58 protein-coding genes (2 of these 58 cut by a window edge) are annotated in these 57,671 nt (G+C 43.4%); 18 read left to right on the top strand and 40 right to left on the bottom strand.

Annotated elements, in window-relative coordinates; genetic code table 11:
* Nucleotides 1-712, bottom strand: partial view of a sulfite exporter TauE/SafE family protein gene (locus EIZ39_RS12860; RefSeq protein WP_164985079.1) — the 5' portion only. Its footprint begins 35 nt before the window's first position; only the first 712 of its 747 coding nucleotides appear in the window; its start codon is at nt 710-712; its stop codon lies beyond the left edge, outside the window.
* 278 nt (nt 713-990) lie between these two features.
* Between EIZ39_RS12860 and EIZ39_RS12855 the strand changes: the two genes are divergently transcribed.
* The 3 genes from EIZ39_RS12855 to EIZ39_RS12840 all read left to right on the top strand — a co-directional run bounded on the left by EIZ39_RS12855 (nt 991) and on the right by EIZ39_RS12840 (nt 4,034).
* Nucleotides 991-1,704 (top strand): alanyl-tRNA editing protein, encoded by a 714-nt coding sequence (locus tag EIZ39_RS12855; protein ID WP_129200391.1) that lies wholly within the window; start codon nt 991-993, stop codon nt 1,702-1,704.
* Between the two features lie 969 nt (nt 1,705-2,673).
* Nucleotides 2,674-3,096, top strand: coding sequence for a hypothetical protein (locus EIZ39_RS12845; RefSeq protein WP_129200389.1), 423 nt, complete (start codon nt 2,674-2,676; stop codon nt 3,094-3,096).
* Between the two features lie 248 nt (nt 3,097-3,344).
* A complete protein-coding gene (locus tag EIZ39_RS12840; RefSeq protein WP_129200388.1) occupies nt 3,345-4,034 on the top strand; it encodes a BsuPI-related putative proteinase inhibitor in 690 nt (229 codons plus the stop codon).
* A gap of 53 nt (nt 4,035-4,087) precedes the next feature.
* On the opposite strand, the gene EIZ39_RS12835 is transcribed toward EIZ39_RS12840, so the two are convergent.
* The 3 genes from EIZ39_RS12835 to EIZ39_RS12825 are packed head-to-tail and all read right to left on the bottom strand — an operon-like array spanning nt 4,088 to nt 6,800.
* Nucleotides 4,088-5,461, bottom strand: coding sequence for a HAMP domain-containing sensor histidine kinase (locus tag EIZ39_RS12835; RefSeq protein ID WP_129200387.1), 1,374 nt, complete (start codon nt 5,459-5,461; stop codon nt 4,088-4,090).
* The gene (locus EIZ39_RS12830) at nt 5,458-6,132 is read right to left on the bottom strand and encodes a response regulator transcription factor (protein ID WP_129200386.1); all 675 of its coding nucleotides are present in this window, start codon (nt 6,130-6,132) and stop codon (nt 5,458-5,460) included. Before EIZ39_RS12830 ends, EIZ39_RS12835 begins: the two co-directional genes overlap by 4 nt.
* Before the next feature lie 38 nt (nt 6,133-6,170).
* On the bottom strand, nt 6,171-6,800 hold the full coding sequence (locus EIZ39_RS12825) for a class I SAM-dependent methyltransferase (RefSeq protein ID WP_164985078.1): 630 nt from the start codon (nt 6,798-6,800) through the stop codon (nt 6,171-6,173).
* Between the two features lie 169 nt (nt 6,801-6,969).
* Here EIZ39_RS12825 and EIZ39_RS12820 point away from each other — a divergent pair, with 169 nt between their 5' ends.
* Together EIZ39_RS12820 and EIZ39_RS12815 are read left to right on the top strand one after the other, a co-directional pair.
* Nucleotides 6,970-8,415 carry an alpha/beta hydrolase family protein gene (locus tag EIZ39_RS12820; protein ID WP_129200384.1) on the top strand — a complete coding sequence of 482 codons (1,446 nt, stop codon included), beginning with the start codon at nt 6,970-6,972 and terminating at the stop codon, nt 8,413-8,415.
* Between the two features lie 19 nt (nt 8,416-8,434).
* Entirely contained in the window at nt 8,435-8,881 is a 447-nt protein-coding gene (locus tag EIZ39_RS12815) for a GNAT family N-acetyltransferase (RefSeq protein ID WP_129200383.1), read from the top strand.
* Between the two features lie 82 nt (nt 8,882-8,963).
* Here EIZ39_RS12815 and EIZ39_RS12810 read toward each other — a convergent pair whose 3' ends face one another.
* The 6 genes from EIZ39_RS12810 to EIZ39_RS12785 form a co-directional block, all read right to left on the bottom strand.
* Entirely contained in the window at nt 8,964-10,025 is a 1,062-nt protein-coding gene (locus EIZ39_RS12810) for a TRAP transporter substrate-binding protein (protein WP_129200382.1), read from the bottom strand.
* A 40-nt stretch (nt 10,026-10,065) separates the two neighbouring features.
* A complete protein-coding gene (locus EIZ39_RS12805) occupies nt 10,066-11,352 on the bottom strand; it encodes a TRAP transporter large permease (protein ID WP_129200381.1) in 1,287 nt (428 codons plus the stop codon).
* 165 nt (nt 11,353-11,517) lie between these two features.
* On the bottom strand, nt 11,518-11,826 hold the full coding sequence (locus tag EIZ39_RS12800) for a TRAP transporter small permease (RefSeq protein WP_129200380.1): 309 nt from the start codon (nt 11,824-11,826) through the stop codon (nt 11,518-11,520).
* Between the two features lie 14 nt (nt 11,827-11,840).
* Nucleotides 11,841-12,698: a class II fructose-bisphosphate aldolase gene (locus EIZ39_RS12795; RefSeq protein ID WP_129200379.1), complete on the bottom strand. Its 858-nt coding sequence runs from the start codon at nt 12,696-12,698 to the stop codon at nt 11,841-11,843.
* Nucleotides 12,699-12,719: 21 nt separating this feature from the next.
* Nucleotides 12,720-13,454 (bottom strand): GntR family transcriptional regulator, encoded by a 735-nt coding sequence (locus EIZ39_RS12790; RefSeq protein WP_129200378.1) that lies wholly within the window; start codon nt 13,452-13,454, stop codon nt 12,720-12,722.
* Complete coding sequence (locus EIZ39_RS12785; RefSeq protein WP_129200377.1) at nt 13,455-14,660, bottom strand: diphosphate--fructose-6-phosphate 1-phosphotransferase; 1,206 nt, start codon at nt 14,658-14,660, stop codon at nt 13,455-13,457. It lies immediately after the preceding gene.
* Between the two features lie 507 nt (nt 14,661-15,167).
* Here EIZ39_RS12785 and EIZ39_RS12780 point away from each other — a divergent pair.
* Nucleotides 15,168-15,659 (top strand): RNA polymerase sigma factor, encoded by a 492-nt coding sequence (locus tag EIZ39_RS12780; RefSeq protein WP_129200376.1) that lies wholly within the window; start codon nt 15,168-15,170, stop codon nt 15,657-15,659.
* Nucleotides 15,659-16,570, top strand: a complete 912-nt coding sequence (locus EIZ39_RS12775) for a sigma factor regulator N-terminal domain-containing protein (protein WP_129200375.1) — start codon at nt 15,659-15,661, stop codon at nt 16,568-16,570. The genes EIZ39_RS12780 and EIZ39_RS12775 overlap by 1 nt, the downstream gene beginning before the upstream one ends.
* Nucleotides 16,571-16,628: 58 nt before the next feature.
* On the opposite strand, the gene EIZ39_RS12770 is transcribed toward EIZ39_RS12775, so the two are convergent.
* Nucleotides 16,629-17,465, bottom strand: coding sequence for a hypothetical protein (locus tag EIZ39_RS12770; protein ID WP_129200374.1), 837 nt, complete (start codon nt 17,463-17,465; stop codon nt 16,629-16,631).
* Nucleotides 17,466-17,535: 70 nt separating this feature from the next.
* Nucleotides 17,536-18,054: a sigma-70 family RNA polymerase sigma factor gene (locus EIZ39_RS12765; RefSeq protein WP_240675796.1), complete on the bottom strand. Its 519-nt coding sequence runs from the start codon at nt 18,052-18,054 to the stop codon at nt 17,536-17,538.
* Nucleotides 18,055-18,225: 171 nt separating this feature from the next.
* On the opposite strand from EIZ39_RS12765, the gene EIZ39_RS12760 reads away from it, so the two are divergent.
* Entirely contained in the window at nt 18,226-19,893 is a 1,668-nt protein-coding gene (locus EIZ39_RS12760) for an outer membrane protein assembly factor BamB family protein (protein WP_164985077.1), read from the top strand.
* Between the two features lie 51 nt (nt 19,894-19,944).
* Here EIZ39_RS12760 and EIZ39_RS12755 read toward each other — a convergent pair whose 3' ends face one another.
* Nucleotides 19,945-20,556: an exopolysaccharide biosynthesis protein gene (locus EIZ39_RS12755; protein WP_164985076.1), complete on the bottom strand. Its 612-nt coding sequence runs from the start codon at nt 20,554-20,556 to the stop codon at nt 19,945-19,947.
* 94 nt (nt 20,557-20,650) lie between these two features.
* Here EIZ39_RS12755 and EIZ39_RS12750 point away from each other — a divergent pair, with 94 nt between their 5' ends.
* On the top strand, nt 20,651-21,478 hold the full coding sequence (locus EIZ39_RS12750; RefSeq protein WP_129200371.1) for a TerC family protein: 828 nt from the start codon (nt 20,651-20,653) through the stop codon (nt 21,476-21,478).
* A gap of 273 nt (nt 21,479-21,751) precedes the next feature.
* Here EIZ39_RS12750 and EIZ39_RS12745 read toward each other — a convergent pair whose 3' ends face one another.
* Entirely contained in the window at nt 21,752-24,031 is a 2,280-nt protein-coding gene (locus EIZ39_RS12745; protein ID WP_129200370.1) for a M20/M25/M40 family metallo-hydrolase, read from the bottom strand.
* Between the two features lie 10 nt (nt 24,032-24,041).
* Nucleotides 24,042-24,935, bottom strand: coding sequence for a hypothetical protein (locus EIZ39_RS12740; protein WP_129200369.1), 894 nt, complete (start codon nt 24,933-24,935; stop codon nt 24,042-24,044).
* A 458-nt stretch (nt 24,936-25,393) separates the two neighbouring features.
* On the opposite strand from EIZ39_RS12740, the gene EIZ39_RS12735 reads away from it, so the two are divergent.
* Both EIZ39_RS12735 and EIZ39_RS12730 read left to right on the top strand, forming a co-directional pair.
* Entirely contained in the window at nt 25,394-26,050 is a 657-nt protein-coding gene (locus tag EIZ39_RS12735; protein WP_129200641.1) for a 2OG-Fe(II) oxygenase, read from the top strand.
* Nucleotides 26,051-26,206: 156 nt separating this feature from the next.
* A complete protein-coding gene (locus EIZ39_RS12730) occupies nt 26,207-29,143 on the top strand; it encodes an immune inhibitor A domain-containing protein (RefSeq protein WP_129200368.1) in 2,937 nt (978 codons plus the stop codon).
* A 72-nt stretch (nt 29,144-29,215) separates the two neighbouring features.
* Here the strand turns inward: EIZ39_RS12730 and EIZ39_RS12725 are convergent, their stop codons facing one another.
* The 21 genes from EIZ39_RS12725 to EIZ39_RS12625 form a co-directional block, all read right to left on the bottom strand.
* Nucleotides 29,216-29,533 carry a spore coat protein gene (locus tag EIZ39_RS12725; RefSeq protein ID WP_129200367.1) on the bottom strand — a complete coding sequence of 106 codons (318 nt, stop codon included), beginning with the start codon at nt 29,531-29,533 and terminating at the stop codon, nt 29,216-29,218.
* A 532-nt stretch (nt 29,534-30,065) separates the two neighbouring features.
* Nucleotides 30,066-30,863, bottom strand: coding sequence for a fumarylacetoacetate hydrolase family protein (locus EIZ39_RS12720; RefSeq protein ID WP_129200366.1), 798 nt, complete (start codon nt 30,861-30,863; stop codon nt 30,066-30,068).
* Nucleotides 30,864-31,172: 309 nt separating this feature from the next.
* The gene (locus EIZ39_RS12715; RefSeq protein ID WP_129200365.1) at nt 31,173-31,412 is read right to left on the bottom strand and encodes a YiaA/YiaB family inner membrane protein; all 240 of its coding nucleotides are present in this window, start codon (nt 31,410-31,412) and stop codon (nt 31,173-31,175) included.
* A 331-nt stretch (nt 31,413-31,743) separates the two neighbouring features.
* Nucleotides 31,744-32,358, bottom strand: a complete 615-nt coding sequence (locus tag EIZ39_RS12710; RefSeq protein WP_129200364.1) for a hypothetical protein — start codon at nt 32,356-32,358, stop codon at nt 31,744-31,746.
* A 248-nt stretch (nt 32,359-32,606) separates the two neighbouring features.
* Nucleotides 32,607-33,266, bottom strand: coding sequence for a GntR family transcriptional regulator (locus EIZ39_RS12705; RefSeq protein ID WP_129200363.1), 660 nt, complete (start codon nt 33,264-33,266; stop codon nt 32,607-32,609).
* 120 nt (nt 33,267-33,386) lie between these two features.
* The gene (gene fdhA, locus EIZ39_RS12700) at nt 33,387-34,607 is read right to left on the bottom strand and encodes a formaldehyde dehydrogenase, glutathione-independent (protein WP_129200362.1); all 1,221 of its coding nucleotides are present in this window, start codon (nt 34,605-34,607) and stop codon (nt 33,387-33,389) included.
* A 40-nt stretch (nt 34,608-34,647) separates the two neighbouring features.
* On the bottom strand, nt 34,648-35,424 hold the full coding sequence (locus EIZ39_RS12695) for an SDR family NAD(P)-dependent oxidoreductase (RefSeq protein ID WP_129200361.1): 777 nt from the start codon (nt 35,422-35,424) through the stop codon (nt 34,648-34,650).
* On the bottom strand, nt 35,414-36,091 hold the full coding sequence (locus EIZ39_RS12690) for a 4-carboxy-4-hydroxy-2-oxoadipate aldolase/oxaloacetate decarboxylase (protein ID WP_129200360.1): 678 nt from the start codon (nt 36,089-36,091) through the stop codon (nt 35,414-35,416). The genes EIZ39_RS12695 and EIZ39_RS12690 overlap by 11 nt, the downstream gene beginning before the upstream one ends.
* Nucleotides 36,088-36,831: a PIG-L deacetylase family protein gene (locus EIZ39_RS12685; RefSeq protein ID WP_129200359.1), complete on the bottom strand. Its 744-nt coding sequence runs from the start codon at nt 36,829-36,831 to the stop codon at nt 36,088-36,090. The genes EIZ39_RS12690 and EIZ39_RS12685 overlap by 4 nt, the downstream gene beginning before the upstream one ends.
* A gap of 17 nt (nt 36,832-36,848) precedes the next feature.
* Nucleotides 36,849-37,652 carry an alpha/beta fold hydrolase gene (locus EIZ39_RS12680; RefSeq protein WP_164985075.1) on the bottom strand — a complete coding sequence of 268 codons (804 nt, stop codon included), beginning with the start codon at nt 37,650-37,652 and terminating at the stop codon, nt 36,849-36,851.
* 11 nt (nt 37,653-37,663) lie between these two features.
* Entirely contained in the window at nt 37,664-38,626 is a 963-nt protein-coding gene (locus tag EIZ39_RS12675; RefSeq protein WP_129200357.1) for a DODA-type extradiol aromatic ring-opening family dioxygenase, read from the bottom strand.
* 81 nt (nt 38,627-38,707) lie between these two features.
* Nucleotides 38,708-39,352 (bottom strand): GntR family transcriptional regulator, encoded by a 645-nt coding sequence (locus EIZ39_RS12670; RefSeq protein WP_129200356.1) that lies wholly within the window; start codon nt 39,350-39,352, stop codon nt 38,708-38,710.
* A 78-nt stretch (nt 39,353-39,430) separates the two neighbouring features.
* The gene (locus tag EIZ39_RS12665; protein WP_129200355.1) at nt 39,431-40,702 is read right to left on the bottom strand and encodes a TRAP transporter large permease; all 1,272 of its coding nucleotides are present in this window, start codon (nt 40,700-40,702) and stop codon (nt 39,431-39,433) included.
* Nucleotides 40,703-41,254: a TRAP transporter small permease gene (locus EIZ39_RS12660; protein WP_129200354.1), complete on the bottom strand. Its 552-nt coding sequence runs from the start codon at nt 41,252-41,254 to the stop codon at nt 40,703-40,705.
* Nucleotides 41,255-41,289: 35 nt separating this feature from the next.
* Complete coding sequence (locus tag EIZ39_RS12655; protein ID WP_164985074.1) at nt 41,290-42,324, bottom strand: TRAP transporter substrate-binding protein; 1,035 nt, start codon at nt 42,322-42,324, stop codon at nt 41,290-41,292.
* Nucleotides 42,325-42,352: 28 nt separating this feature from the next.
* Nucleotides 42,353-42,853: an aromatic-ring-hydroxylating dioxygenase subunit beta gene (locus tag EIZ39_RS12650; protein WP_129200352.1), complete on the bottom strand. Its 501-nt coding sequence runs from the start codon at nt 42,851-42,853 to the stop codon at nt 42,353-42,355.
* Nucleotides 42,854-42,896: 43 nt separating this feature from the next.
* On the bottom strand, nt 42,897-44,255 hold the full coding sequence (locus EIZ39_RS12645; RefSeq protein ID WP_129200351.1) for an aromatic ring-hydroxylating oxygenase subunit alpha: 1,359 nt from the start codon (nt 44,253-44,255) through the stop codon (nt 42,897-42,899).
* Nucleotides 44,256-44,286: 31 nt separating this feature from the next.
* Nucleotides 44,287-44,688, bottom strand: a complete 402-nt coding sequence (locus tag EIZ39_RS12640; RefSeq protein ID WP_129200350.1) for a RidA family protein — start codon at nt 44,686-44,688, stop codon at nt 44,287-44,289.
* 248 nt (nt 44,689-44,936) lie between these two features.
* The gene (locus EIZ39_RS12635; RefSeq protein ID WP_129200349.1) at nt 44,937-45,377 is read right to left on the bottom strand and encodes a GlcG/HbpS family heme-binding protein; all 441 of its coding nucleotides are present in this window, start codon (nt 45,375-45,377) and stop codon (nt 44,937-44,939) included.
* A gap of 96 nt (nt 45,378-45,473) precedes the next feature.
* Nucleotides 45,474-46,688: an MFS transporter gene (locus tag EIZ39_RS12630; protein ID WP_164985073.1), complete on the bottom strand. Its 1,215-nt coding sequence runs from the start codon at nt 46,686-46,688 to the stop codon at nt 45,474-45,476.
* 202 nt (nt 46,689-46,890) lie between these two features.
* Nucleotides 46,891-48,369 carry an aldehyde dehydrogenase family protein gene (locus tag EIZ39_RS12625; RefSeq protein ID WP_129200347.1) on the bottom strand — a complete coding sequence of 493 codons (1,479 nt, stop codon included), beginning with the start codon at nt 48,367-48,369 and terminating at the stop codon, nt 46,891-46,893.
* 691 nt (nt 48,370-49,060) lie between these two features.
* Between EIZ39_RS12625 and EIZ39_RS12620 the strand changes: the two genes are divergently transcribed.
* The 5 genes from EIZ39_RS12620 to bioD are packed head-to-tail and all read left to right on the top strand — an operon-like array spanning nt 49,061 to nt 53,521.
* On the top strand, nt 49,061-49,567 hold the full coding sequence (locus EIZ39_RS12620; protein ID WP_129200346.1) for a hypothetical protein: 507 nt from the start codon (nt 49,061-49,063) through the stop codon (nt 49,565-49,567).
* Entirely contained in the window at nt 49,545-50,318 is a 774-nt protein-coding gene (gene bioW, locus EIZ39_RS12615) for a 6-carboxyhexanoate--CoA ligase (RefSeq protein WP_129200345.1), read from the top strand. Before EIZ39_RS12620 ends, bioW begins: the two co-directional genes overlap by 23 nt.
* Nucleotides 50,315-51,661 (top strand): adenosylmethionine--8-amino-7-oxononanoate transaminase, encoded by a 1,347-nt coding sequence (bioA, locus tag EIZ39_RS12610; protein ID WP_129200344.1) that lies wholly within the window; start codon nt 50,315-50,317, stop codon nt 51,659-51,661. The genes bioW and bioA overlap by 4 nt, the downstream gene beginning before the upstream one ends.
* A 4-nt stretch (nt 51,662-51,665) precedes the next feature.
* Nucleotides 51,666-52,817 (top strand): 8-amino-7-oxononanoate synthase, encoded by a 1,152-nt coding sequence (gene bioF, locus EIZ39_RS12605; protein WP_129200343.1) that lies wholly within the window; start codon nt 51,666-51,668, stop codon nt 52,815-52,817.
* Nucleotides 52,814-53,521, top strand: coding sequence for a dethiobiotin synthase (gene bioD, locus EIZ39_RS12600; RefSeq protein ID WP_129200342.1), 708 nt, complete (start codon nt 52,814-52,816; stop codon nt 53,519-53,521). The genes bioF and bioD overlap by 4 nt, the downstream gene beginning before the upstream one ends.
* 258 nt (nt 53,522-53,779) lie before the next feature.
* Here the strand turns inward: bioD and EIZ39_RS12595 are convergent, their stop codons facing one another.
* Nucleotides 53,780-54,178: a hypothetical protein gene (locus EIZ39_RS12595; protein ID WP_129200341.1), complete on the bottom strand. Its 399-nt coding sequence runs from the start codon at nt 54,176-54,178 to the stop codon at nt 53,780-53,782.
* Nucleotides 54,179-54,262: 84 nt separating this feature from the next.
* Entirely contained in the window at nt 54,263-54,472 is a 210-nt protein-coding gene (locus EIZ39_RS12590; RefSeq protein ID WP_129200340.1) for a hypothetical protein, read from the bottom strand.
* A gap of 381 nt (nt 54,473-54,853) precedes the next feature.
* Between EIZ39_RS12590 and EIZ39_RS27530 the strand changes: the two genes are divergently transcribed.
* Nucleotides 54,854-54,976 carry a hypothetical protein gene (locus EIZ39_RS27530; RefSeq protein ID WP_255433942.1) on the top strand — a complete coding sequence of 41 codons (123 nt, stop codon included), beginning with the start codon at nt 54,854-54,856 and terminating at the stop codon, nt 54,974-54,976.
* Nucleotides 54,977-55,541: 565 nt separating this feature from the next.
* Here EIZ39_RS27530 and EIZ39_RS12580 read toward each other — a convergent pair.
* Nucleotides 55,542-55,892 carry a hypothetical protein gene (locus EIZ39_RS12580; protein ID WP_164985072.1) on the bottom strand — a complete coding sequence of 117 codons (351 nt, stop codon included), beginning with the start codon at nt 55,890-55,892 and terminating at the stop codon, nt 55,542-55,544.
* 67 nt (nt 55,893-55,959) lie between these two features.
* Between EIZ39_RS12580 and EIZ39_RS12575 the strand changes: the two genes are divergently transcribed.
* Nucleotides 55,960-56,445 (top strand): hypothetical protein, encoded by a 486-nt coding sequence (locus EIZ39_RS12575; RefSeq protein ID WP_129200337.1) that lies wholly within the window; start codon nt 55,960-55,962, stop codon nt 56,443-56,445.
* A gap of 280 nt (nt 56,446-56,725) precedes the next feature.
* Here the strand turns inward: EIZ39_RS12575 and EIZ39_RS12570 are convergent, their stop codons facing one another.
* Nucleotides 56,726-57,671, bottom strand: partial view of an aminotransferase-like domain-containing protein gene (locus EIZ39_RS12570; RefSeq protein WP_129200336.1) — the 3' portion only. The gene runs 242 nt beyond the window's last position; only the last 946 of its 1,188 coding nucleotides appear in the window; the start codon falls outside the window, past its right edge; it ends in the stop codon at nt 56,726-56,728.

Raw genomic sequence — 57,671 nt, 5'->3', positions numbered from 1 at the left:
ATCCACTAATCGAAATCAACCCAAGAATAACAACCTGGAACCGTTCCAAGGAAATCGACCGTTGCAGCCAGGTACCACCAACGACCCCAATAAGGCCTGCTAGAGCTGTTGTTATTAGAGTATACAGATCTACTAATTGAAGCATATCAAGCTGGCTATAAAAAAAACCCTTCATGATGTCGCTGATCGTAAACGCGATGATCAGAGTGGCGACAAAACGTTCTTTCGTTAATCCAAGTCGCACAAGGTACATGCTAAAGACCATTCCTCCTGCATGGGCGAGACTGCTTGCCATCCCTCCAAAAATTCCCGCTAATCCGGACTCCCACCAAGGTCTGATATGATCTTCCGGTAACGTAGTTTTTTTTCTTTTTCTATTCCACTCATTCCAAACAAAAGTCAATGCAAGTAATCCCAATACAATACGTAGAATATTGCCTGGTGTTAAGGCCAGGATTGACACTCCAATCCATGTCCCTATTAAACTGGCTGGGATAAATAGTTTTAAAATACTTAAATCCCATTTCCCCCAATACGGAATAAGAGAAAATAGAGTGGTCATTAACATCGCTGGATAAAGCATAACAATCACGCGATCAGGAGGAAGAAACAGGGATAAGAATGCTACAGGAAGGATTCCGGCCCCAATGCCGAACCCTCCTTTAATAATCCCTGCGGCTAACGCACCAATAAGATAAAGAATATGCTCCACATGGATATCCACCTTTGTATAAATGATCTTTAAGGTTTTAGATTACACCTTTCTTCTCCAGTTCTATGGTGTGATCGGAAATTTTGCTTCGCTTTTATTTATTATATTAATTTAAATATTTTAAATTAACAATGTTTTTTATAAATTGATGGGGCTAACCTTTTTCATCCCTATCAAATTTGTAAAATGTTACATTTTCATTGACACTTACAAATATTTCTTGTTAAATAGGAATTAGATTACTAACTACTATTAATTTATGTGAAAAGGTGAATGTAATGACGAAGGAACTGTATATAACAGACAGCTATTTAAGAGAGTGTGCGTGTCATATTCTATCCGTGGACGGAGAAAAAGTCATCGTTGACCAGACAGTATGCTATCCTACCGGAGGCGGTCAGGAACATGACACTGGTGTAATCATTCAAAATGGTCAAGAGTTCGAGATTTTCCAAGTAAAAAAACAAAGCGGTCAAATCGTCCACTTTGTAAAAAATGCTCACTTATTAGCCATTGGGGAAGCGGAGATTCGACTTGATTGGGATCGTCGGTATTCCCTTATGTCACATCACACATTACTACATGTTTTGGGAGCAGTCGTATATAAAAAATACGGGGCGCTTTGTACAGGGAACCAAATTTACCCAGAGCGAGCTAGAATTGATTTTAATGAATTCCCCGAACTTAGCCAAGAGGAAGTACAAGCCATCGTAGATGAGACAAACGCGATCATTAAGGAAAATTACCCTATCTCTTATCGTACGGTAACTCGAGCGGAAGCGGAAAATGAATCCGGGCTTATCAAGACATTTGTCAATCTGCTCCCTGCTCATGTTACAGAAGTGCGCTTGGTCTCTATTGGTTCTATCGATGAACAAGCATGCGGTGGTACACATGTAAAGGCTACAGGTGAAATTGGAATGATGAAGATCACGGATATCAAGAGTAAGGGGAAAAATAATAGGCGCTTTGAGGTTGTCGCAACGCGATAACGTAATCGTAAAACACTTCGCGCTTTACTCAACTGAGGGACTGACCCTCATCTGAGCTAAAGTGCGAAGCACTTTGCCCTTTCAATACTTGTCAAAATGTGATTCCTCCATGAGAATTATTAAAATTTCACTTTTTGCGTTAACTCCCCTCTATGAACAACGAGAACAAATGGATTTTCTCCAAATTGACGGATAATGGATCCCTTATCTCCTTAAAAAAAAGCTCTTTATAGGCGCTTCCGGACATAGCATCCCTTATTTTAATCAAATTAAGAGGAAACACCTCTTGGAACGTCCGATTAGCGGAATCAATGTCCGTTTCCCCCTAAGAAACAAGGTATTCCCCCAAACTAACGGAACGTATGTCCTACAAAAAAATAATCACAGCTCAAGGTCGGGAATGATAGTCGGAACATATCTTAAATCACACCCTGTATGGGGAAGTTGTATTCCGCCGACTTCCTGACGAAATGTAAACTCAGTTCCTGCAGGCCTGTTCTTTACAATGACAGACGCATACTCAGTAGAATGAGTGAGGAGAATGCTTCGCAACGTAAGCACTATGTGTAATTCTTTAGATTTCTCCTCAGACTCTTCCATATATTGAATGTCAAATCCAGCTCTAGCAAGTAATACTCAGATATTAATGATAATTTTTGCTATAACCCCAAGCCTCTCATTGTCAGGATATCCCTCAAACTTTTGTATATATAGTATAAAGACATTAACAAATTAAATATTTTTCAGTTTAACTTCAATACTAAATTCGTAGCTCTTACTTATATGTGACATTTTTGTCACCCATAGATATAGAATTTGTCACGGAAATCAATGGAAGGAGACGGATAATTCTTTTTATAATGAATAACAGGATCGTACGCCCCTTGGATTATGGAAAGCTCTATATATTCTCATCGGAAATACGAGAAAGATTTTTAAGTATAGATCAACCGAAAGGAGATAAAGAAAATGAAGAATGGAATACTTTGGCGTGTCCTTAAACAATCTATCCCTACTACATTTCGTCTGTTTTTAGCTTCGACTTTTCTTATTTATGGATTAGCTAAAATAGTCATGGGGCAATTTGGTACTCCCCCACCAGAGTTTACATCGATAAAAGGAGAAGGTTTCGTCTTGGCGTGGACATTTTTTGGTCATTCTAGGCTTTATGAAGTGATTATAGGACTGGGTGAAGTCATTGCAGCTATTTTACTTTTGATTCCTAAGACAGCAACGTTAGGGGCTATCGTCTTCTTCCCCATCGCTATCAATGTGATGTTGGTAAATTATTGTTTCGATATTGGCGTGCAAGATCTAAGTACAGTATTGACTTTCATGTGCTTGGCTTTACTTTGGTTAGATCGAGAAAAATTATTTGCCATAGTTAGATAACTCGAGCGCTAGATCAACATGGAACATAGAATTCCTAAAAATGGAGATGAATATAATGACTAATTTTATCATTTCAGAGTTGATTGTCATTTTCATACTTACCACAACCTATTACTTTATTAAGGAACTAAGAAGAGAGACAAAGTAACTATCGAATCTCCGTTGCAGTCTCAAGCTTATTTTTTATTGCAACCTTTCCTTTTCTCTTCACGTCAGAGTAAATAAGAACAATAAAGAGGTGGGTAAAAATGAGAAAAACAGCGATGAAATTAGTGGCTTTGGGGATGGTTATTGGTGTTATAGGAACAACGGGAGCGGTCCTAGCTGCTTCTTCATTAACCTCGATTCAAGTTAGTTTGGATCCCATTCGTATGAATGTAAACGGAGAACGACTTCAGGGGCATGGGATGGACGGAAAATCTGGACAATATTTTAACGGGAAGAAGCATGTTCCAACCACGATGATTTATGAAGGTACGACGTATGTTCCTGTTCGATTAGCCGCAGAGTCTTTTGGTTATCAAGTAGACTGGGATGGTAAAAATCGGGTAATCAACTTCCAAAACGATAAGCAGCCTCCAAAGGGCATTGTCGCTGGCTCATTAGAAACCACTATTTCTCATGACGTAAATAAAGATGGAAGTATCGATTTCAAGTTTGTTTTAAAAAATCAAACCGAACGGGAAATGACGTTATCCTTTAGTAGCGGGCAGCGATTTGACTATAACATTCGAAATGCACAAGGTGACGTGGTGAAAAACTACGCTGCTGACAAACTTTTCATACAGGCCTTAGGAGAAAAAGTCTTAAAACAAGGGGAAGAGTGGATCATTACGGATCAGGCTGACTCCTTACCCAAGGGTGAATACACCATCGAATTTTGGATCACTTCAAAAGAAGAACAAGCGAAACAAAATTACACGTTCACCATCAAGTAGGATAAACCAAACAGGGAAATCTTCACGAAGAATTCCCTGTTTGGTGCATCATTTTAATACCCCTTTGGCATCTCTACTACAAACTGACTCCCGTGCCCAATCTGACTAGATACATGGATCTCCCCTGAATGAAGGGTAACGATCTTATGGACAATGGATAATCCAAGACCATTGCCCTCTTTTCGCCGATCCCTAGCATCGTCTGCTTTGTAAAAGCGATCAAATATATATTTAACCTTTTCCTCAGGAATACCCATCCCATTATCCGTAATGGAGACCTGGATTTGGTCCTTGTCCACGTGAGCTTCAACCTTGATCGCACCCTGTTTGTCCGTGAATTTGATAGCATTTGTCAGCAGATTAATCCAAACCTGCTCCATTAAGTCCTGATCGGCACAGACTTCGATCCGTTCCTCCACACAAAAATCTATCTCGATCTCTTTTTTTCCCCAATGCGGTTCTAGCATGAGCACGACTCGACGGAGCTGTTCGTCCAATGGATACTTAGCAGGCACATAGGGAAGCCGATCGGCATCAAGCGCCGCCAATCGAAGGAGATTGTCACTAAGCTTTGATAGACGATCGCTTTCTTCATTAATAATGTCTAACGACCGGTTCCTCTCTTCTTCTGTCATCCCGCCTTTTTTCAACATGGCAGCAAAACCCTTAATCGAGGTCAACGGAGATTGAATCTCATGGGAGACGTTGGATACAAAATCCTGCCGCATCTGTTCAAGACTCTCTAACTCCTCTGCCATACAGTTAAACGATTCCGTAAGATCGCCAATTTCATCCTTTCGACCTGAGCACGGAAGCCTGACCTTAAAATTTCCCGCAGCTAATTGCTTGGTTGCAGCAGTCAATTGGACGATGGGCTTCGTGAGGAAGCTAGAAGCCACGAAGGTCAGTATCGCACCTACCACCAGCACGATGGAAAGGACGAATAAAACATTCTGATTGACCTGAATGCGCTCAGACGTCATATCGGGCTGAATGAGCAAAGCATAGTCGATCCCATCAATCGAGATCTTTGTACCCACCACCATATCACAGACACAGGTCAACCCCTTGCCTGGATTCACATAGTCGGTTCCAGCCAGTATGGAATTTAACTCGTCCGAGCTAATTTCTATATTGGTTGAAGCGTCCATTTTCCCATAATCTGTGAATGAACCGTCTTCTGAATATAATCGAAGATTTACCTTTTTCAGATTGGCGATCCCCTCCATGAAAGTATGAAAATTTTTAGGGAGGGTCTCTTCATACAGATGAACAATGGCTGCGGCCGATTCAATAAATTTCTTGCGCTCCTGCTCAATGAAGGGTCCGCTTAATACTTTACTTGATACAAAAAAGGAAACAGCAACACTAATGACTACAACACCAAGGAAGGTAAGGACGACTCGAGTCTTAAGGGTATGGATCATAAGTTCACCGTCAGTTTATAGCCTAGTCCTCTCACCGTCACGATGGAAAAGCTTTCAGTCAAAGGTGCAAAACGCTCCCGTAATCGTTTAATATGAACATCCACTGTTCGTTCGTCTCCCTCATATTCAAGCCCCCAGAATTTCTCCACGAGCTGTCTCCTAGTGAAAGTCTGGTTTGGGTGACTGGCAAAATGAAATAGAATCTCAAATTCTTTAGGCGGAAGATGAATGTCTTCCTCATCTATCATGACCTCGTGGTTCGCTGCAAACAACGTTACATTTCCAATCTCAATCTGCTGAGAGTGGTTGATTTTGTACCGCTTGAGCAGCGCATGGACACGAACAATGAGCTCGAGTGGTTCAAACGGTTTGACTAAATAATCATCTGTGCCCATCCGAAATCCTTTGACTTTATCCCCTGTCTCTCCCTTAGCCGTCACCATGATAATCGGAATATCCAAATAATCTTTGATTTCTTGACAAAGCTTGTATCCATCCATCTTCGGCATCAGGATATCAATGATCCCCAAGTCTATTTTCTGCTGCTCCAGCTTCGTTAGCGCCTCTTCTCCGTCCCCCGCTAAAGTAACGTGGAAGCCTTCACTCTGTAAGGTCATTCGAATGAGATCTTGAATGTAAGGGTCATCATCCACCACCAAAATATGAGCCATCTATTATTACCTCCATAAAAATCTATCCATATAGTAATTCAACCTCGTTCTTCATTTCCCTCTTCCTTGTTAACCGAGGCCTGGATTAAATAAACGGAACCTAAGAACATACGCTCTAAATGATCAACTTGCAAACCTGCATTGTTCATCAATTGCAATATATCTCGATTTTGATGGCAACCGATCAGTCGCATAGATAAGCCGTCCAAGCGGTTTTGCAGCCATGCATACGGGGAGTTGGTGCTGATTCCATGTTCGAATAGCAACACTTTCGCCTCAGGCTTTGCCCATTTTTGAAACTGCTGAAGGACAAACTCCGGATGCTGATACGCACATAATGATAGGGTGGAGACGATGGTATCAAAGGTATTTTCCTCAAAATCCAAGTTTTCAACATCACTTACGAAGAACTCGCAATCTACGTCGTAATCCTCTGCCGCAACTCTTGCTTTTTCAATCATCTTTATACTAAAGTCAGCGGCCACAACCTGCACCCCTTTAGGGTAGAAAGCGAAGTTATTCCCTGCACCGACTGAAACCTCAAGCACCTTTCCCTCCGCATGCCGTAGGAGCCTGCTACGCTCAGCTGCATGCTGTAGTTTCTTTCTGCGTTTTTCATAGGAATTGGCTTGTTTGTCAAAAATCCGTATGGCTCTCTCACTGGACAAATGTATACACCTCAAACTTCATTTTTTTACTTTCTCTATGCTCACTCCTAATGTAAAGTCTATATATGAACAAAAGATGAACAAATTTCCAACCCAAGAAAATGTTGTTCATCTTTCGTTCATAAAAGGATGATACTTTATCCTCATCGAATCTTAGGAGGTTTATTGCATGAGTTTCTTAGAATTTATGATTCTACTATTAACGACGGTAGGGATTATAGGACTACTTCTACCTTTCCAACACTACCGCAACTTTTATAAGGGGGTTGTGAGCCTTTCGATTCTATTCCTGATCCTCCACCCTCTTCAAGATGGCCTGCGCTGGCAAATGGGTTTAGCTTACCTTGTTCTGGTCGTGGTTAATGGTGAGATGATTAGAAGATTAATTAATAAAAGCAGTCATCCCCCAAAAAGCAAACTCATTCGGATAGGATTAAGTACTCTCGGTATGCTTTTCCTTGTACTATCCCTCGTAATCGGTCACGTTGTATTCCCGGCATTCGCTATGCCTTCCCCTACGGGTCCATTTGGCATCGGAGCGAGAGATGTATTTTTTAAGGATGAAGCACGTCCGGAAATCTATACCGCAGACCCCCATGACAAAAGAGAACTCGTAGCCACTATCTGGTATCCCATAGATAAGGAACACTCCTACCAAGTAGAAAAGTATCCAACCGAATTCGGGCAAGTGGTAAAGTCGCTGATGGGTATACCAACCCTTATCTTTAGTCATTTAACCTTGATCGACACCCATACTATAAGAAATGCAGAGATTTCTAATCAATATCCGGAGTACCCTATTTTGTTTTTCTCCCATGCGGATAAAGCCACACGATTTCAGAATCTAGCACAAATTGAACAATTGGTCAGTCACGGATATGTAGTCGTTGGTATGAACCATACCTATAATGCCGGATTATCTAGGCTAGAGCATGGCAAAGAGGTCCCAGCCACAGTAGGTCTATCCTTTACCGATCACGCTGCCAATGCTGAACTAGTAGAAGTCAGAGCGAGGGATATTCAATTTGTATTGGATGAACTAGAAAGGTTAAAGGAAGAGAAGCCTGCCTTCTTTGGAAAATTAAATGTAGCTCAGGTTGGCGTATTCGGTCATTCCTTAGGAGGTTCAACAGCCGTGAAATTGCTATCAATTGATGAGAGATTTAAAGCTGGGGTAAACCTCGACGGGGCGATCCTAAAAGATACAGTTCTGACACCGATTGATCGTCCTTATCTGTCCATATTGAGAGAAGGGTTTTTCTCCTATGTTCCGACAGAGGCAGAACTAGAATCGATGGAAGCTTCCTTGGAAGACTTTCAAGAAATGTATAGGCTAATAGAAGATAATTTCAGAACAGTACATGGCAATCTGACACAAGACGGGTATGATCTCAGCTTAAAAGGAGCAGGACATTATAGCTTTACGGATGGAGCTTTTATTTCTCCCTTGTTATTTGGTTCTGGTCTTGACCCACACCAAGCTCATCAAATCACCAGCGATTATACTTTAGCCTTCTTCAACAAATATATTAAAGGCGAACCAGCAAGCTTATTAGAGAGCCAAGCTTCAACATATAACGAAGTCATAATGAAGAAGAGCAATCCTTCCCAATAGACCAAAGGAGAAGAACCTTATGATTAGGAAGTATGAAGAACAAGATTTGGAAGAAATCATCAACATCTTTATAGCTGCCTCCAGACTTGCACACTCTTTTGTTTCCGAAGAATTTATTCAGGAAGAGGTTCATAATATTCGAAGCCTCTATATCCACCAGACTAGAACCTTTGTATATGAACATAACCACAAAGTCATCGGTTTCATATGTTTAATGGCAAATGAAATAGGAGCTCTCTTTGTTGCTCCACAATGGCATGGTTGCGGCATTGGAAAAGATTTAATGAATTATGTGAGATCCTTGCATAAAACACTTGAAGTTGAGGTTTTCAAAGAAAATCAAATGGCTAGAAGCTTTTATGAGACATGTGGTTTTACTGAACTCAAAGAACATATTCATACAAGCGGTCATACTCTACTTCGGTTAAGATACGATATGATGTCCTTGTCTCTAAAGAAATCGTAGAATAACGTAGAAAAGGAGCCATAAATTGATGGCTCCTTTTCTACTGATTTTACTTTCTTGTCTCATATATATCCTTTTAGCATTACGGCTTTTCGATATCTAAAACTTTTAGCACCTCATCTAGAATGGTTGGATCTTTAATTAAAGGATAAACGTCTGGCCAAACCTTCATGGCCTCTTGTACCCAAACTTCCTCATCCACAGGTCTTCCAGATAATTGAACCCCTTTTTCCGTTAGAATATCTTTCCCTTCTTTCTCCAGCTCCTCTGCAATACTAAAGGCATGTTCCGTTATCTCTTTCCCCGCAGCTAGAATTTCTTCTTGAACATCTTGCGGAAGGCTTTGGAACCATGTTTCGGATACCACCAATGGATTAATTGCTAACTTATAACGGAGGTCTGTCACATAACTTTGGACTTCATAAAATTTCTGCTGGGCGATTCCGACATAAGTCATTTCCATTCCATCCACCACTTTTTGCTGGAGGGCCCCGAACAACTCATCAAAGCCCATGGCTACAGGCTCCGAATTCCATGCTTTAAAAGTGGAAACCTGGACGGGATTATTGGGAACTCGAATCTTAATCCCCTTTAGATCCTCCATTTTTTCAACTGGTTTCTTACTGTTGGATAGGACCCTAAAACCTTGAACTCCCCATGCAATGGGACGCGTATCGCTTTCTTTAATCATGATATCCGTAAACTTGCCATCAAGTTCTGTGATCACTTTTTTGAATTCGTCATTGCTCTTGAATAAGAAAGGCAAGTCAAGAACACTAAGGGAAGGTGCAAATACACTCGCATTGTTTGAAGCTAAGACCGTAGCTTGGATAATACCATTTTGCATATCCTGGAATGCTCTTTGCTCTCCACCAAGCTGTCCTCCTGGAAAAATTTCCACCTTGACCTTCTCGTTTTTCTCCATGATTTCTTTAAACTTCAGCGCGACTGCATGATAGGGATCCCGATCTGTAGCCGAATTGGTATGCGCCAGCTTAATCGTAATTGGGTTTGTTTCTTTCGACTCTGGAGCCGCCTCTTGAACATTGGTTTGTCCTGTAGTCTCCGGTTTGCTACCTCCACAACCTGCAGCTAGCACGCTAAAGGCAACTACAATCGTTGCTAAAATCCTTCCTTTTCTCATCTTTACCCCTCGCTTTCGATAGAATAGTTGATACACCTTTTTAATGCCCCATCAGCCTTGGCAAAAACAGCACCAAGCCTTCTCCAAACCTCATGACCAAAAAGACTGTAATGATTAATGCTGCTGTATAAGGAAGTATAGACTTGGAAGCGCGCTCAAGAGAGATTCCCGTAAGATTCATGGCAATAAAGAGATTGGGACCAAGTGGCGGTGTTAATAGAGCCACTTCATTTGCCATAACCCATAGAATTCCAAAGAATATAGGATCAATGCCTAAACTAGTGATCACTGGAACAAGAATAGGCGCTAGGATAACAATGGTTGCAAGCGTGTCCATAAACATGCCTAGGATAAAAAGGAAAGCTAAGATCATGGTCAATACCATATAAGGACTATCGGTTATACTTAATAGCATTTCAGTCAACTTATGTGGAACTTGATAAAGGGTTAGAAATCTCCCAAATAAAACGGATACACCTACTACAATAACAACAGTCGAAGTGGCAACGTTTGTCATATCTATGCTTTCTTTTATCTTCTGCCAGCTTAAAGTTTTGTTTACGATGAAACCAACCAATAATGCATAGAAAACGGCTACTACGGAAGCCTCAACCGGAGTGAAAACTCCCAAGTAAATACCTCCTAGGATGATAATAGGAGAAAGCAAGGACCAAAAGTTTCTACCAAAACATTGAATAATTTCTTTAACTTCATATCTTTCGGTACTGCCGCCGAACCCCTGCTTACGAGCAATGGAATAGGCTGTGAGGATGAGAACTAAGCCAACTAAGAAACCGGGGATAAATCCTGCCATGAATAATCCTGAGATGGAGACATTTGCAATTACCCCGTATAAGATCATGGGATTACTTGGCGGAATTAGAATCCCTAGTGTTCCTCCCGTGGAACATACACCTGCAGCGTAATCTACTGAATACCCGCGCTTAATCATCGACGGGATCATGATGCTGCCCATCGCTGCTACCGTTGCGGGACCTGAACCAATCATGGCAGCAAAAAATACACAACCCAATATCGTGACGACTCCCAATCCGCCTCTCATTCTTCCAACCAGCATCATAATAAACTCTACGATTTGGTTAGCTATACCTAGTCGCTCCATTAAGGCCCCTGCTAAAATAAAAGCTGGAACGGCTAATAAAGGGAACATGTCGGTTACCTTAAACAGATCTAACGGAATAATGGTTAGAGGCAATTCACTTTGAAGTAAAACAATCACCGTGGATGCCCCAATAGCCACATAGATCGGAATCCCCAAAGCAAGGAAGGAAAATAATAGTACCCAAATTAGGATTTCAGCTGACAAGCTCATCCCCCCTTTTTCTTGGAAGCCATCTTTCTATAATCCTGATCGTTTGAAGCGTAAAGCCAATGGGAATGAGGGCAAAAATGTACTTCATATCCAGCATTAAGGAACCTGAAATAAGAGGACGTTCATTCATAGATGCAATCAGTATTGCACTATGGTAAATCACAAAAAAATTGAATGTAACCCAAACGATATCCCCATAAGAAAGATGATTTTTTGTATGGGTTCCGGAAATCGAAGGATATGGGCATTAATTCTGATATGACTTCCTCTCTGGATCCCAATGCTTGCAGAGATATATACCATGGCAAGGAACCCGAAACGAGCAATTTCTTCTGTCCATGAAAAAGCACTACCAAAGACATATCGAGCAATCACCTGAATAAATAGAAGAGTGATGATCGTACAAAGCAAAAAACCAGTAATGATATTTTCAAAATTATGGATAAGCTGGAACCAACGTTTTTTCATGGACTACCTCCCACTCATCTAACCTGATTATTGCTTTGAAATACTCGGATTTTCTGACGAACGATTTCTTTCATCCTTTCTTCTGCATCCAATTGATAACGATATGGATCAAGGGAACTTCCCCTCTCTTCCAATGATGCCTTTAAGCCTTCTGTATATGCCGCTCGCAGCTCTGTATCCACATTGATTTTTGATATCCCAAGAGGAATGGCTTCACGGATTTGCTCAGCCGGAATGCCTGATCCACCATGTAACACGATAGGGATCCTTATCGCTTGATAAATCTGATTTAGTCGGGCTAAATCCAACTTCGGCTCCTGTTTGTATAATCCGTGGGCGGAACCAATCGCAACAGCTAATGAATCCACTCCTGTCTCCTGGTAAAAGTACAGGGCTTCCTCAGGATCGGTATAAAAGGCATCTTTTTCATCTACAGAAAGATCATCTTCTACTCCGGCTATTTTACCTAGTTCGGCTTCTACTGAAACTCCGCATGCATGAGCGGCTTGCACGACTTGCTTTGTGATTGCAATATTGGTTTCTAAAGGGCGATGGGATCCGTCAAACATTACCGAAGTGCACCCTTGCTGCAAAGCAACCATAACTTGCTCAAAACTGTTTCCGTGATCAAGGTGAATGGATACAGGAATAGATACCTGATGACCAAAATGGTGGATGTAATTGATTAGCGTCTTAAAACCGCTATTCCGTATGGCTCTTTGCCCAATTTGCAGCATAATAGGTGCTTTTTCTTCTTCCGCTGCAGCAAGAACTCCTTTTACCATTTCAGCCGTGTGGATACTGAAGGCGCCTACAGCATATTGATTTTCTAGTGCGTGATAAAGCAGATCCGTGCCTTTGACTAGCTTCATAATAATCCTCCTTGAAAGTGATCATCTCTTTAAGTGTACATGGTAAGTGTACCGATTGGAGCGATACTTTGTTCTCGCAAACTCAATAGGGTTCCTGTTGTTATCTAGTGTCAATCGCTCCATCTGAAGTAAGGGCTCCTGCTCCTTGACCCCAAGTAAGAACGAATCCTCTTTTGTTGCAGCCACAGCACTAATCTCTTCGTCAGCCTCAAGCAATTGTACGCCATGCTGTTCTAGAATTTTGTAAAAGGCTACAGATTCCAAATCCTCTTTTAACAAATGCTCTCCAATAGATTTCGGCCAATAGGACGTTTCGATAGCAATGGGTTCTCCATCAGCCAGCCTAACTCGCTTGATCAGTATGATGGAATCTTCCAATGATATTTTGAGTTTTTCAGCCACAGGATGATTAGCCGGCAATTCATCGACATGTACCAATTTAGCGGATGGAACTAATTCCTTTCTCTCCATTTCTTCTGCAAATCCTGTAAGCTTATTCAAATTCTCAACGAGTCGGGGTTTGCATACCATGGTTCCCCTTCCTTGCTTTTTCTCCAAATATCCGCTTTGAACCAATAAATTGATCGCCTCTCGAACCGTAGTTCGGCTAACTTGGTAATATTCTATAAGTTCACTTTCCGTAGGAATAATGCATCCTGGGACCCATACACCCTTCTCTATTTTGTCAAAGAAGATCTCATAGAGCTGATGATACAAAGGAATGGGCAGTGAATCATCTAATTTCCTTGTTTCCATTTATTTCATATCTCCTATTGCTTTGACATGTGGTCTCATCTCCATGCGTCCATATTCACATGTTTCTCCAATAATCGGATAAAGCCACTCCTTAAAGGAACTCGCGATCGGTACAAAATTGTCATCCGAAATAAACTGAGACTCTAAAGACCTCTCTTGGTTTACTACTCGTGATAATGGAACCTCGCTACTTGTCATTGCATGACCTAATCCCCGCTGCAGTCCTATCATGATGTCGGACTTTCCCTCTAGTAAGGCTTCTGCTGCCTTTTCCCCTACCATTCTGGCTTCTAAGCGATCCTGATTGGAAACCATAAAATGAGTGCATCTCTGCAGGATCCCCAAATTTTCATAACGACTGGATAATCCTAGCTCGGTAGTAATCCTTTCCGAAACGAGTCCTCCAACTCCACCGAGCACTTTATGATCTCTACTTTTACTAAGCTCAATTTCCGATACTGAATTGCCATGTTTATCTTTTAATCCTTCACTGACTACTACGATCGCATAGCCTAACCGCCTATGTACCTTATTTACACTCTCAAGGAATTGATCCATATTAAATGGGATTTCCGGCAAGCACACGATGTGGGGAGCATCATCTGGACTGTTCCTGAAGTAAGTAGAGGAGGCTGCAAGCCAGCCGACATTACGTCCCATCGTTTCTACAACTCTCACGTTCTCAAAATTCTTCATAGACTCTAGATCAAAAGCTAAGTCTCGCACCGCATGGGCAACAAATCGAGCCGCGCTGCCATATCCAGGTGTATGATCAGTTTCCACGAGATCGTTATCCACCGTTTTTGGAATTCCAATTACTTGAAGGTTATATCCCATTTCTCTGGCCGTTTCTGCAATTTGATTACATGACCACATGGTTCCATTTCCTCCCACTATCGCTAAAGCAGAAACTCCCTTTTCCTTTAGTTGTAGAATGATACGTCCGATGTCTTGTTCCGATAATGGCTTCCTTCCAGCACCTAAGGCTGCACCTGGCACGTTTTGCAACCACTCATATTCTCCTACGGCGCGATGGTTAAGATGGATGAATCGACCATCTATGAGACCGGCGATTCCCCCATAAATTCCATAGACTTGAACGTTATCGCAATGAGAAAACCCTTTCAAGAAACCATATAAACTAGAATTAATAACGGCTGTGGGACCTCCTGCTTGAGCAATAGCAATCTTCATCTTATTTGGCACTTCATATATCACCTCACCTTAAATAACAGACTTTATTGGGCATGATACTTTATGAGAGAATGATCATATCATCATTATAAAAATATGCTTTAAGAACAAAGATCATAAGATCATGATGTTTACTTAAAGAAATCATATACTTACCCAAAATAAAATTCAATAAGTTTAGACAATTTTATTTATTTAGAATTTAAATACATAGGTTTTAGAAAATAAATAAATTACTAGCTACTACTTGGAACCTGACTGGATTTTTCTTATCCTTTGCAGTGAACGGGGAATAATCATCAATTGGCAGTACCATGGCCTTTTTGAAACAGTAAAGAAATAAGCCGCCGTAGCAGCATTTAATGTATTGATGAGAGGTATTAGCTGGGAAAAACCTAGATCGTCCGATCCTATTACAAAAGAGGGGCAGCATGGCTTCTCTTTTTGTGTTTTTACAAATCATTTCGTGTATACATTTTGAAAGGCTCATTCGTTGTATAAGTGTAGGGAGGACAAAAGATGAAAAAAGAAAATATACTAACTTCCTATCTTATGAATGTGGGAGAGGAAGTGTTCCGGCTACTACTGGCGAAAGGAGCTAAAAAAGAAGATGCGGAAGATATTATTCAAAATACCTTTTACAAAGTTTATCTCTTATTGGATGACTTAACAGAGAGCAATATACGTCCTTGGTTTTTTAGAGTATCTCTCAATGAGTACATCGACTTAAAAAGGAAAAAGGAGCAGCAGAACCTTTCCTTATCTGAGGAAATTTATTCAAAGCTGCAACATACAGATCATGAGTTGGATGCCATCCTAAATAAAGATGAGATTTTCTACTTATTGAAAGACATAAAAAACGAATATAAAGAGATTTTCTTTTTAAAGTATTATTATGATTTTTCCTATGAGGAAATTGCCCACATTCTAGAAATTCAAGCAGATAGCGTCAAGCAGAAATTATATCGTGCACGTAAATCGGTTCACTCAAAGATCGGAGGAAAACGTTAATGGACACTTCCATTAAAACCGCTTTAAAAAAAGCGAAACGAAAACAATTGCTTAAAACCATCATCATTTCTATCATTGTTGTACTGATTTTATTGCCTATCCTTTATAAAACTGGCAACTACTTTGCATCCAAAAGTTCTTCAAGACTTCATGACCAGCTGTTTTTATATCATGCCATTGCCCAACCGAATATTCGGATCGACTCTCAAGTCACGAGTCATTCCTCCATGTTTGGCGGTAATATGATTACCAATCGCTCTAAAAACATCAATGGCTATCTTGTTCCATGGAGCACACTCACGAGCTCGTATTCTTGGTTCAGAGTAGATATCGATCATAACGAATTAACCCCAGGTTTTTACTCCTCTGATACAGATTTTTATGAGTATGACAAACAAACGAAAAATAAAGTAGCGACATTCTATCATCCATCGATCCAAGACTACTATGATGGTATCCAAAACGAACTAAGCGAAATCTCACAAATGGAAAATCACGTTGCGGAAGTGGCCCTTTCTTTTAATCAGCCTTATACGCTAAAGGAAATACAAGCTAAAATTCCCGACAATTTAAACATCGCATGGTTGTATATGACCTCCCCTATTGTAGATGAAAGTAATGGTCCTGCTGGTATGCCGGTTTATGGATTTGATCCATCAGATTCACCTAAGGAAGCATACAACAGCTTTATTGAAGCACTTGAAAAATATGATGCTAAGGGGAATAACGAAACCATCCAGACATTTTTAAATGAAAATAAAAACAAACCATTTGATGAAGTCAAGATTTTAGGTATCATGCTCACTGGCCAAACGGAGAATTTTAAAGCCTTAGAAAATCAAGAACTTATTCGTGGAGCCTCGGTTGGAGCTGTTGCACAAGTCGTCCCTTATATTAAACCCGAAAAATAGTACCAACAGAAAAGACCGCTAGAGTTCACACAACTCAAAAGCGGTCTTTTTTCAGGTGTTACTCTATTTCGTTAGCGAGATTGATTAAATCCTCTTTCTTTACGGTTTCGGACATCGTTGCTACACGAAAATATCTTTTGGTCCCATCGGTTTCACTTATCCATTGAATAGCTTGGCGGACACCTTGATTGATATAAAAAGCCTCTTGGCCATTAACCATGACTTTGCTTAGGTCTGTCTGGCTTGGATCATGCTTCATATTTTCATAACGAGCGGTATCATCTGTTGTTAATACATGCACGACTTCATGGCCATTGGTATACTCCGCAAGCGTATTGAGTTGTTTATTGCCAACCAGGCCATCTAAAATCCTATACACGATCTTTTTGTCTGTATCTTTTGCCTCTTGTAACAACTCTTCTTTTATCTCTTGAAAGATGTCCCCTTCTCTTTCCGCCATAATAATGCCTTTTTTAAATGTATAACCTCCTGATAGTTCTTCTTTAAAATCATAGGATTGCTGGCTCTCTGCATTTAATTCACCCAACTCCGAATACTCGCTTGGTTTGGTGTGAATCATAAATTCGTCTGTAGGGTATTTATCTGTTTCATAGGCAATAATCGTTTGTTCTGCTTCAATACTCTCGACTAATTCCTCCATGGAATTCCAATCCTGAGTGCTGTCTATGGGCTCCTCCGTCAATTCCATGACCACTTCGCCCTTGTCATTCATGAGTTGATATAAATTGGTTGCAGCGTAAGTCATACCTGAGAAGGTAATGAGCGCCCCTGCTAAAACAGCAATCTTCATAGGCTTTCCTAATTTGCTAAATGACCATTTCGTTTTTTGATCCTCCAATAAATGAAGGGTATCCTCTATTCGCTTTTTTACCATGGGTGGTACCTCCTTATGGATTTCATCCTCGAACATTTTTCTGAAAGAATTTTCATCATGAAATTTCAATTTAAACACCTCTCTGCTCCATGGGATGGTCAAAGTAAGAAGCGAGCTGTACCCTTGCCCTTGCTAATCTGGATTTAACCGTTCCTTCAGCAATATCTAATAGTTCTGCCGTTTCCTTTAAAGACCATCCTTCTATGTAATACAAAATAATGACAACTCTCATTTCTTCTTTTAGATTTTGTATCGCTTCCCACACTTCAATTTTCTGGCTAATATTTAGATCCACTACCCCTTCGTTTATTTCATAGACAGGTACGACCTTTTTTTTCGTTGCCAAAAGATCTCTACATTTATTGATTAAAATTCGTGTAATCCAAGTCTTAAAATACTTTTCATTTTTCAAACCTTCGATCGAGGAGTATGCTTTTATAATCGTCTCTTGAATCGCATCAGCACAATCCATATCCGAATATAAAATTCCCTTTGCCACTCTATACAAAGAACCCTCTACCTCGCGAATAATATACATAAACGAATCATGATTCCCTTTAACGGCCAGCCTTACATGGTGTTCGAACACCCTCCCGTTCACCTCCTTTTCAACCTATTAGACCCTTTGAATGGGATTATGGTTCCATTATTTAAAAATTTTTCTATTCATTGCAATTCCCCTCCATGGTAAAGGAAAGGGCTCGCGTGCAACCTTTTCTTCCATGGAACGTCTATTATGGCGGGAAAAGGAGGCAGATTTATGAAAAAACAAAGTTTAATTATTCTACTTTCTGTCATGTTGGGAACAACGGCGGCGGATTCGATCTATGCCGCAGACGAAATTTCGTATACGAGTAAACCCATCCAGCAATGGTCCTATCAAATTCAAGGCTCTTATAGTCAACATATACAGACGCTGGCATTTGGACCGGATGGAACAATCTATGCCGGTACCTTGGGAAGCCCTGCAAAGACGGTAGATGATGGGGAATTGTATGCACTGCAACCGAATGGGAAAGTGAAGTGGAGCTTGCACTTAGGTCCTAATTGGACCACACCTACCATTGGCAAAGACGGTACAATTTACACACTCTCTTATGGGGATCTTAAAGCCATTAGTCCTGACGGGAAAATCAAATGGACGTACCAAGGCGGAGAATTTGGATTGGAAATGGCTCGTCCAACAGTGGGGTCTGATAACACGATCTACGTTGTACGAAGAGAAAATACCTTCCAGTCCCTTGTTGCCCTGACACCTGACGGCAAGGAAAAGTGGAAGGCAACACCTGAAGATGCGCATATGGGCTATATCACTACGCCTGTTCTTGGAAAGGACGGCACTTTATATGGCGGGATCAATGGACAAGGCAAGAAAAGCATCTATGCCTTGAACCCCGATGGTACAACAAAATGGTCCTTCACAGGAGAAGGGCCAACCCATAAATTTTTAAGCGGTATTAGTCTTCCAGCCATTGGCGAAGATGGAACCCTCTACGTGGGGATGAGTGATGGATATGTCTATGCCCTTGGGGAAGATGGCAAGGCCATATGGTCCTACCAAACAAACCAAATCCAGCATACGGCACCCGTTTTTGACACGGAAGGAAATCTCTATCTTGTAGGAGCAGAAATGGGGGGGAAAGAAGAGATTCTGTATTCCATAACCCCTGAAGGGAAACTGCGGTGGTCGACGGCAAACAAGCTTGAAGTTAGAGGTTTTAACGGTGTGACCCTTCATGACCAATCGATTTACATACAAGGACAAGATGGGAAAATCATCAGGCTTACGTTGGATGGCAATGTCTCCGAGGATCAGGCAGCTCCCCAAGGTACCATCGGTGGCTTAACGTTTCATGAGGACGGATTTCTCCTTAGTGGAGATAACAAGCTAACCTATTACGCCAACCGATTCACGGACATTCCCAACACGCATTGGATTTTCCGTAATGGCACTATCCAATGGGCAGCTAAAACCGAAGTCTCCGAGGGATATCCAGACGGCAGGTTCCAACCGGAAAAAGCGGTTACGGAAGCCGAGTTTATCACGCTATTCATTCACTCCTATGAAGAGGAAAATGGCTTTCAACTGAATCCCATGCCGGGCGCAGCTTGGAATGAACCGTTCTACAAGGTCTTAGAGGACATGTTATGGAATGTTCCTGGACTCACAACCCTCTCACAACGCAGCCAGCCCATGACAAGAGGCGCCGTTGCAGTTTTAGTAGCGGAGGCGGTTTCCGGCAAAAAGATGAGTGAACAAGAAGCCGTGATGTACCTCCTAAACCATAAGCTGGCTTCAGGCAGAACCGCAGAAGCAAGCATCGACAGCTATGTCCCAAAAGGCACCCTTACTAGGGCTGAAGCGATTCAGTTCATTCGAAATGTAAAAGAAAAAGGTATTGTTCAATTGAAGAAAGTAGAAGAATAAAGAAAAAATAAATGCTTGTTCACGATGATCTTGAGCAAGCATTTATCCACCCTAAAATACAGACGTCCAAAGCGCCATTATCCCCTCTGTTCCGATCCATCCGATAAAAACAAAATAGAGAATACTGGTAACAAAAAACGTATGGCCGATGAACACAAGCAAACCGTCCCGTTCCAAAATGCCAATGCTTAATAGTAAGACTGCATAGGCCGGAAACGCATTGGTTAATGGAATTGGAATCGGAACGGTTAATAAGATACCACTAAGCATCATGACTGCTATATGACATTGACGAATAAGCGGTGATTTGAACCAGGATATCCAACGTGGCTTTATTTTTTCTTCCATCCTCATAATCCAAGGAAGGCTTTTGTTCTGCAATTTCACGATGGAAGCAGAGGATAATTGAATGTTTCCGAACTTCCTTGGAATTGAGACAGGTCGTTGAAGAAGGAGCTGCCACGAGACAAGAGCAATCAGAATGCCAAAGGGTGTGCTAGTGCCTGGAATGGACACCCCAAACAAAAAAGGGATGGTTAGGAAGGCAAGTCCAACTAGAATCCCCTGTTGCCCTAGATCATGAAGAAATTTCCCCAAGGTAATCCCATGAGATGGAACCGAAAGGTTCTTTAGCGTTTTCGAGAAGGAAGTTGATGTTTTCACTTGGTAAGTTCTCCATTTCAGAAAAAGTCTTTTCATGAATAACTGAGTTTAAAGGAATAGTAAGGCTAAAGGAAACCGAAAGGAGTCGTCTACATTGGATGTTGCACTCTTGTTGGAATACGGCTGGGTTTTACTTGTTCTTATTGCTTTAGAAGGAATCCTAGCTGCTGATAATGCTTTAGTTATTGCTATTATGGTCAAACATTTGCCTGAAACGGAGAGAAAAAAGGCTTTATTTTACGGTTTAGCTGGAGCCTTTGTGTTCCGATTCGGGTCACTATTTCTCATCTCTTTTTTAGTGGATGTCTGGCAGGTTCAAGCCATAGGAGCTTTATACCTCATATTTATCAGTCTTAATCACATGTTCAAAAAGTTCGTTTTGCGTAAAGGTGAAAATAAAGATACAGGCAATGTCAAACAGGGGTCTGGGTTTTGGACAACGGTACTCAAGGTGGAACTGGCTGACTTAGCCTTCGCCGTGGATGCTATTTTAGCCGCCGTAGCTTTTGCTGTCACGCTTCCTGAAACACCCCTCCCCCCTATTGGTGGTTTGGACGGAGGACAATTCCTTGTCATCCTTGCAGGTGGAATCATAGGTCTAGTGATTATGAGATTCGCTGCCAATTATTTTGTAGGCTTACTTCAGAAAAGGCCTGGACTTGAAACAGCCGCCTTTACGATTGTAGGTTGGGTTGGGGTCAAGCTTACCGTCTATACCCTCTCACATCCTGACTTAGCTTATTTACCTGTTGGTTTCCCCAAAACGACAGCGTGGAAGCTCACTTTCTGGTCGGTTCTTATACTCATAGCCGTTTCAGGTTGGTTCTTATCTAAGCAGAAAGAACCTGGAAATCCTGGAGATCCAGGAGGTTCTGGTGAGCCTAAGCCATTCTCATCCAAAAAACAAGAAAAAGCCAAATAATGTTTAAGACTAAGCATAAGCGTGGTTTTACCATGCTTGTGCTTAAATCCAATAGCAGCTGGTAAAAATAAAAAATGACCTCTACCATGGTTAGATAAAGGTCATTAAATAGAAGTAACCTTCATCCATTCCGAATGGTAAGGTCTCGCTAACAACATCATGTTGCCAACAAAGCCGAGGGATCACCCTGTAATGACGACTTTGCTGTACCAGCTACTCCCCTTAAGAGGATTATTCAACTGAAGACAATATAGCATTCTCATGAACTAACAGTCAATCACTAATTATTAGTGTTTTTACAACTAATGTCATAAGATCATACTCATACCTTCCCACCATCTTGGAAGGTCGTTGCGGCAGCCCTTCGATGATAGGCAAGCCGTATGAACCATCCATGACCCGAAGGGAAACCGGTTCTGTCCCTTCCAGCTTTAGCTTTAAACGGATGCCTTCAACCGGTACATGGTAGTATCGCATTCTCCAGTTCCAAATCTCTTCTTCAGCTTCACGATCATCGGGGAATTGTCCTTGTATTTCGCTCTCAAGCACCTTTGTATTTAACACTTCCATCATCAAGTAGTCCTGAGCTTTTCTACCCGACTGAATCCGTAACTCAAGCTCGCGGAAGTCTGTATGCTTTTCATTTTTCAATACTATAATATCCGGTTCATGAAGTCGTGGATTGACGTTCGTTTGATCTGCCCACACCATCTGTTTTGTCCCATTAAAGATAATGAGATCGTTGAGATTTTTCTGTATAGGGGTAGGAAGGTACATACTGGTCCACGAATCTGGCTGTGTTTTTGTCACCCAATAAGATTCATTTTGATCTGCATGCTGTACAAAAAACAAGTTATTTCTCTCAGGAAGTTCCGAATTTGTCTTTGCGATAAACTGAAAATATCCTAATATAGATAAACCAAGAAGGAAAGATCCCAGTGCTACACTCCTATATCCCCCTTTTATTACAAAGTTGAGAGATGGAAGAATCCAAAAGCCTACCAAACTACACCCGATCGCCCCAATATAGGGGATAAAACCAATCGGCAAGAATACAAACAATAAAAATAGCAACGGAGTGAAAAATAACAGGATCAGCACCGATGAAGCTGTATGTACAATCGGGAAGCACTCCAACGCCTTTTTTGAAGCAAGTGAGCCCAGGTAAAATACGTAATGAATAAAAAAAGGCCAAATCATTAAATAACTTGCTCCAGGCAAGTAGATATAAATTCCCCAAATCAGGATCAGGTTCATCAGTAAAACAGCAGGATACACGTGATCTAGATTTACCCAACGGCTCATCACACGAAGGAGGAGAATAAATAAGGATAAACCTATAAGCAAATGAGCAAAAGAAATCGTATACGGCTGGTATCGAAACAGTTCATCAGTCCAAAATACATCCGCTAGTTTCCAAGTCCCGAATAGCATTCCTACCAGGATCAGAAGTGTCGTTGGAATAAATAGAAAGGCTAATCCTAGCTGTTTCAATACGAGCTTCCTAGCCTTCACTCTCCAAGCCACAGCTGAGAGAATGAGGGCAGAAACCAGGATATTCAACGGCAAAATCCATGATGTGGAATAATGAATCAGGATGCCAAAGAGGTTAAAGAATACCTTATCGCTCTGGCCAGGCTCAGATAGGTCAGCTTGTCCAAATTGTAAAACTAAATTGTAGACATTTTCTCCATGGTGCTGAACTGTCTTTAAATCGATATGTTCTAGATTATCCAGAGGAGAATGATAAGCATAGCGGCCATCTCCATAGGCAAAATTTAGTCCCGTCTTTCCGTACTCCTTAGCAATGGTGAAGTCCGTATCGTTGGTCATTAATTCATAAAAATCGCTCATGCTGGAATTCGACACAGGGTGTGAGGCCGCTTTAGAGAAATTTTCAATTAACCATCCATTGTTTGCCCCTGTTTCAAACATTAAGGAGGACCCTTTAGAACCCCGAGCTTCATAATTTAATACCATGCTGACATCCTTTGCCCATGGATGTTCCTTCCAAAAAGCTCTAGCTCCAAACAGCCCCAATTCTTCTCCATCTGTAAAAAGAAAAATCACATCATTCTTTAGCTTTTCATGTTCCTTTAGTGCTCGCAAGGTTTCCAGCATGGCTGCCACGGCAACCCCATCATCGTTTGCACCAGGGCTTCCAGCCTCTGAGTCATAGTGTGCCATGACAAGTACCGCGTGGGATGGTGTTGATCCTGGAACCCGAACAAGCACATTGTGAATTGTGGCAGCTGTGATTAAATTTCGATTTTTCTCAGAAACCGAAACTTCAGCTGTTTGCACCTCAGGTTCATACCCTAGGTCTTTGCTTACTTTCATTATGTATTCTCTGACTCTCTCATTGCCCTTAGAACCGGTTGGATGAGGTTCGTAAGCGATATGTTTCAGATAGGAGTATGCCCTATGAGCTGAGTAGGATTGAAGATTTTCTTGCTGATCCTTTAGGCTTGGCGGACCTATCTCCCATAAAGAATATGAAGCGACAATCATTAATAGTAAGACAACAATCGTGCGATTAAGAACATCTCTCATAGATAAAGCCTCATTTCGTTAACTCCCATCCCAATGAGTTTAACACCGAAGAAAGGGTATCTTCATTAACAGCAGGACGATAGAAATAGAGGTCATAGACTGCCGTTTGATTCGGTGGATAAAAGTAGTAATGCAGCTCCTCTTTATGCTGACTGCCCTCTATAGGGGTCATCCTCACTTTCCAAACCGGGAAGGTATACGCGGTCATGGCTTCTTTGGATAGAATTCTTGGTTCCTGATTGACCAACACCGTCTCCGGAAAGTCAGGGTAAGGGACTTCTGCCCCTTCCTTCATATGTACCAAGCGATCGATTCCCCCTACCACTCCTTGCTTAGAGGAGAAGACATAACTTTGTCCATCATGGAACGGAGAGACCTCCCACTCTGTTGGCACGGATAGGGAATAAACATCTCCTTCGACTTTCTTTTCTTTGGTATCCATGAGAAAGCTTTGAATAATGGAGGGAATTTGATTGGCTAAAATTATGTACTGTTCCCTCTCTCCCCCTTCTAAGGCCACGTCTAAGGGGGTCAAATAAGAATAGACCTTGCCTTGATCGGTGGTGATTTCCTTGAACTGCTCCCATCCCGAACCTTCCGTTCTAAGCCGTTTCCATTCTTCTTGGGTCATAACCTCAATGCTAAATAAGAGCTGATACATATTGGGCTGAGTAGATGGGTAGATAAAACGGGTGGCATGGTCGGATTCCTCAATCTTCACATTCGCCCATTCCTTTGGAAGCTCCAACCGATACTGTTCCGTTGGATGGACATAAGTTTTTATTGTGTCAGTTTGAACATTACTTACTGGTTTATTTTCAATTACTTTTGTTTGATTGGCTTGGCAACCCACAAGCGTAATGAATAGGATATGACTTGCTACAATGGCTTTCCACAAATGCACAATACAATCCCCTTCCCTTTTCCTTATTCTCTTCTATATTGGACGATATTTCCTCGTTTTTGTTTCCAATTCTAGATAAAAACCTTCTATACCTATCATTACAGCGGTCCCCACCTTCGAATCTCAACCGTTTTTACTATTGAAAAAATAAATCTATTTCCCAATTTACGAAACCTCCATGCTCTGATAAAATCTTATCATTAGATTCATATCTAACTTATTCTTCGTGTTTTTCCTTCCCTTTGAATCGGAAATATGGTTGTTTCATCAGCGACCAGATTCTTCCCTTTTTTTTGCAGCAGTAAAATCGACTTACAGTATTAAGAAGTTAATACTTTGGAATCCTAGTTTTAATACTATTCTTGAGGTGGTATAAACCAATGGTACTTAAAAACTTCATACAGGATAAAGAACTGATCCCAGCCGTCACCGAACCCTACAGTTTGCAAGCTCCCATCATGGGCACGGAGGCTATTGCGTTGCCGGTGAAGGAGCCCACGATCTTTAACCACATAGGAAATAAGATAAAAACGGAAGATCGTGAAATCAGCATCATTACGAGAATAGAGGAACCTCTTATCGTCCTTTTAGGAAATGTTTTAAGTGATGAAGAATGTGATGAGCTCATTCGACTGTCACAAGCAAGAGTGGATCGTTCAAAAATTGGGACTACACGAGATGTGAATGAATTAAGAACGAGCCGTAGTATGTTTTTTCAAGAAGGCGAAAATGAGCTCGTTGCTAGAATTGAAAAGCGAATCTCCTCTATCATGAATATTCCGGTTGAGCATGGGGAAGGGCTGCAAGTTCTTAATTATCAAAAGGGTCAGGAGTATAAAGCTCATTTTGATTTCTTCTCCTCCACCCATAAATCAGCCAATAATCCTAGAATCAGCACACTCGTCATGTACTTGAATGATGTGGAGCATGGCGGAGAGACCTTTTTTCCCAAACTGAATTTTTCCGTATATCCGCATAAAGGGATGGCCGTGTATTTTGAATACTTCTATCAGGACGAGACGTTAAATGATTTAACTTTGCATGGGGGCGCACCCGTGATCATCGGAGAAAAGTGGGCTGCCACGCAATGGATGAGAAGACAAAAATTATTCTAAACGGATGCAAACGCAAGAGCTCTCTTGCGTTTTTTCGTGTTCCTCCCTTCGACATCTCTAGTGATTAAGTTAGTATTTCCATCCTACTAGAATCATGGTAAATTATAACTAGATTTGTCAAAAAAGGTAGAAATTTTTTATGCAAAGGGAGATGTTATGGGCAATTTTCCTACCAAATCTTTAGCTTTGGCCTTCATTTTATTGTTTAGTCTAGTAAATCATTCTGTTGCTGAAATGGAAGACCCGAGTAAAACGAGATCCCATCATGCTCATCATCATCAAGAAGAGCCATCCGATCCAGAATACGAGAAGAAACTAAGGACCCAGACTGAAGCGATCCGTTCCATCGTAGAAAGGATGAACAGCCAGAATAGTCAGGATAGCCCTAATGGGATGATGAGTTTCATGAACATCCCGCAACTCCATACGGACTACATTGCCTTGGCCCTCATTGAATTTCCGGATGTTGCACATAATCAATTGTCGGATCCTTTCTATCGCTTTCAAACGGATTTCTCGCCAGAGCACTATGAACGCATGCTGTTTAATCAAGAGGGCTACGTCACGCCTGAAGGAACAGCGATTACAACGATGGCTCAATATTTCTATGAACAATCTGGAGGAACTTGGACGGTCGATGGGGAATCCACGCCCTGGATACAGTCCGTCCATGAATCCGTTTATTATGGTGAAAACAGCAATTCAATGTACGATGTTCATGACCGCGAACTTGTAGCGGAAACGCTAGACCATGTTGGTACCATGATCCAGGGCAAAGAGCACTTATACGACCAACGGGATCCATACGATTCGGACGGAGATGGAGATCTGTACGAGCCGGACGGAATGCTCGATAATCTCATGGTCGTTTATGCAGGTGAATCGGAAAATACGTTAGACGAACCGGATCTGATCTGGCCGAAGAAGTCTCACCTTGAGGGACCCACTCGAATCCCCGGAACCAGCCTTCTTGCCTATGACTTCACGCTGCAGTCAGAGTTTTCCGGAACAGGTCTCTTCGCTCATGAGTACAGCCATAACCTCGGACTACCCGATCTATACGATACCACCTCATTTGGATCTCGAGGATTAATCGGTACACCGGTTGGCGCCTGGTCCCTAATGGATGAAGGAGGTCGCATGGGAATGCCTGTCGAAACACTGCCCACCGGTTTCGATCCGTGGAGCAAGATGTTTCTTCAGACGGTGTATGGCGGCCGGTGGATTGAGCCAATCGAATTGGATTATGATCAATTGGACTCGGCTCAACCTGTCCTGTTAACAGAGGCAACGGATTTTGACCCACATGGCAAGCTCCTGAAGATCAACCTGCCAGATCAAGAGATTGAACGTTCCGTTCAACCGTTAGGTACCTTTTCCTATTATACAGGGAAAGAAAACCTTATGAGTCTGCAGCTTACATCCGACGTCATCGACTTAACGCCATCCGAGAACGTGACTCTTCACTTCGATTCCTTCCGTTGGATTGAGGAAGGATATGATTTCTTTACCGTCAGTGTGATCGATGAGGTGTATAGGGAAGGAGTGGAGATCGCCTCCTTTAGCGACCGGACATCTGATTGGGAGCATCAGGAGCTGGACTTAAGCGCGTTTGCGGGCAGACCGATCCAGCTTCACTTTGCTTATAAAACCGATCAGTACGTAGTGGAAGAAGGGGTCTTTCTGGATGAAATTAAAGTTGTTGCGGATGGGCAGACGATATTTTACGACAATGTCGAATCCGATCCGAAGTTTCAAAACGATGGCTTTGCCCTTTACGATGGGACGGGAGACTTATTCCCCCATTATTATTTAATCGAGTTGCGATCCCATCGGGGCGTAGATCAGGGGTTGCAGCATGTTTACGAGATCGAATACGAACCTGGCATGCTTATCTGGTATTACGATGGCCGATTTAAGAATAACCGAACCAGCCTCCATCCAGGTTATGGCATGATAGGGGTTGTGGATGCTCGGACGCAAGTCCTCGTCTACAGTGAAGAAGATCCAACACCGATGGGAAGTCTAACCCAAGTCCGAGATGCTACATTTGGTCTGAAGGAAACAGCGCCTAGCGACTACTATCCTACCCTTGCGGGTGTTCCGATTTTTTACGATCGGAATGACTATTCGATCCCGGACCTCCCTGAAGCAGGGAAAATCTTACCGAAGCTTGGACTTCAAGTACAGGTTCATTCGATAGCCGATGATTACTCCAAGATGGAGATTGAGGTTTCGAAAAGCGAGCAAGCTGGAAGCGAGCTTGCCTATCTTCTCCCAGCGAGCAAGTATGTCACCTTAGCCGTCGGAGAAGCTCATTCTGCCGTTACGGAGGCAGTCTACTTCAATGGTAGCCGAGAGTTCGTCACGGATCAAGTGACCTATTCGAGCTCTCATCCGGAGATCGTGAGCGTTGCAGGACAAGGGATTTTTCAAGCTCACCAGGCAGGGAATGCGGTTATTCTAGCATCCTATGAGGGAAAGACGGCAGAAATTCATGTAACGGTATTAGAGGAAGATGCACCGGCTGAACCCGTGATCACTTCCATTGGGCTAGATCATCCGTTCTATCAATTGGTTGTCGGTGATACCCACCAGGCCGTTGTCACCGCGGTTTACTCGGACGGGAAAACGGAAGATATCACGGCTAGAGCCGAATTCCGTTCCTTGAACCCGAGCGTAGCGGAAGTCACGGCGGATGGCCTAATCACGGCCAAGTCCGTTGGAAGTACGATCCTTCAGGTTGCCAGCGGAGAGCATCAAGCGGAAGCGGAAGTTGCTGTAGTCATCGATGAATGCTTTATTGCTACCGCTGCATTTGGCAGTAAGTTTCAGCCGGAAGTTGCTTTACTAAGACTCTTCCGTGATCAATACCTCTTGCAATCTAGTGTGGGAAAAGCTTTTGTTGAACTCTACTACACGTATTCTCCTCCGATCGCGCAATTCATTGCCAATAGTGAAATCCTGAAGCTGTTGGTACGACTAGTCCTCATGCCCGTAGTGACTATCGTTTACGTGGTGATGAATCCGGTTTGGTTGCTTGCCGGGATGCTTGCCTGGTTTACGTGGAGTTGGAGAAGAAAAATCGTATAATCCAAAGGAAATAGACCACAGAGTTGCCAGCTCATGTGGTCTATTGTTGTTTGCAACCATTTAGCTCTAGGCTTATTGCATCATTCTATAGTCGGCGATCCTTTGGTTTGTCGGAGTTGGCTGCAACATTCCCATTTGTGCTGTATTAGCCGTTACGTAGCTATGCGCAACCGTGTTAGTAGTCATCTCGTTCATCGTAGGGACTTGATAGTAGCCTCTATGGTTCATATACTGCCATACTTCGTACGCCTGCTCCCCACAGTTCGCTGCTCCTTGCTGAATCATCCGACGAATCTGAGGGTCGGCACACTCCAAGTAAGCTGTAGTCTTTTTGCAAGCAGACGATTTATGAAAGCCAAGCATCCCACTCGCCACGTCACGGTCATCCATATCCGTGATCCCTGTATTTGGAGTTTGGCTTCTTGTCCAAATGAGACTTCGTATTCTGACTGAATCAAGCTGGGTTGCGCCCGAGCTGTCAGAATCAGGCTCGGATTCTGACTCGATTTAGCTGGTTTACGCTTGAGCTGTCAGAATCAGGCTCGGATTCTGACTCGATTTAGCTGGTTTACGCTTGAGCTGTCAGAATCAGGCTCGGATTCTGACTCGATTTAGCTGGTTTACGCTTGAGCTGTCAGAATGAGGCTCGGATTCTGACTCGATCTAGCTGGTTTACGCTTGCTCTGTCTGAATAAAGTATTCTGACTCGATCCAACTGTTTTGCGCTTGACCTATAACAACGAAAAAAGGAGCCAAAATAGTAGTTTGGCTCCTTAACTATCTGTTCTCCTAAATAAGTCCCCTACTTAGGAAGGATGTTCCCATGGTAAAAGGTACTGGTCCCAAGGGCCATGACGGCTTATCCTCAATGAAGTCTTGTACGGTTCATCCCTATTTTTCTCACAAGCAATACCTAAACAACTTACTTCACATAATTACGAAGCTTACCAATCTTCTCCACTTCGACAACGACCACATCTCCCGACTTCATAGGACAGCTCCCTGAAGGCGAACCGGTAGCTAAAATATCCCCTGGTTCTAGGGTCATGACCTGGGAAATCCAACTGATCAGGAATGGGATGGAAAGCGACATCTGATTCGTGTTTCCATCTTGTACGACTTTTCCGTTCAAAGTAGTAACAATTCTTAAATTTGTCGGATCAACACCGGTCACAATCCATGGACCAAGAGGTCCAAATGTATCAAATCCTTTGGCACGTGTAAATTGAGGATCTGTTTTCGTGAGGTCTCTCGCCGTGACATCATTAAAGATCGTGCAGCCAAAAATGTAATCGAGAGCCTCTTCTTCTTTAATATTCTTTCCGCGTTTCCCAATAACAAGAGCCACTTCTCCTTCCAACTCTACCTGATTGGTTAAATTACTAGGAGGAAGCAGAATATCCCCCTCATTGGGAATGAGAGAAGACGCAGGCTTTAAAAACAAGAAAGGTTCTTTCAGATTGGGCTTTCCCCCTGTTTCCTTCGCGTGTTCCGCATAGGTCCAGCCAAAATTAATGATTTTAGAAGGCTTGACAGGCTCTAGGATCTTCACATCGCTGTATTTTACTTTTACCCCGTCATATTTCAGTTCTTGACGGAGAACGTCTGTAAAATTACTCGATAACTGCGATATGACATCATCCTCTACAGTCCCGTAATAGGCCTCACCCATTTGATTTTGATAGCGAACGATTTTTTGCGTTTTTTGAAGGACTTGCATGTCTATCCACTCCTTATCTATATCTTAAATAAAACTATATTAACAAAAAATAAGATTAGCATCTATACTTCGATTACCCGAACCTGCTATGACAATCATGATTGCACTCTGTAAAGCACTCTTCCTAGACTTTAATTTTTAAACTATCATTCTAATTATAATTACTTTTAACAGAATTTAAAGCTTACTCAAATACATAGCATAAAAATCATAAACTCTATAAAAATCATAAAATTTATGAAACGGCCCATTTAGAACCTCGCAAACATCGAAGGAACCTCCCCTCTCTGGGTAAGGTTCCAACTGATCTTATAGATGATCTTCTTTGACCGCTGGTTCGAAATCCGCGTCCTCCTGATTATCCCGCACGACCTTTTGCAAAACAAAGGAGCTAAAAATCAAAAACAACCCTGTCACACTATAGTACCCTTTCTCCACTAGCGGAGCGTCCATGTTATAGATCCCGATAAAGAAAAAAGCACAAGCCAAGCTAAACGCAGCCCAAGCTAAAAAGGTAAAAGCAGATGTATTGCGTACACGTTTCTTCATTGTTTCGTTCTCCTCTTTCTAGAGAAATATGATCTAAAAAAAGTGTACCAACGAAGCCAGTTGGCGAAAAGTACCAACAATTCTTGGTACCTCCAGATAACAAGCTATTACTTACGTTTTAGGATAACGTGAAGCACTTTTCTATTGCCGGACACAGGTTCCGCTCATGAAATTGAAGGGTTTTTAGCTCCTTGCGGACTACAGACCTTTATTTTAAGAAATTCGGTCCCAAACCCATCTATTTTCTTCTAATAAGGGATGATGTCTGATTAATCCCGCTAAAAGAAAAGGAAGCCTTCTCGTTCTTTCGAGAAAACTTCCTTCTTTTACATTACTCAATTAACAAACGAGCGATTAAAGACTCTGCTTCATGAACCCTTCCCATCTTAATCAATTCATTGGCGTAGCGCTGAACCATGGCTTCATCGGAATTAAACGAATATTGCAGGTTTCGTACGGAAGCGAGTAGGAGTTCTTGATCTCGGGAGATCCCTAGTGGAGTCAAAGATAATACAGCTAGAGAATCCTCAGTCGAAATAGAAATCTTTGCCTTTCGTTCTAACCGTAATTCCTGAATATATTGGAAAGCATTTGGGATAGCCGATAGGTTGAACGTTTCCTGTACTTCTTTAACCACCCTCGAATGAAGATCCTTTTCTTCTTCCTTGCAAATACTCTCAAGATATGCCTTTTCACTCGAAAACTCATTCAACAAAAGCAGCTCGTCGAAGAAATGTAATGAAAAAAAGTCAGAAAGATTCCGTGAAACCAACTGTACTCTATCACTATCCATCGGTGAAATACGTATCACAGGCGCTTCATCTAAAGCTTTGACAAGACCAAAATCAGTTAATAAGGCGTAATGGATTCCATCCATTCCTGTACTGGCAAACGTAAAAGAATCAACGGGTGTGCAAGAATACCTTTCCTCCTCATTTACATCCAAATTCAGGAAGAAGCCAGCAGCAGAGGTGTTCCGTAGCCATTGTTCATTATATCCCTCACTAACAGAATTGAATTGAATCTGTATCCTTCAATTTTTCAATATAGCCACCACTTTATCCTGCCTGTTCGTTCTGTGCAACGAGGTGAATGGATCAGTTTTCCATCTATGCCTATGACTGCTTGCCCCCGACAGCAAATTATAAAAAAAGCCACCCACAAGGTGATCCTTGTCGGTGGGCTTTATGTAGCTTACATCCCCTTTGTGAAATGCTGAAGCGCGATCAACACTTGATAAAGGTGTTTCCTCATCGCTTGTTCTGCAGCGACCGGGTCACGTTGGGCAACTGCGTCCACAATCATTTGGTGTTCCTCGAGCGTGTTATCTCGATGCCCTCCCGACAAAGCCGTGCGGTATTGAAAACGGACACTCTGGGAGTGTAGGGTGTCTAGTACCTTTGTTGCAATGGCATGGTTTGATATATCAAGGAGCTTTTGATGAAGTCTAGTATTGTCATCTGAATAATTCACGAGATGTTTTTCATTATGATGTCGTTTCATGTCCTCTAAGATGTTCCTTAGCTCAGCGACGTCCTCTTCGGTTGCCTTTTCGGCGGCGTGTCGAACGACTAAGCATTCCAAAGCGATACGTACCTCCAAGATCTCAATGGCTTCCTCTTCTGTCACATAACGAACACGGGCACCCTTATAGCGTTCACGCTCAACTAAGCCCTCTTGTTCTAATCTCGCCAACACCGTTCGGACAGTCGTACGGCCGGTACCATATAATGTAGATAAATCTTTTTCTACAAGATGCTGATTCGGCATCAGAATTCCATTGCATATATCAGCCTTGATTCGACGATAACATTCTTCTTCATTTAGTAGATTTGTTTCGTTTTTGGAAGTCATTTCATTCATCCTAACAATTAATCTATATAATGCTAATGATATCCCGTTTTTACCACTTATACAAGAGCTTACTCAAAAAGAACAGAGGATATCGCATTGGATATCCTCTTTGTTTGAGATTTAAGATTTTCGAACCAAATTATGGGGGTCAATGACGAATTTCTTGGATGCTCCTTGGTCAAATTCAGCATAGGCAGCTGGAGCCTGATCCAAAGAAATGAGGGTGGCGTTTACCGCCTTTGCGATCTGCGCTCTTCCGCTCAGGATAGCCATCATCAAGTCGCGATGGTATTGCATGACAGGAGTTTGCCCGGTCACAAAGGTATGAGCCTTGGCCCAGCCTAGTCCTAACCGAACCTTTAAGGTACCGATCTTAGCATCTTCGTCTACGGCACCCGGATCGCCTGTCACATAAAGTCCCGGAATCCCTAATCGTCCACCTGCTCGGGTGACTTCCATAATCGAATTCAATACGGTCGCCGGTGCCTCGCCAGCTTTTGCCCCATGACCGTGTGCCTCAAAACCAACGCAATCAATCGCGCAATCCACTTCAGGAACGCCCAGGATTTCTGCAATTTGCTCCCCTAGGTTCGGGTACTCTCTTAAGTTTACCGTTTCACAACCGAAGCTTCTTGCTTGGGCAAGCCGTGCACTATTCAAGTCGCCTACAATAACCGTTGCAGCTCCCAATAGTTGAGCAGAATGGGCAGCAGCCAAGCCAACCGGACCAGCACCAGCCACGTACACGGTAGAGCCAGGTCTTACCCCGGCACTCACTGCTCCATGGTAGCCTGTTGGGAAAATATCGGAAAGCATGGTTAAGTCAAGGATTTTTTCCATCGCTTGATCTTTATCCGGAAACTTTAGAAGCTGGAAGTCGGCATAGGGTACCATCACATACTCGGATTGACCTCCTACCCAACCGCCCATATCCACATACCCGTAAGCGGAGCCTGGTCGATCTGGATTCACGTTCTCGCAAATATGAGTGTGTCGTTCCTTGCAGCTCCGGCAGCGACCGCATGCAATGTTGAACGGGACGGAAACCAGGTCGCCTTTCTTAATAAATTCAACATCCCTTCCAACTTCAATCACCTCCCCGGTGATTTCGTGACCCAGCACCAATCCACTTGGAGCCGTCGTGCGACCTCGAACCATATGCTGATCGCTTCCGCAAATGTTCGTCGTCACCACTTTTAGGATGACGCCATGATCACATTTTCGTCCGACGTTTAGCGGATTGACCCCTGGACCATCTCGCAATACCAAATCCGGATAGGCAATATCCTGAATCTTTACTTTCCCTGGCTCTACATAGACAACCGCGCGATTTTCTGCCATTAGCGCTCACTCCTTGTTAATAAATTAAAAATCTTCAGACCTAAATGATTAAGCTGCCGCCCGTAACATCAAGAATGGTCCCCGTTATGTAGCTAGCTTCATCTGAAACAAGGAAGGCAACGGCATTTGCAACTTCTTCCGGTTGTCCAATTCGTCCTAAAGGTGTTCTGAGTGCTGCTTGCCTGCTCAATTCCTCATCCACGCTTTGCGTCATAGGAGTGTCAATCCGCCCAGGAACTACGACATTGACACGAATCCCTAGAGGGCCGTATTCACCAGCCAGTTTTCGACTTAACCCCAGCAGTCCGGACTTGCTTGCTGCATAATGTGCAGAAGTCACGGGGCTGTAAGTTCTTGAGGCTTGAGAACAGATATTTACGATTTGTCCCTTCTGGTTCTCGGTCATCATTTCAAGAGCAACTTGACTGCAGTTAAAGGGACCGTTCAAATTCACCGCTAGGACTCGGTTCCAATCTTCAATTTGGATCTCTCTGAAGGGAATCGGTCCTTTGGGGCCTTTGGGGGAGATTCCTGCATTGTTAACAAGGATATCCACCCTCCCGAATCGATCTCTGATCTTTTGCCCTCCTGCCCGGACCGCCTCCGTGTCAGACACATCCAATGGAAGATTCATTACTTCCACATCGTAATCAGCAGAAAGGCGTTGAGATAACTGCTGCAATTGGTCACTGTTTAAGTCACTAAGAACGACATGGCTGCCTAACTCGGCGAGCTTGCGGCTGATCGCTTGCCCCAGACCCCCAGTCGCTCCGGTTACCCAACTGACCGAACCATGAAGTTTCAGGTTAGTCAACATAAATTACTCCAAGGGCCCGCAGCTTCTCTCGCAAACTATAGATATCTAAGCCCAGTTCACCCTTTGCCAGACGGTCTTTCACGTGATCTTCTCGTTCAATTCGGGCCTTCGAGGCCTGGGCAACGGTTTCCGCTTCCCCTTTCGGCACCACGACAATCCCATCCCGATCTCCGATAATGACATCTCCAGGATTCACGATGACACCTGCACAAACGACAGGGATATTCACGGAACCAGGTGTGGCCTTGACGGTTCCCTTCGAGGAGACCGCTTTCGCCCAGACTGGAAAATCCATTTCCGTCAACTCTGTCGTATCGCGGATACCCGCATCAATAATTAAGCCTTGTACACCGCGGGATCGGGCAGATACGGCAAGTAGCTCACCGAACATCCCATCTGTAGAATCTGAAGTCACCGTCACCACAAGAACATCTCCTGGCTTGCACATCTCAATCGCCGCATGGATCATCAGATTATCCCCCGGATGACAAGAAACCGTCACGGCCGTACCGCAAACTTTCGCCGAATCATAGATGGGGCGAAGGTACGGGCTCATCAAACCCGTACGTCCCATAGCCTCATGAATGGTAGCTGAACCATAAGGCTTCAGCAGCTCAACTGAAGTGTGGCCCGCCCGTTCGATATTTTTTACAATGACATTTCTCATACAAACAATCCCCCAACATGCGGGAACACGCGCTGATACGCCTCTGCATACTTGATCTTGTTGCCTGTGAGGCTAATCGCACTCCCAGAGTTTCGGCCAGCCTGCACACCTCGGCGTTTCGCCAATTCCGAATAATACTCCCATAAGTGCTCTTGTGCATTCATACACTCCATAGCCTTTCTCTTTCGGTCAAATACGGAAGTAATGTCCAATAGTACATCGACTTTGAAGTTGCATTGTTCTGGTTGATGTGGTTCAAACAGGAATACGGACGGGGCACCTAGGATCCCATGCTCCGACTCATACCCTTCGGCTTGGGCCAAGACGCGGCATTCCAGAGCAAATTGCGTGGTACGCTGATGATCAAAATTGTACGGATCTTCAATTGAGTGAGTCAGGATCAATTCCGGCTGATGCTCTCTGAATTCGTTGACAACGGCATCCTGCAATTCTTTCGTCGGGTGGAAGGGATAGTCCCCCGCATCGAAGAATCGAACCTGTGCACCGAGGATCTCGGCTGCTTCTTCCGCTTCCGAACGCCGGACGGTCTTGATCTCATCTAATGTCTTGCCCTGCTTCCACAAGCGGGCAGACTCCCCTCGCTCACCATAGGATAGGCACAAAACACGCACTTGGTATCCCAGATCATGATAAAGTGCAATTGCTCCACCGCATCGCCAGATAAAATCTGCGGAATGCGCACTTACTACGGTAATTGTTTTTTTAGCATTACTCGACATGAACGAATTCCTCCACTTTATCTGTAATTATGTTTATTCATGAATGAGATGACTAAGGAATTGAATTCCTTGGGCGCTTCGCTAGGCAGATAATGACCATAAGGCAAGACAGCCAACTCCGAATTTGGAATCATCGCCTGCATCTCTTCTCCCATGCTTAATTCATTGATCTTATCTTCCGATCCCCAGAGAATTAAGGTCGGTACCTTAATATGGGGTAATCTTCTCCTCGTGTTGTATCTTGCCCTGTGTATCGGGTTCTTCATATGGGTCATGATTTTGAGGTACGCTTCGGCTGCCCCAGGGATCTGAGCCCGTTGATGCCATCGCTTGGCTGCTTCTTCCGCGTTTTCGATCCTTGTTGTCTCTTTGACATGCTTTAAAACTTCCTCATAGGATGGGGGCGTAAACGATGACATCATGGGAATGACGCGAGTCGATATTCCGCCGGCGCCAACCAAGGTCAACGTCCGCACGCGATCAGGACTTTCATAGCCAAGGACCGACGCTACCCATCCCCCCATGGAGTGACCTACGATATGAGCCGATGAAATCCCTAAACCATCCTGAAACTCTCGAACAAAGTCCGCCAGGTAGGAGAAGGAGTACTCGACATCCAATCGATCACCCTCACCCCATCCCACAAAATCAGGAGCATAAACCTGATAGTGCTGACTAAGTTCTTTGATATTCTCTAACCAGTAATCGCCACCCGTGAAGAATCCCACTCCGTGGAGAAGAATAAGAGGCTCTCCCTGGCCTGCTTCTAAGTAATAGGTTGTGCCGTGACTTAGCTTAATCTGACGCCGATAAATCTCCACAGTAGACCTCCTTATTTCCAAACCGCAAACGTCATTCCTACTCCAGTACCTGCTGGAGAACGGTAGCCATTCACATATTCCAAGTAGTCGATTTTCAAGTGCTCCATGGCGCCCGCAGCCACAATCCAGTTCAGAATTTCCCCAGAAGCGCCCTCCAGCTTTTCTCTTGGGATCGACTTCAACACCTCAGCATCGCCCCTCTTCAAGCCGTCAATGACAACTTCATCCAATTTTTCGTCCAGCTTGAAGTGGCTTAAGCCCCCTGAACCAATGATCGCTACCCGTTTGTCTTCTCCCCAGGATTCGACAGCCCTTCGAAGCGCTTGCCCAAACTCATAGCAGCGCTTTGGCGTTGGCTTATTCGGATTGTAGAAGCAGTTTACAAAAACAGGAACCATGGGAATGGATTTATTGGATAGAAGCCTGCGCTTTACGAACGTATAGGCGTGCCCAATCGAACGACCCTCGATCTGGGTTTTGCTTTGCGCAACGTCAAACCCCTCAATCATCATTTGTTCAATAATATGCGTTCCTAAACCGCTGTCCGTTGGATAAGATTCGGTTTCTTCTGTTGTATGCCAAGCCCAGATGACAGGTCTCAGAGATGGATGAAGATCTTCTAGTTTCACAGGAAAATCTTTGAGTTCGGTACCGCAAAATACGCCAAATGTCGGCTTGGCTTCATCGAGGAATAACTCCTCCTGATCATCTCCCACCACGAGCAAAATATCGGGCTTGGCTTCCAAAATTTCTCTATTTAAATATTCAACAGCCGCATTGCATTGTTCGTACTTTTGCTGCCAGAGCACGGGATCCAATTGATCTTTTAAGCTTTCACCCAGTTCCTGTGAACGCACCTCAAAATTTGTATCAGGATTTAGACGATCTCGGTCTGCATGGAGGCTCCAAACCTCTGCAGGACTACTTACTTGGGGACTATGGGACGAACCAATACCTAGAACGATTTTAGCCATCTTACACTTCCTCCTTATTTGTAAAAAGATAGGTTATTATAAATCAAATATAAATATTCAGTTATTTAATCCTAAAAAAACTTATTTTAAATCTCGCAGTCCTTTTAAAATTCGCCCAAGATGCTTTTGCATAGCAAGTTCGGCCGCATCCGGGTCCCGTCGAATAACCGCTTCCACAATTTCCTTATGATCTTCGAAGGACTGGTCAGTTCGCCCCCTCTGAACCATACCTCTGAACTGAAATCTAACATTTTGTGAGTTAAGGGTATCTAATACCTTTTCTGCGACTGAATTTCCTGCTATATCTATCAACGTACGATGGAGCTCGGTGTTGCAATCGGAATACTCAAGCATTTTGTTGGAGTCAAAGCATTGCTTCATCCTTTCTATGATATCCTGAAGAACCATGAAATCTTCATCAGTTGCCCTCTCTGCTGCTCGGCGAGCAGCCAGACTTTCTAAAGCCGCGCGAACTTCAAGGATCTCAATGGCTTCCTCTTCTGTTACGAGACGAACTCGTGCTCCACGATAACGCTCGCGCTCCACTAACCCCTCTTGTTCTAGCCTCGCCAATGCCGTTCGTATTGTTGCTCGACCTGCTCCGTAGGATTTTGATAAATCTAATTCAACAAGGTGTTGGTTCGGCATAAGAACTCCACGACAGATATCCTCTTTTAATCGGCGGTAGCATTCTTCTTCATTTATCAAAAGCGTTTGATTTAGCATAAACCTTCACCTCCCATCTATTTCTTAGTCTACATATAGCAAACAATATTGTCAACAATATTAACGACAATATTTCTTCTAACTAAACAACTTGGGAATAGACAATGTGATGCTTGGGATATAGGTGATAATTAACAGCACAACATAGGCTACAACTATAAAAGGCAGCAATGATTTTGACAACGCCTCTATTCTCACCTTGCCAATGGAAGAAGCGATGAACAGCGCGGTTCCGACTGGCGGCGTGATCAAGCCGATGGTCAGATTAATGCAGATAATAATCCCTAAGTGTATGGGATCGATACCGAAGTTTAAGGAGACCGGCAATAAAATAGGAACCAAAATGATCATCGCGGCTATCCCATCCATAAACATTCCTACTATTAATAAGAGAATATTGAGTACCAGTAGAAATACAATGGGACTTTCTGAGATTGATATGAGAAGATCACCTATAGCATTCGGCACACGTTCAAAGGCCAAAATCCAGCTTAATAGGCTTGCCATCGCTACAATAAACATGACGATTGCAGAATTCATGGCAGTATCAATAAAGATCTTAGGCAAATCTTTCAGTTTTAATTCTCGATAAAAGAACAGTCCCACAATAAAAGCTACAAAAGAAGCCACCGCAGCCGACTCAGTTGCTGTAAATACCCCCGAAAGAATACCGACAAGAATGATTAACGGAATAAGTAAAGCAGGAAGAACTTCTAAAAACGCTTTAAAAACCTCTTTCATAGGTGCTCGTTCTGATTTCGGAAAGTTTTCTCTAATTGCTATAAAGTAAATCAGAACCATGAAACTGATCGTTAACAATAGACCAGGGATGATTCCAGCCAAGAACATACTGGTTATCGAAGTTTCAGAGATAACACCATAAATAATGAATACGAGACTTGGCGGAATAATGGGTCCAAGCAAGGACGAAGATACGGTTAGAGCAGAACTGAATTCCCTGCTATATCCCTGTTTCTCCATTTCGGGTACCATCACTCTGCTCATCATGGCTGTCTGGGCGTTAGCCGACCCTAAGATAGAGGCTAAAAACATGTTTGTCGCAACATTGACATAGCTGAGACCGCCTCTGAAATGACCTAAAATCACGTTGGTGAAACCTACGAGCCGTTTAGAAATCCCGCCTGAATTCATGAGCTCTCCCACAAAGACAAATAAGGGAATGGCCATCAGTCCAAAATTTTGCACCCCTTGAAATATCCGCATCGGTGCTGATTCAAATAGTCCAATATTACTAGAAATGATATAGACGACGGAACTGATCCCGAGAACATACGCAATAGGTGCGCCTAAGACGATTAATCCAAAAAATGAAGCAACCACCGCTACCATCTATAACATCTCCGCTTCTTGATTTTTAGTTATTCTATTTAAATCTTGTTCTTCGGTGTTGTGTCTTCGGGTCGTTATCAGTTTCAGAATGTTATCGACATTAAATATCATAGTAATCAACATAGATAATGGAACAATGGAGTACGTAATCCAAGCCTGTATTTGCAGTGCCGGCAATTTTATTTGCAGCACACTTGGAGAGGTGATCCAGAGATAACTGTAAAAGAAAAAGCTGGCAGAAAAAGCAAAGATGAGAAGCTGTATCAAAATTTGAACATATCTCTTAAACTTTCCAAATTTGTCAAAGAAAAAGGTTACAGCGACCATAGAATGATTCTTCACACTCAGACTTGCTCCCAAAAACGTAATCCACGCCAACAGCACCAGAGCAATTTCCTGCGTTCCTACAATTGGGCTTTTTAACACATATCTGAATAATACAGCAATGTTCAGGTCGAGGATTAGAGCCCCGACACTGAACTGTATAAATAGAATGATAACGCGTTCAAAACAATGACTGATTTTTGAAATCGCGGCCTCAAAGAAATGCACAACGCTAACCCCTTTCGTTGGCTAAGGTGGTAAGGCTATTTCCCAGATATTTCTTTCGCTTTCTCAACAAAAACTTTGATCTTTTCATCGCTTTGAGCATATTTATCCAAGAATTGATTCAGCGTCGCATCAAATTCTGCGTTTCTTTCCAATTTACCGATCGTTACGCCTTGATCCTGCATTGTCTTAACACTCTGCTCTGCGATTTCATTGTACGTGTCAATATTGTTTTTTCTCGCCGCTTCAAAAGATTCCTGGATGATTTGTTGGTCTTCAGCAGATAGCTGACTCCAAACCTGTTCACTAACTAAGCCGGCTGAAGTAAATGCGTAATGTTGCGTCTCTGTGTAATACTTCCCGACTTCGTGGAACTTACTGTTTACAACACTTGTAGGTCCGGAATCCAATGCGTTCACTACCCCAGTTTGGAAAGCGCTGAACACTTCTGAAAAATCAACGGGAGTAGGATTGGCTCCAAACGATTTCCAGAAATCAACGATGGCAGGGCTTGGCGTAACACGTACATTGACACCATTCAACTGGTTGATATCCGTAATGACAGCGTCCTTGGATAAGATATCTCGCATTTCAATGACTAAATATCCCATGGACCTTACCCCTGCATCCCCTAGGGTATCGAACAATGCCTTAGCTTCGTCTGTATTCCCCATTTCGTAGGCTTGTGAAGCATTCTCGAACAAGAAAGGCATAAACCAAGCATTAAAGCTAGGAGAGTGATTAGCCAATTCTCCTGAAATGATAATCCCCATGTCTAAAGAGCCGGACTTCAGCTGTCGCATGACCTCCCCATCCGTACCTAACGAAGACTCCGGATAAGTTTCAATCTTGATTCGGCCATTCGAACGTTTCTCGACTTCCTCTTTAAAAACGACCATGGCTTTCCCGTGAACATGTGAGTCTCCGCCACTATGTGCAACTTTGAATGTTCGTGTTTCTGTTTCCCCTGGTGTTGTAGCGCTCGAATTCGAAGTGGATGATTGTCCACAACCGGATAGTACTAGAGCCAGACTTGTGAATAGGAGCAAGAATTGCGACTTCAACTTTTTCATTTTTTCAATCCTCCCATTTATCATTTTTTTACAAAAACATGCTAAGGTTCATGACCGTCAATACGGATTGATCAGGATAAATGGTTCTAGAATGGATCTTCCACTCTCCATTCACCCTTCTGAGCACATCGTGACGTTCACCAAAAATCTGTTCTGCTTCATGGTCTACCCCTCTGCTCCGTTTCGTCAGGAAATAGCTTACAACTTTGTACTCATCAGGATGCTCACAATCCTCCACATCAATATTGGATACAAAATGGCGTGTGTGCAACGGCGGGTCCTCGGCCCAAGCCGAACTGGTCCGCAATCTTTTCACCCGTGTAGTCAAGGATATCTTGCTCTCTTCAAAGTACGTCATGGCATTATCCTTGCCCGTGCGATCCTTTGATTCTCTTGTTACCCGTACAGGCATACGATAAACGATATCATCAGCAAACAACGCCAGCCACTCCTCAAATTTTCTATCATCTAGCAATCGCGCTTCACGAGTAAGAAACCTTGTAATCTCGTAATATATTTCACTGTTCATCCTTTCTCCCCCAACTCTCCCTGAAAAATAAAAGGCTTACAATTTACTGTTCATCCTCATATTCTTTGGTCAACAATTCGAGCCAATACTCATGCATCCCTCTTAGTGCATAATCCACAAAACAAGTAGGATAGGCTATGCCAGGTCCCGGCCAGGATTCATCCGGTTCGATCTTATCCATCCCCATCATATAATTGAGGACATTATTGTATTTCATCTCCCGATTGCGAGCCATTTTTCCTTTACTAGCTTTCGCCACACGAGTCCAAATTTCAGTATCATCGGCCTCTAATGTACCGGATGGCCCAAAGGAAGCCACATACCCTTTATAGGATTGCATTTTATACTCTTCAGGTGCCGCCTTATCAATCAGGAACCAAGCCCATATTTCAATCTTATCTGGTCCAATCGGACGCCATATGCGCAACGTTAGATAGTTATGCAAATGCCCTTCATTCCCATGAACCGGACAATGGAATGATAAATTAGGAAAGCATGTACCTACGATTACAACCGTCTGCTTATAAACCTCCAGCTGTTCTTTGCTTAAATTCCGTTCAAACATGGGCCACATTTCTTCCGGCAATCCTTGATAGGAAGGTACGCTAAAACCTGGACCCGTTGTACTGACATTGACGCAATGCCCATGATTCAGTTTCACCTGATGACCATAGCTGGCATAAAATGGGTCCTTCGGGCTGATGCCAAGTTCTACTGTGGATTTGTGCGTGGTGGCTACATGATAAGGATCTCCACCAAAATTCTCGGTTGACATCTTCCAGTTCGTATTGACCACCCAGCGCTGCGGCGCTCCTATTACTTCCATCCCTCCATCACTGCGGGCTAGAAACAGGTCAATATACCACTTTAGATCTCCAAGGTAGTCTTCCAACGGCATAGCATTGGGATCTAAATTTCCGAATATCATTCCCCTGTATGTATCTACTCGTGGGATTTTATGTAGGTTCCAGTCTTGCTTATTCAATCTCTCTCCAAAGACCTTGTCCCCTGCAACAACTCCTATCAGCTCCCCATCTGTATTGAAGCTCCACCCGTGAAAAGGACAAGTAAATGTTTTTCGATTTCCTACATCTGCTGTACACAAATGAGTTCCTCGGTGAGAACAGGAGTTAAGGAAAACATTAATTTCTCCTTTTTTGTTTTTTACGAGCAGAACAGGATCGTCCATCAGCCATCTAGTTACGTAATCACCAGCTTCCTTAAGCTCAGATTCATGTCCTAAGTACTGCCAGGTGCGGCCAAAGATCTTATCTACTTCTAAATCATAAATATCCGGATCCGTGACCATCCATTGTGGAAACAAGCCCTGCTCCAACTTTTGTTTAATCTCCGCAAGCAATTCCTTATCAATACCATTTCTTACATTGTGCCTTCCCGCCATGTTTTCCTCCCCCTCATTCTTATCTCAAAAACTATTCTGATTCCTCGCGCAACACCGCTGTAATCTCTAACTGCACCAGTGCTCCAGCTCGGAGTTCCTTCACAGTGGCGTGTCGTGCAGGACGGCTGTGTGGATCTGGAAACATCTTCACCCATTCTTCATTGACCAAATCTCGCAGTTGTTCATCCTGAAGGTACAACGCTACTCTTCCAATATCCTCTGTTGTCCCGCCAGCAGCCTCCATAAATCTGTGAACATTTTGGAAGACTAGTTTCACTTGAGTTGCAGGATCCTCTGGAATTTTTCCGGTTTCTGAATCCACCCCCGCTATAGCAGAGGAAAATAAAAATCGGTCTACCTTGGCTCCAAGAGGTACAGGAAGCTTTCCATGATGATTCAATCCGTCTACTTCAATGCTTTTCCGTCGATTCACGTAATGACCCCTCCATTATTACTAGATTAATTAAACACTTATATCTATAAAGAATTTTCAGTTATTTAAATCCCTGTTTCCGCTTTCATGGACTTAGATGTGATGTTTCCCTCCCATATATTAACTACTTATATTGTATAAATCTCCAACGTTATTGTCAACAATATTTTTATCAAAATATACAACAATGTTGACTGATTATAATTGGTTCCTTTAACAGTAAAAACTGCATCTCGGAGATGCAGTTTTTACGATATCTCCCTCAGCAAGGACTCCATGACAGAAAGAGCTGCTTCAGCGCAAGCGACGTCCTCATCTGCTGTTCCACCAGATACACCGATTCCCCCAACGTGTTTATTTTCGATCTTGATAGGCAATCCTCCGCCAAAGATGGTAAGGCGATTCGTATGGACAATGCCATGGAGCAAGGCTGGATTCTTCTCAATTAAGGGATACCAGTCTGCTGTTGCTCTTTCGGAGGAAGCGGCCGTATAAGCTTTATTCTGGGCAATCTCCGTCCCTAATAGTTTAGCTCCATCCATTCGGGAGAAAGCCTTCAAATTCCCTCCATCATCACAAACCGCTACCGTGACTCTGATGTTCATTTGTTCCGCTTTTTCACATGCCGCTTCAATCATCTTCATTGCTAATTTTTGCGACAATGCTAACCTCTCATAATACCCCTCCATGTTGATGTCCCTCCTTTATAGAACATTAAGATACACTTCTGTGTATCCAGGAGAGATAGAAAGAACACGTATTCTATCTCTTAGCATAAACAGAAATCAACTTATATTGTTTTGGGATAATGGCACTTGTTTTCGATTCTGCATTCCCCTTTGCCGGGAGATCCGATAATAAAAGAGCACGGAAGTAGCAACAATGATAGACGAGATCAGATACATATGCTGATATCCCATGGAAGCAGCAATATGGCCAAGAATAAAGGATCCAACGCCTATTCCAGTATCAAAAAAGATAAGATAGGTTCCTGTTGCCCTTCCTGTATGGGCTCCGGAGGATCTCCTAATGGCGCTGACTTGCAAACAAGAGAATAAGGTTCCAAATCCTAAGCCAATCAAACCAGCAGCTATAAGAAATAGAAAAGAATGGCGAGCGAAGCTCAAAGTGATCAGGCCGATAACAAATAGAATAATACTAGGATAGATAACTACTCGTTCGTTATAACGGTCAAACAACCTCCCGGTGAAGGGGCGAGACAGCACAATAACGAGGGCGTAAATCGGAAAGAAATAGGTTGCGGCTTGAACAATCCCTAGCTCCTCTGCGTAAACAGGAATGAACGTGAGGACCCCCCCGTAGCCGAAGGAAATAAGCAAGGCAATGAAAGAAATCGGAACTGCATTCGGTTCAATAAAATTCTTCCAATGGAAATACTCTTCTTTCTTATGTTCTTTGCAACCAAATAAAGGGATCTGAACAAAACTTCCGAATAGCAGCGCCATACAAGCACAGAAGGAAAGAAGCCCAAACAGGACCGAAAAACCATAGTTTACGACAATAGTCAGACCCATAAACGGCCCAATAATCATAGCCAGGTTCATGAACATAGCGTAATAGCCGATTCCCTCCCCTTTTCGTTGTTCGGGTGTAAGATCAGCCACGATTGTCGCCATCGCAGTCGTCACCGCCCCAAAAGTAAACCCATGGAGTAAACGCAAGGCAATAAGCAATAAGATACTCTGGATGCCGATATAGCTTATGGTGGCTAATAAATACAAGAACAAGGCTGTCCACAATACCTTTTTTCTTCCAAATTGATCCAGCCAATTTCCCGCAAAAGGCCGCACAAAGATAGCGGCTGTCACTAAAGCTGCCATAACCAATCCAATCTGTTGGTTATCGCCGTTGAGTTCACCGACAATAAACATGGGCAACGTAGCAACCAACGCATAATACGTAATGAAAATAAACAAGCAGCAAAAACAAATACTTAAGAAATCTCGTGTCCATAAAGGCTGTTTCGTTGCATCATTCATTCCCTGTTCACGATCCTTTGTTCTAGGTAGTTTGGTTGTTATTTTGAAGACGATCATGTTCACAATTTCGTCAACAATATTGACGATCTAGTATTTAGTATAAATTTGCACAATTAGGTTGTCAACTCATTATTTTCTAATTATTTCAGAAAATAAAACAAATGAAAAAACCGATCTTAACAGGAAGATCGGTTACTTCACTTTATTCAGGAATATGAGGTAGATCTAAATACTTAGGAACATTTATCACATGGGTTTCTACATAGGCTAAGAGACCTTCATCACCATATTCACGACCGATTCCCGACTGCTTCACTCCCCCGAATGGGAATTGGACATCTAGTCCCATAATGGCGGCTGTATTAATCATGGTTGTCCCTGCCTCAATGCGTCTCGCCACCTGAATGGCATGTTTTTCCTCTCCCCAAACTGAGCTGGTCAGGCCGTAAATACTATCATTTACTAAAGCGATGACTTGATCTTCGTCATCATAAGGCAAGATAGGTACCGTAGGGCCGAATTGCTCTTCCACCACAATCCGATCGTGATCATTTGCATTTAGGACAACCGTTGGCTGTAAGAAGTAGCCCCTTTCATAAACCTCCGGCTCTAGTATCTGGCCTAGAGGAATCACCTCAGCTCCACGATTATTCGCATCATTAACTAACCCTTGGACAAACTGCAGCTGAGCCAGATTATTCACGGGACCCATGGTCACATTCGGATTAAAAGGACTGCCAATGCGAATCCACTTATTAGCTGCCTCAATGTACTTCTCAACGAATTGAGGATAGATGGAACGGTGCACGTAAACACGCTTGGCAATCATACAGATTTGACCGTTGTTGAGAAAGTTGGATATGACAATCCGGCGCATCGCTTGCTCGTCGTTCACATCAAAATCCGGGAGGAAGATAGCGGCATCGTTTCCTCCAAGCTCAAGCGTCATATTCTTAATCGTATCAGCTGCAGACTTCATAATATGCCTTGCCGTTTCAGTACCTCCCGTGAAGGCAATCTTGGCTACTTTTGGATTGGAGGTCAATTCTTTACCGACATCGGTTTCACCATGAACCATATTGATCACGCCAGGTGGAAACTCGGAAGCCATTATTTCAATGGCCTTGCTGACCGCAAGCGGTGCAAAGGGACTTGGTTTAAGTACAACCGTATTGCCTGTCAATAAGGCAGGTGCGATTTTTATAGTAGAAAGAGAGATCGGATAATTCCATGGGAAAATAGCCGAAACCACACCCATCGGATCACGTGTAATGATTGTCTTGCCATGATCATGCTCCTGCACCTTCTCCTTGAGCACTTCCCTTACCGTGTTGCAAGCATATTCCATCCACAAAGTCGCGACGAAAAACTCGCCATGAGCGTCATAGAGCGGTTTGCCATGCTCTCGACAAAGCAGCTCCGAGAGCTCCGGTACAGCTTCCTTCAGCTTTTGGATCGCCTTTTGCATTCGTTCAATACGTTCCTCGATTGAGGTACTTCTCCAGGACTTAAAGGCATTAGCAGCCGCATCAATAGCAGCCTTCGCATCGTCCACCGTATTGAGCGGCGCGTAGCCCACGATCTCCTCTGGATTGGTCGGATTCTCACGAGCATATTGTTTTTCGGTTACTCTCTTTTCCCCATTAATAATAGCGTGAACAGCAAGTACAGTATTTTCCACAGCATATTCCCCTCTCTACACGGTCTTATTTTGGCAGGATGAAAGCGAATTCAACTTTAACGTCTTCTATTGTGGCATTCACCTATGTACGGAAACAGAGTCGTGTTGGAGTTTGCTAAGCTCGAATGCCCCTGAAAATGGGGGACTTCCCTCAGGTTTGAGAATCAGGAGCTCAACAAAACCCAACCCCGGTAAAATAACACCTCCTAATTGCATGCAATATTGTCGACGATCTTGTTTTAATTATAGTCGCCTTGTCTTACAAGTGTCAATATAGAATGTTTTAAATTGTTAAATTATTATTTGAAAACAAAAAACCAGTACCCATAGATGCTGGTCTGATTACAGTAATAGGCGGTAGTTTTGCTTAATGACTTCACGCATAGTCCTTAGGTGTTCCCTCAACATTACATGCTATATCTATTATTATGATAGCTTAGTTTGATTTTAATTTTCAACCTATGTTGGTATATTCCGAATTGCAACATAAGTAATGTTTAGAAATAGGTGGAAACTACGTGATTTAAAATTACGGAAAATACCGGCTTAGTTGACTAATAGGTCTGTTTTCCCTAACTTTCTCTTCGCATCTGGATAATATTGACTCCCTTTCCCTATCATGATTTAATAGTTTTAATATGTTAACCAAAATTATAATTAAGGTTAACAAAAGATAGGAGGAAGAAACACCATGAAAAGATGGACCCCTCTGGATATCGCTCAGATTGGGCTGCTGGCGGCGCTCATTACGGTTGCCGGTTTTTTCAAAATTCCTAGCGGCATTCCGGGTTCGGACTTTCAGCTGTCTGCCCCTTTAGCCGTTGCCATTGCTGGTGTGTTTGGCTTTAGACGCTATATTACTGCTGGGATTCTTTCTAGCCTGGTCCTGTTCTTCCTCGGGATCCACAATTTATTAAATGTTGAAATCGCCATGGTGTTTCGCTTTGTAGCTGGAGGGCTTGTCGCCCTATTGGGAACCTCCTTGCCCGTGTTGCTGTTGGCTGGTCCCATTGGTTCAGTGACGGCTCGCTGGGTCCTCTCGCTGACGCTAGGTGTTGAAGCCTGGCCATTGCTCCTGGCCGCTATTCCGGGCATGGTGTTTACCGCTATTGCTGTCTGGCCCCTATACAAGCTGCTGCAACGAGTAAAACATACAAGTGGAGGTAGTCTTAGTTATGTTAGAAAATCCTCTTTATAGTATCCGCATGAGAGCAGCGGAAGGCGGACCCCACGAACAGGGTGGACGACACATTTCCGGTGGAGAACGACTAGCCCGTGAATCCGAGGTGCAATTGCTCGTAGCGGAACTCCTGACAAAATCCATGGGTCACAGCCGGGGAAATGCAGATTTTATCCAGGTGGTCGTGGAGAAGATGCCGTACGCGGAAGTCTACGTGCCTCCCCTGCCTGTAGCAACGGAGGGAGGTCATCAAGTCGACGTCTGCCGGGCCAAGGCCCTCAATTTATTGGTAGAGTCGGGTGTTTCAAGAGCGGCAGCAGAACTAGGCCTAAACGAGCTTCAGCAGTCAGAAGATCTGAGAGGAGCTATCATTATGGACGCCGTTACCGGAACCCGATTAGATAAGCGGGAACAGAAAGGTGTTCGGGTATCCCGAATGGATTGGGATGCTTCATCCCATGAAGAATGGGTAAAGATTCATGTACCGTTGGGTTCCCTACGTGTACGAGAAGCCTTGGCACTGGCAACGAAGGTAGCTTACTCCCCTTACACACTCGCTGAGCTCTGCTGGTCAGATGACCCCGACTATGTGACAGGCTATGTTGCAAGCGATAAATTAGGGTATCGGCGGATCCCCCACTTAAAGAAGCTCGGGGAGTCGACAGGAGGAAGGGTATTCTTTGTTCAGCCGGGCCTTGATGTCGATGAGTATATTCATTATTTGGAAAAAACACCGATCTGGATCGGATGGGAGGGCGGACGACCATGAAACACGAAACCTTGCTTGAAAAGAGCCGAAAACATCTTTGGCTCCCTTTTACCCAAATGAAAGATTATGATGCCAATCCCTTGATTATTGAAAGCGGCGAAGGCGTGAAGCTCAAGGATACCGAAGGAAAAGAGTATTACGATGCTTTTTCCTCGGTATGGCTTAATGTCCATGGCCATAGAAAAAAAGAGCTCGATGAAGCAATTCGTCAGCAGCTAGATCGCATTGCTCACTCCACCCTGCTCGGCATGACGAATATTCCCGCTACAGAACTCGCCGAGCGGCTGGTCAAGATCGCACCGCCCGGCCTCACACGTGTTTTCTACTCGGACAGCGGAGCGGCTTCCGTGGAAATCGCACTGAAAATGGCATTTCAATATTGGCAAAATCGAGGGATTAAGAAAAAAAGCAAATTCGTGACGATGAAAAACGGGTACCATGGCGATACCATCGGGGCAATAAGCGTCGGTTCTATCGATATTTTCCATCAGGTTTACCAGCCTCTGCTATTTGATAGTTACAAGGTTTCTTACCCTTATGTATACCGACATCCGAGCGGGGATGCCACGATCTGCAGAGATGCTTGCCTCGCCGAACTAGAACAGCTCTTGATGGAGCACCATGAGGACATCGCGGCCATCATTCTAGAACCTATGATGCAAGGGGCCGGCGGGATGGTGCTCATGCCGGAAGGATACCTGGCAGGCGCTGCCCGACTATGTCGGAAGTATGATGTCCTGTTGATCGCCGATGAGGTGGCTACAGGATTTGGGCGGACTGGCGAGATGTTTGCTTGTGATCATGAGCAGGTTACCCCTGACATCATGACCGCAGGGAAAGGCTTGACTGGAGGTTACTTGCCGGTTGCCGTAACGATGACCACCGAGCGGATCTATGAAGCCTTCTACGCCGATTATACAGAGCTTAAGACCTTCTTTCACGGTCATTCTTATACCGGCAATCAATTAGGTTGTGCCGTAGCGTTAGCTAATTTGGAGCTGTTTGAGCAAATGAATCTGATTGAGCAGGTTCAGGAAAAAGCAGCCTATGTCAAAAAGCTCCTCTCTTCTTTCCAAGAACTCAAGCATGTTGGAGATATCCGCCAGATTGGGTTAATGTGCGGGTTGGAACTCGTAGCGGATAAAGAAACGAAGCAACCGTTTGAATGGGCGAACCGAACCGGTTATCAAGTGAGCCTGAAGCTTCGCGAACTGGGCATGCTGACTCGTCCAATGGGCGACACGATCGTGTTTATGCCTCCTCTCTCCAGCCGTGATAGCGAACTGACGGAGATGGTCGATATCCTCCGACAAGGCATTCTGTCTGTCACGGAAGGAGCCTAGCATCATGTTGGATCATTTAATTCAAGAGCTGGACGTTCGAGAACAAAAGGGCCTTACTCGGCGATTGCGACGAATGGATGAGATCAAAGAAAAAGGCGCAATCCTCTTTTCTAGCAACAATTATTTAGGATTAGCTGAAGATGCTGAGATGAAAGCTTGTGCCGCTGAAGCGATCCTTCGATTCGGAACCGGAAGTACGGGCTCGAGACTGACGACAGGAAATTCGACCCTACACGAAGAGCTCGAACAGCAATTGGCCTCTTTTAAAGGGAAAGAAGCCGCCATTCTCTTTAGCTCCGGCTACTTAGCCAATATTGGAACGATCTCCGCGCTAATGGGTAAAGACGATGTCATCTTCAGCGATTCTCTCAATCATGCCAGTATCATTGACGGATGTCGTCTAAGCCGAGCGGAAACGATCATCTATAAGCATGTGGATATGGAAGATTTAGAGAAAAAGCTTAAGGAGAACCCTGCCGCTCGGCACAAGCTGATCGTCACCGACGGAGTCTTTAGCATGGATGGGAATATCGCTCCCCTCCCCCGCATCGTCGAGATCGCAGAGGCTTATGGGGCCTGGGTGATGGTAGACGATGCCCATGCCACAGGTGTCTTAGGGAGCAATGGAGCCGGAACCGCAGAACACTTTGGCTTAACCAATCGCGTCCATCTCTGTATGGGCACGATGAGTAAATCCATTGGGGCAGAAGGCGGCTATGTCGCGGCGGATCACGTGTTCATCGAATATCTGCGCAACAACGCCCGTTCCTTCATCTTTCAGACCGCGCTCTCTCCAGGCGTTATCGCGGCTGCTTCTGCAGGCATCCGATTGATCCAGCAACAGCCCTGGAGACGTGAGAAGCTCATCGAACAGGCGAGCCTCTTTCGCCAAGGACTTAAGAAATTAGGATTTGAACTAGTGGAAGGCACAACCCCGATCATAGCCGTAGTGATTGGCGACGCCCAACAAGCCGTGGACTTCTCCAAGAGATTAGAAGAAGCAGGCCTATTCGCTCCTGCCATTCGTCCGCCGACTGTTCCCATCGGCACAAGCAGGATTCGCGTCACCCTAACGGCCTCTCATCAGGCCCAAGATCTAGATTTTGCCCTTCACTGTTTTGAGAATATTGGAAAAGAAATGAGGTTCATCCCATGAGTCAAGGTATTTTTATTACCGGAACAGATACGGATATCGGAAAAACCTTTGTTGGAGCAGGACTTGCCGCTGTCTTCAAGGAGAGAGGCATCGATGTCGGCGTCTTCAAACCCATGATGTCGGGCGTTTCCCAAGCTAACCCCAAAAGCGATTGCTGGTTGCTAAAGGAGATGTCAGGTGACCCTAGTCCTCTAGAAGATATTAATCCGTTCCAATTTGACGAGCCCCTTGCCCCTTATGTCGCCCAACAAAGACACGGCAGGAGCATTTCACTTGATGAAACCTTAGCCAGTTGGAAAAACATTCAGGACCGACACCCATTCTACGTTATCGAAGGGGCTGGCGGACTCGCTGTACCGATGGGCCCAGGCTACCTCGTTTCCGATATCGCCCGATCCATCGGTTTTCCCCTCATTATAGTAGCCCGGCCATCTTTAGGTACCGTTAACCACACTCTTTTAAGCATTGCTTATGCCCGGCAGAACGGTCTAAACGTAATTGGTGTCATCCTTAATGGGCTGCGAGAAACTGGAGTAGCCGAGGAGACCAATCCCAAGCTGATTGAAGAGTTCTCTGAAGGGGTACCTGTATTAGGTGTTCTTCCTTACCTGGAGACATGGGATCGACAGAAGATGATTCAAATCTTTGAAAAGCATCTAGCGATCGACAAGCTTCTAAAGCAACTTAACTTCGTCAAGTGTTAAGACCTATAATGTAAATAACAAGAAGCCTACCAGTGAATAAACGGATAGGCTTTTTATCGTTAAAGCAAAAACTCCACTAGATTATAAACAACAAATCCTACTCCTGCCAGGAGCAGTAGTTTTTGTGATGGTCATAGATAGTTCCATAATCGTTTCAGTGTTACCACCCTCTCTAGGATTGCTGTAATACCCCTACACGTAATACTATACGAGTTTTTTGTGATTATGACAATATCGGTTAGGACCGAATCCCATCGTTTAAGAAGATGCTCTAGTTGTATTTTTTTTAAATAAAGAAACAATGACAATGATACCCAATAAGGCAATTGCGATGTGAGGTGTTGCAAATATCCAGTGTGCTACAAAATTACTTGGTGGGGTTCCATCGGATATACCGCTGCCGTGGAAGGCAAACCATAGGAAGATTGGAGGTACTTGAATGAACACCAGAAAACATACGAATGCTCCCTGTAAAAAATTAGTAACCTTGGTTTCAATCCTCCCTAAGAAAACAACTATTCCTCCAATAACAACGGCCAATAATCTCCAACTAACCACTTCTGATTCTGTCGGACCAAATAAACGTAAGACATAAAGAAATCCCGTTAGAATTGCCAATACGCCTACCAATATGTTAAGTATATTTGTGTTTCTCACTCTTTCTTTCCCCCCTTTGTTATGAGAGTATTACAGCCGCCAAGAATCGTTAAACCATTGCCCTCCGTTAATAGCAGACCTCTCTTATATTCGACGAATAAACTTATTAACTGACCTAATAAAAAAATATAAACCAACAAATAAAATTACACTTGTTATAAAATATGGAGTGATATATTGAATCACATTTCTTCCTTCATCGGGTCCACCGCTACTCCATAAAACTTCGTGCCACCAAAACAGTCCACAAGCACCCAATAACGCAAAAAGAATGCCTAAAAACCCTTTAATCATTTTCTACCTCCTCACTTTCTATTTAAATTGACTTCAATTAGACGAATAGTTCAATTATTATGTTGCAAAAGGAACATGATGTTAATATGCCGCTCAACAACTTATGGACCGATCGCAGAAGGACCCTGGGCGGATTCATGTAGGGGCATACTCATCTAAGGGGAATACTCATCTGAGGGCTTGTCCATCATCCCCAAGGAGAAGTGTGGAGCTTTTTGCCGGTGGCGGACATAGAATCCGTTATCGATGTAAAAATGAAGGGTTTTTAACTCCTTGCGTACATACAGTCCTTTATTATAAGGAATTAGGCCTTCATCCGTTCGATCTTCGTCTAGTAAGGAATCGTATGTCCCATTGTCACTTAGGATGGCTGGTTTTAGTGTGAGTAAGGGATCGTATGTCCGCATACTCATGAGAAAAGTGTACGTTATCGTAAAGTACTTCGCGATCTATTCAACTGAGGGACAATCCGTTAGTCCATCCAGCTTTTTTGCCATGAAATAAAGCTCAAGCCTGGGTCACTTACCCCAGGCTTCTCACCAAAACTGATATCATCAATTTATCCTTTACCCGCTAATGGCTTCATTTTTGATTTCCTTTGTTGTAGTTAACTTTCGGTTCCAACCCGTGATGAGGTGCTCTCAATTAGGTTCAACCCCCTACCTGAGGGGGTATCGCAGAAGCAAACCCTACAGTGGAAAAGGCTGGGATTCTGACTGGACCCAGCTTATTGAGGCTTGCCCTGTCAGAATGAGGCTGGGATTCTGACTGGATCCACCTTGTTAAGGCTTGTGCTGTCCGAATGAGGCTCGGATTCTGACTGGATTAAGCTTGGTGTGACTTGCCTTGTCCGAATAAGGCTCGTTTTCTGACTGGATCCACCTTGTTGGGACTTGCGCTGTCCGAATAAGGCTTGGATTCTGACTGGATTAAGCTTGGTGTGACTTGCCTTGTCCGAATGAGGCTCGTTTTCTGACTGGATTAAGCTTGGTGTGACTTGCCTTGTCCGAATAAGGCTCGTTTTCTGACTGGATTAAGCTTGTTGGGACTTGCCTTGTCCGAATGAGGCTCATTTTCTGACTGGATCGAGCTTGTTCAGGCTTGCCTTGTCAGAATGAGGCTTGGATTCTGACTGGATTAAGCTTGTTGGGACTTGCGCTGTCCGAATGAGGCTCGTTTTCTGACTGGATTGACGTTGTTGGGGCTTACCTAGTCCGAATGAGGCTCGGATTCTGACAGCATTGAGCTTAGGCTTGCGCTGTCCGAATGAGGCTACTTCGTATTCGCGACTCGAAGCTAAAAGCATAAATATTTTAAAATTTTTTCCACCTGACAACAAGATTCTAGACGAATGTCCATACCAACACTTGGATTGTTGAATAGAGTTGTAACATATACTTAGTGGAAACTGTACACTCAAGGATATCTATGTTCCCCATGCAACAAACGTGGATTTTCCGCGGATAACCGGCTGAAGGAGTGAAGAAATGGGAATAAATTTTGCAGGGAAATTGGTAAACTTTAATTCCAATAAAATGGAATCGGTAGGAGGAGATGATTTATTTGGCGGCACTACGGTAACCGTAAGAATTCCATTAGTTTGCACAACACTAGATAACGTTATGATGAACGATGACGTTTGGTTGACAGCCTATATCGAGTGGCTCGCTTTGCGAAGAAGTAGCCAAGGTAATGTTTCAGAAACACAAAAAGAATATCGATTTGAAATTTGGCGTAATTTTGGGGAAAGCAATGAACACCTTGTATGCAGCACCTCAGATGCTAATGGTAGAATTAATGATGTACCTAGCAGAACGACCACTACAATTACTTGCGTAGACAAAAATGTTCCGGTTGGTACCCATACGTACTGTTATATAGTTGTAATACCGCCATCAGAAGGAGTGGGTCCAGCTGGTGATGGAATTAGAGCGTTTAATAGAGAAATAACAGCTGCAGAAATCGTCAGATAATTTATTCTCCACGACTCTTTTATTGCAAAGATTCCGGCCCATTTTGCCATTTTCTATCAACATAACATACGTCTACTAACCCCAAGATTACTTATCAAGGCAAACTTAGCGAAGTTCCTTCGCCCTACAAGGGTATATCACATCCTCTACAAATAAGAGAGACACCATCGTGTGGTGTCTTTCTTCGTTTGTTTTCATCATATTAAATTCCCTTAACCTCACTTCGCACTTCGCTGTTGACGATCATCGACTTTCGATCTGCACAGACAGCAAAGCCTGCTTACTCGACCTCTCTAAGAACTCTACCTAGTCTTTTAACTCCTTCGATGATCGTCTTTTCATCCGCATAGCTAAAGGAGAGGCGAAGATATTCTACTCCCTCTTCTTGAATCAGAAAGAAATATTTTCCAGGCACATAGGATACCCCTTCTTCCAATGCTTGAGCTAATAATTCGGAAGTATCGGCTGCAACTCTGAGCCATACAAAATATCCGCCCTCTGGCACATACCAGAAAACCGATTTCGGCAAGTATTCTTCGAGTGCAGAAAGTAAGACGGAGCATTTGGCCTGATAGGTGGCTCTTAAGGTTTCTAATCGCTCTCTCATATCCGTTCTCTCTAGATAAGCAGCCATCGTGGCTTGAGCAAAGGGATGGTCCAGATCCTTTTTGAACCAAGCCATAGCCTTAATAAATTCAGGTGCTGCCGCTGTCCATCCAATTCGCATGCCAGGGGCTACGACTTTCGATAAAGAGCCAACATGGAGGACACGACCATCAGAATCCATCGCTTTTAATGGGGTAGCATGTGTTTTAAAGTATAATTCCCCGTAGGCGTCATCCTCTAAAATAAGGAAGTTGTATTTGACCGCTAACTCCAATACATGCTTTCGTCGCTCTTCTGTCATCGTCGTGCCTGTTGGGTTTTGGAACGTGGGAATGGTATATAAAAACCGTGGAAGGCTGAGTCCTTTTTGTTTCCGCTCTTCTAGTAGATTTTCTAAGAGGTCCGTTTGTAGTCCATGCTCGTCCACTGGAATACTAATAAAATGAGTCGTGTAGTTCCGAAAAATCTCTAACGCTTCCATATACGTGGGGGCTTCGACGGCCACAAGGGTTTGATCGTCGATGAGTATCCGAGCAATAAGATCAATCGCCTGACAGGCACCGGATGTAATTAACAGCTCTTTTTCTGAAACCTGTATCCCACGTAAAGCCAACCTTTCT

The sequence above is a fragment of the Ammoniphilus sp. CFH 90114 genome, assembly GCF_004123195.1.
Taxonomy (GTDB): domain Bacteria; phylum Bacillota; class Bacilli; order Aneurinibacillales; family RAOX-1; genus YIM-78166.
This window is presented reverse-complemented; position numbering and strand designations above follow the sequence as displayed.

Bases quoted from the DNA above. Each gene is read 5' to 3' on its own strand.
- EIZ39_RS12770 (WP_129200374.1), bottom strand. From the start codon at position 17,465: ATGGTAAAAAAGCGAATAGAGGATACCCTTCATTTATTGGAGGATCAA.
- EIZ39_RS12840 (WP_129200388.1), top strand. From the start codon at position 3,345: ATGAGAAAAACAGCGATGAAATTAGTGGCTTTGGGGATGGTTATTGGT.
- EIZ39_RS12835 (WP_129200387.1), bottom strand. From the start codon at position 5,461: ATGATCCATACCCTTAAGACTCGAGTCGTCCTTACCTTCCTTGGTGTT.
- bioD (WP_129200342.1), top strand. From the start codon at position 52,814: ATGAGTCAAGGTATTTTTATTACCGGAACAGATACGGATATCGGAAAA.
- EIZ39_RS12800 (WP_129200380.1), bottom strand. From the start codon at position 11,826: ATGAAAAAACGTTGGTTCCAGCTTATCCATAATTTTGAAAATATCATT.
- EIZ39_RS12715 (WP_129200365.1), bottom strand. From the start codon at position 31,412: ATGAAGAAACGTGTACGCAATACATCTGCTTTTACCTTTTTAGCTTGG.
- EIZ39_RS12820 (WP_129200384.1), top strand. From the start codon at position 6,970: ATGAGTTTCTTAGAATTTATGATTCTACTATTAACGACGGTAGGGATT.
- bioW (WP_129200345.1), top strand. From the start codon at position 49,545: ATGTTAGAAAATCCTCTTTATAGTATCCGCATGAGAGCAGCGGAAGGC.
- EIZ39_RS12725 (WP_129200367.1), bottom strand. From the start codon at position 29,533: ATGGATGACCGTGACGTGGCGAGTGGGATGCTTGGCTTTCATAAATCG.
- EIZ39_RS12845 (WP_129200389.1), top strand. From the start codon at position 2,674: ATGAAGAATGGAATACTTTGGCGTGTCCTTAAACAATCTATCCCTACT.
- EIZ39_RS12685 (WP_129200359.1), bottom strand. From the start codon at position 36,831: ATGTCGAGTAATGCTAAAAAAACAATTACCGTAGTAAGTGCGCATTCC.
- EIZ39_RS12780 (WP_129200376.1), top strand. From the start codon at position 15,168: ATGAAAAAAGAAAATATACTAACTTCCTATCTTATGAATGTGGGAGAG.
- EIZ39_RS12745 (WP_129200370.1), bottom strand. From the start codon at position 24,031: ATGAGAGATGTTCTTAATCGCACGATTGTTGTCTTACTATTAATGATT.
- EIZ39_RS12630 (WP_164985073.1), bottom strand. From the start codon at position 46,688: ATGAATGATGCAACGAAACAGCCTTTATGGACACGAGATTTCTTAAGT.
- EIZ39_RS12790 (WP_129200378.1), bottom strand. From the start codon at position 13,454: ATGGAAACAAGGAAATTAGATGATTCACTGCCCATTCCTTTGTATCAT.
- EIZ39_RS12645 (WP_129200351.1), bottom strand. From the start codon at position 44,255: ATGGCGGGAAGGCACAATGTAAGAAATGGTATTGATAAGGAATTGCTT.
- EIZ39_RS12830 (WP_129200386.1), bottom strand. From the start codon at position 6,132: ATGGCTCATATTTTGGTGGTGGATGATGACCCTTACATTCAAGATCTC.
- fdhA (WP_129200362.1), bottom strand. From the start codon at position 34,607: ATGGCAGAAAATCGCGCGGTTGTCTATGTAGAGCCAGGGAAAGTAAAG.
- EIZ39_RS12810 (WP_129200382.1), bottom strand. From the start codon at position 10,025: ATGAGAAAAGGAAGGATTTTAGCAACGATTGTAGTTGCCTTTAGCGTG.
- EIZ39_RS12620 (WP_129200346.1), top strand. From the start codon at position 49,061: ATGAAAAGATGGACCCCTCTGGATATCGCTCAGATTGGGCTGCTGGCG.
- EIZ39_RS12655 (WP_164985074.1), bottom strand. From the start codon at position 42,324: ATGAAAAAGTTGAAGTCGCAATTCTTGCTCCTATTCACAAGTCTGGCT.
- EIZ39_RS12760 (WP_164985077.1), top strand. From the start codon at position 18,226: ATGAAAAAACAAAGTTTAATTATTCTACTTTCTGTCATGTTGGGAACA.
- EIZ39_RS12635 (WP_129200349.1), bottom strand. From the start codon at position 45,377: ATGGAGGGGTATTATGAGAGGTTAGCATTGTCGCAAAAATTAGCAATG.
- EIZ39_RS12675 (WP_129200357.1), bottom strand. From the start codon at position 38,626: ATGGCTAAAATCGTTCTAGGTATTGGTTCGTCCCATAGTCCCCAAGTA.
- EIZ39_RS12735 (WP_129200641.1), top strand. From the start codon at position 25,394: ATGGGCACGGAGGCTATTGCGTTGCCGGTGAAGGAGCCCACGATCTTT.
- EIZ39_RS12730 (WP_129200368.1), top strand. From the start codon at position 26,207: ATGGGCAATTTTCCTACCAAATCTTTAGCTTTGGCCTTCATTTTATTG.
- EIZ39_RS12705 (WP_129200363.1), bottom strand. From the start codon at position 33,266: ATGACTTCCAAAAACGAAACAAATCTACTAAATGAAGAAGAATGTTAT.
- EIZ39_RS12855 (WP_129200391.1), top strand. From the start codon at position 991: ATGACGAAGGAACTGTATATAACAGACAGCTATTTAAGAGAGTGTGCG.
- EIZ39_RS12690 (WP_129200360.1), bottom strand. From the start codon at position 36,091: ATGAGAAATGTCATTGTAAAAAATATCGAACGGGCGGGCCACACTTCA.
- bioF (WP_129200343.1), top strand. From the start codon at position 51,666: ATGTTGGATCATTTAATTCAAGAGCTGGACGTTCGAGAACAAAAGGGC.
- EIZ39_RS12695 (WP_129200361.1), bottom strand. From the start codon at position 35,424: ATGTTGACTAACCTGAAACTTCATGGTTCGGTCAGTTGGGTAACCGGA.
- EIZ39_RS12720 (WP_129200366.1), bottom strand. From the start codon at position 30,863: ATGCAAGTCCTTCAAAAAACGCAAAAAATCGTTCGCTATCAAAATCAA.
- EIZ39_RS12650 (WP_129200352.1), bottom strand. From the start codon at position 42,853: ATGAACAGTGAAATATATTACGAGATTACAAGGTTTCTTACTCGTGAA.
- EIZ39_RS12775 (WP_129200375.1), top strand. From the start codon at position 15,659: ATGGACACTTCCATTAAAACCGCTTTAAAAAAAGCGAAACGAAAACAA.
- EIZ39_RS12575 (WP_129200337.1), top strand. From the start codon at position 55,960: ATGGGAATAAATTTTGCAGGGAAATTGGTAAACTTTAATTCCAATAAA.
- EIZ39_RS12795 (WP_129200379.1), bottom strand. From the start codon at position 12,698: ATGAAGCTAGTCAAAGGCACGGATCTGCTTTATCACGCACTAGAAAAT.
- EIZ39_RS12590 (WP_129200340.1), bottom strand. From the start codon at position 54,472: ATGATTAAAGGGTTTTTAGGCATTCTTTTTGCGTTATTGGGTGCTTGT.
- bioA (WP_129200344.1), top strand. From the start codon at position 50,315: ATGAAACACGAAACCTTGCTTGAAAAGAGCCGAAAACATCTTTGGCTC.
- EIZ39_RS12665 (WP_129200355.1), bottom strand. From the start codon at position 40,702: ATGGTAGCGGTGGTTGCTTCATTTTTTGGATTAATCGTCTTAGGCGCA.
- EIZ39_RS12670 (WP_129200356.1), bottom strand. From the start codon at position 39,352: ATGCTAAATCAAACGCTTTTGATAAATGAAGAAGAATGCTACCGCCGA.
- EIZ39_RS12815 (WP_129200383.1), top strand. From the start codon at position 8,435: ATGATTAGGAAGTATGAAGAACAAGATTTGGAAGAAATCATCAACATC.